The sequence below is a fragment of the Bacillota bacterium genome (assembly GCA_012837285.1).
Taxonomy (GTDB): Bacteria; Bacillota; DTU030; order DUMP01; family DUMP01; genus DUNI01.
In genome coordinates, this window is sequence record DURJ01000153.1 from 1 (window position 1) to 51942 (window position 51942).

Annotated in this window: 55 protein-coding genes and 1 other annotated feature; of the genes, 1 reads left to right on the forward strand and 54 read right to left on the reverse strand. The window is 52.5% G+C overall.

Going from position 1 to position 51942, the window contains the following annotated elements:
• From pknB to GX016_09080, 21 genes are all read right to left on the reverse strand, one after another.
• On the reverse strand, nt 1-1223 hold a 1223-nt coding region (gene pknB, locus GX016_08980), incomplete at its 3' end, for a Stk1 family PASTA domain-containing Ser/Thr kinase (GenBank protein ID HHT71682.1).
• Nucleotides 1224-2600, reverse strand: a complete 1377-nt coding sequence (locus tag GX016_08985; protein ID HHT71683.1) for a hypothetical protein — start codon at nt 2598-2600, stop codon at nt 1224-1226. It lies immediately after the preceding gene.
• Nucleotides 2590-3801: an FtsW/RodA/SpoVE family cell cycle protein gene (locus GX016_08990; protein HHT71684.1), complete on the reverse strand. Its 1212-nt coding sequence runs from the start codon at nt 3799-3801 to the stop codon at nt 2590-2592. The genes GX016_08985 and GX016_08990 overlap by 11 nt, the downstream gene beginning before the upstream one ends.
• 47 nt (nt 3802-3848) lie before the next feature.
• Complete coding sequence (locus tag GX016_08995; GenBank protein HHT71685.1) at nt 3849-4598, reverse strand: Stp1/IreP family PP2C-type Ser/Thr phosphatase; 750 nt, start codon at nt 4596-4598, stop codon at nt 3849-3851.
• A 1-nt stretch (nt 4599) separates the two neighbouring features.
• Entirely contained in the window at nt 4600-4755 is a 156-nt protein-coding gene (locus GX016_09000) for a hypothetical protein (GenBank protein HHT71686.1), read from the reverse strand.
• Nucleotides 4756-4759: 4 nt separating this feature from the next.
• A complete protein-coding gene (locus GX016_09005; protein ID HHT71687.1) occupies nt 4760-5461 on the reverse strand; it encodes a DUF3662 domain-containing protein in 702 nt (233 codons plus the stop codon).
• On the reverse strand, nt 5458-6516 hold the full coding sequence (rlmN, locus tag GX016_09010) for a 23S rRNA (adenine(2503)-C(2))-methyltransferase RlmN (protein ID HHT71688.1): 1059 nt from the start codon (nt 6514-6516) through the stop codon (nt 5458-5460). The genes GX016_09005 and rlmN overlap by 4 nt, the downstream gene beginning before the upstream one ends.
• Nucleotides 6509-7879: a 16S rRNA (cytosine(967)-C(5))-methyltransferase RsmB gene (gene rsmB, locus GX016_09015; GenBank protein ID HHT71689.1), complete on the reverse strand. Its 1371-nt coding sequence runs from the start codon at nt 7877-7879 to the stop codon at nt 6509-6511. The genes rlmN and rsmB overlap by 8 nt, the downstream gene beginning before the upstream one ends.
• Nucleotides 7880-7909: 30 nt before the next feature.
• Nucleotides 7910-8578: a hypothetical protein gene (locus GX016_09020; protein HHT71690.1), complete on the reverse strand. Its 669-nt coding sequence runs from the start codon at nt 8576-8578 to the stop codon at nt 7910-7912.
• Nucleotides 8578-9348 carry a DUF116 domain-containing protein gene (locus GX016_09025; GenBank protein ID HHT71691.1) on the reverse strand — a complete coding sequence of 257 codons (771 nt, stop codon included), beginning with the start codon at nt 9346-9348 and terminating at the stop codon, nt 8578-8580. The genes GX016_09020 and GX016_09025 overlap by 1 nt, the downstream gene beginning before the upstream one ends.
• A gap of 15 nt (nt 9349-9363) precedes the next feature.
• Nucleotides 9364-10290 carry a methionyl-tRNA formyltransferase gene (locus GX016_09030; protein ID HHT71692.1) on the reverse strand — a complete coding sequence of 309 codons (927 nt, stop codon included), beginning with the start codon at nt 10288-10290 and terminating at the stop codon, nt 9364-9366.
• Between the two features lie 5 nt (nt 10291-10295).
• Nucleotides 10296-10775, reverse strand: coding sequence for a peptide deformylase (def, locus tag GX016_09035; protein HHT71693.1), 480 nt, complete (start codon nt 10773-10775; stop codon nt 10296-10298).
• A 25-nt stretch (nt 10776-10800) separates the two neighbouring features.
• Nucleotides 10801-13029 (reverse strand): primosomal protein N', encoded by a 2229-nt coding sequence (gene priA / locus GX016_09040; GenBank protein HHT71694.1) that lies wholly within the window; start codon nt 13027-13029, stop codon nt 10801-10803.
• Between the two features lie 26 nt (nt 13030-13055).
• Nucleotides 13056-14276 carry a bifunctional phosphopantothenoylcysteine decarboxylase/phosphopantothenate--cysteine ligase CoaBC gene (gene coaBC / locus GX016_09045; protein ID HHT71695.1) on the reverse strand — a complete coding sequence of 407 codons (1221 nt, stop codon included), beginning with the start codon at nt 14274-14276 and terminating at the stop codon, nt 13056-13058.
• A gap of 11 nt (nt 14277-14287) precedes the next feature.
• Complete coding sequence (gene rpoZ / locus GX016_09050) at nt 14288-14494, reverse strand: DNA-directed RNA polymerase subunit omega (GenBank protein HHT71696.1); 207 nt, start codon at nt 14492-14494, stop codon at nt 14288-14290.
• Between the two features lie 2 nt (nt 14495-14496).
• Entirely contained in the window at nt 14497-15105 is a 609-nt protein-coding gene (gmk, locus tag GX016_09055) for a guanylate kinase (protein ID HHT71697.1), read from the reverse strand.
• Between the two features lie 11 nt (nt 15106-15116).
• Nucleotides 15117-15392 carry a DUF370 domain-containing protein gene (locus tag GX016_09060; protein ID HHT71698.1) on the reverse strand — a complete coding sequence of 92 codons (276 nt, stop codon included), beginning with the start codon at nt 15390-15392 and terminating at the stop codon, nt 15117-15119.
• Between the two features lie 36 nt (nt 15393-15428).
• The gene (locus tag GX016_09065; GenBank protein ID HHT71699.1) at nt 15429-16292 is read right to left on the reverse strand and encodes a YicC family protein; all 864 of its coding nucleotides are present in this window, start codon (nt 16290-16292) and stop codon (nt 15429-15431) included.
• 10 nt (nt 16293-16302) lie between these two features.
• Nucleotides 16303-17484, reverse strand: a complete 1182-nt coding sequence (locus tag GX016_09070; GenBank protein ID HHT71700.1) for an LL-diaminopimelate aminotransferase — start codon at nt 17482-17484, stop codon at nt 16303-16305.
• A 62-nt stretch (nt 17485-17546) separates the two neighbouring features.
• Nucleotides 17547-18407 carry a diaminopimelate epimerase gene (locus tag GX016_09075; protein ID HHT71701.1) on the reverse strand — a complete coding sequence of 287 codons (861 nt, stop codon included), beginning with the start codon at nt 18405-18407 and terminating at the stop codon, nt 17547-17549.
• 16 nt (nt 18408-18423) lie between these two features.
• Complete coding sequence (locus GX016_09080; protein ID HHT71702.1) at nt 18424-21081, reverse strand: calcium-translocating P-type ATPase, PMCA-type; 2658 nt, start codon at nt 21079-21081, stop codon at nt 18424-18426.
• Between the two features lie 162 nt (nt 21082-21243).
• Here GX016_09080 and GX016_09085 point away from each other — a divergent pair, with 162 nt between their 5' ends.
• A complete protein-coding gene (locus tag GX016_09085; protein ID HHT71703.1) occupies nt 21244-23010 on the forward strand; it encodes a fibronectin/fibrinogen-binding protein in 1767 nt (588 codons plus the stop codon).
• Between the two features lie 57 nt (nt 23011-23067).
• Here GX016_09085 and uraA read toward each other — a convergent pair whose 3' ends face one another.
• The 33 genes from uraA to GX016_09250 all read right to left on the reverse strand — a co-directional run bounded on the left by uraA (nt 23068) and on the right by GX016_09250 (nt 51807).
• Nucleotides 23068-24321: a uracil permease gene (gene uraA, locus GX016_09090; GenBank protein HHT71704.1), complete on the reverse strand. Its 1254-nt coding sequence runs from the start codon at nt 24319-24321 to the stop codon at nt 23068-23070.
• A 124-nt stretch (nt 24322-24445) separates the two neighbouring features.
• Nucleotides 24446-24988 (reverse strand): bifunctional pyr operon transcriptional regulator/uracil phosphoribosyltransferase PyrR, encoded by a 543-nt coding sequence (gene pyrR, locus GX016_09095; protein ID HHT71705.1) that lies wholly within the window; start codon nt 24986-24988, stop codon nt 24446-24448.
• Nucleotides 24989-25208: 220 nt separating this feature from the next.
• Entirely contained in the window at nt 25209-26150 is a 942-nt protein-coding gene (locus GX016_09100; protein ID HHT71706.1) for an RluA family pseudouridine synthase, read from the reverse strand.
• Nucleotides 26147-26593, reverse strand: coding sequence for a signal peptidase II (lspA, locus tag GX016_09105; GenBank protein HHT71707.1), 447 nt, complete (start codon nt 26591-26593; stop codon nt 26147-26149). The genes GX016_09100 and lspA overlap by 4 nt, the downstream gene beginning before the upstream one ends.
• Nucleotides 26594-26626: 33 nt before the next feature.
• Complete coding sequence (locus GX016_09110) at nt 26627-27295, reverse strand: conjugal transfer protein TraR (protein ID HHT71708.1); 669 nt, start codon at nt 27293-27295, stop codon at nt 26627-26629.
• 5 nt (nt 27296-27300) lie between these two features.
• Entirely contained in the window at nt 27301-27594 is a 294-nt protein-coding gene (locus tag GX016_09115; protein ID HHT71709.1) for a hypothetical protein, read from the reverse strand.
• Nucleotides 27595-27635: 41 nt separating this feature from the next.
• Nucleotides 27636-30431, reverse strand: a complete 2796-nt coding sequence (gene ileS, locus GX016_09120; GenBank protein ID HHT71710.1) for an isoleucine--tRNA ligase — start codon at nt 30429-30431, stop codon at nt 27636-27638.
• Between the two features lie 38 nt (nt 30432-30469).
• Nucleotides 30470-30688: a binding site (T-box leader), on the reverse strand.
• Nucleotides 30689-30749: 61 nt separating this feature from the next.
• The gene (locus GX016_09125) at nt 30750-31220 is read right to left on the reverse strand and encodes a hypothetical protein (GenBank protein ID HHT71711.1); all 471 of its coding nucleotides are present in this window, start codon (nt 31218-31220) and stop codon (nt 30750-30752) included.
• Nucleotides 31221-31232: 12 nt separating this feature from the next.
• Nucleotides 31233-31661: a nucleoside recognition protein gene (locus GX016_09130; protein HHT71712.1), complete on the reverse strand. Its 429-nt coding sequence runs from the start codon at nt 31659-31661 to the stop codon at nt 31233-31235.
• A complete protein-coding gene (locus GX016_09135) occupies nt 31618-32124 on the reverse strand; it encodes a DivIVA domain-containing protein (GenBank protein ID HHT71713.1) in 507 nt (168 codons plus the stop codon). Before GX016_09135 ends, GX016_09130 begins: the two co-directional genes overlap by 44 nt.
• A 31-nt stretch (nt 32125-32155) precedes the next feature.
• Complete coding sequence (proC, locus tag GX016_09140; protein HHT71714.1) at nt 32156-32956, reverse strand: pyrroline-5-carboxylate reductase; 801 nt, start codon at nt 32954-32956, stop codon at nt 32156-32158.
• Between the two features lie 24 nt (nt 32957-32980).
• Nucleotides 32981-33391, reverse strand: coding sequence for a cell division protein SepF (locus tag GX016_09145; protein HHT71715.1), 411 nt, complete (start codon nt 33389-33391; stop codon nt 32981-32983).
• Between the two features lie 54 nt (nt 33392-33445).
• Nucleotides 33446-34150: a YggS family pyridoxal phosphate-dependent enzyme gene (locus GX016_09150; protein ID HHT71716.1), complete on the reverse strand. Its 705-nt coding sequence runs from the start codon at nt 34148-34150 to the stop codon at nt 33446-33448.
• Nucleotides 34151-34263: 113 nt separating this feature from the next.
• Nucleotides 34264-35484: a hypothetical protein gene (locus GX016_09155; protein HHT71717.1), complete on the reverse strand. Its 1221-nt coding sequence runs from the start codon at nt 35482-35484 to the stop codon at nt 34264-34266.
• A gap of 70 nt (nt 35485-35554) precedes the next feature.
• A complete protein-coding gene (gene pgeF / locus GX016_09160; GenBank protein ID HHT71718.1) occupies nt 35555-36358 on the reverse strand; it encodes a peptidoglycan editing factor PgeF in 804 nt (267 codons plus the stop codon).
• A 246-nt stretch (nt 36359-36604) separates the two neighbouring features.
• Nucleotides 36605-36871 carry a YlmC/YmxH family sporulation protein gene (locus tag GX016_09165; GenBank protein HHT71719.1) on the reverse strand — a complete coding sequence of 89 codons (267 nt, stop codon included), beginning with the start codon at nt 36869-36871 and terminating at the stop codon, nt 36605-36607.
• Nucleotides 36872-36913: 42 nt separating this feature from the next.
• Complete coding sequence (locus GX016_09170) at nt 36914-37069, reverse strand: hypothetical protein (GenBank protein HHT71720.1); 156 nt, start codon at nt 37067-37069, stop codon at nt 36914-36916.
• 13 nt (nt 37070-37082) lie between these two features.
• Nucleotides 37083-37865 carry an RNA polymerase sporulation sigma factor SigG gene (gene sigG / locus GX016_09175; protein ID HHT71721.1) on the reverse strand — a complete coding sequence of 261 codons (783 nt, stop codon included), beginning with the start codon at nt 37863-37865 and terminating at the stop codon, nt 37083-37085.
• 65 nt (nt 37866-37930) lie between these two features.
• The gene (gene sigE / locus GX016_09180) at nt 37931-38653 is read right to left on the reverse strand and encodes an RNA polymerase sporulation sigma factor SigE (protein ID HHT71722.1); all 723 of its coding nucleotides are present in this window, start codon (nt 38651-38653) and stop codon (nt 37931-37933) included.
• Between the two features lie 16 nt (nt 38654-38669).
• Complete coding sequence (locus GX016_09185; protein HHT71723.1) at nt 38670-39593, reverse strand: sigma-E processing peptidase SpoIIGA; 924 nt, start codon at nt 39591-39593, stop codon at nt 38670-38672.
• 171 nt (nt 39594-39764) lie between these two features.
• Nucleotides 39765-40823, reverse strand: coding sequence for a cell division protein FtsZ (gene ftsZ, locus GX016_09190; GenBank protein HHT71724.1), 1059 nt, complete (start codon nt 40821-40823; stop codon nt 39765-39767).
• A gap of 138 nt (nt 40824-40961) precedes the next feature.
• Nucleotides 40962-42188 (reverse strand): M48 family metallopeptidase, encoded by a 1227-nt coding sequence (locus tag GX016_09195; protein ID HHT71725.1) that lies wholly within the window; start codon nt 42186-42188, stop codon nt 40962-40964.
• A gap of 46 nt (nt 42189-42234) precedes the next feature.
• On the reverse strand, nt 42235-42456 hold the full coding sequence (gene csrA / locus GX016_09200) for a carbon storage regulator CsrA (GenBank protein ID HHT71726.1): 222 nt from the start codon (nt 42454-42456) through the stop codon (nt 42235-42237).
• The gene (locus GX016_09205) at nt 42457-42921 is read right to left on the reverse strand and encodes a flagellar assembly protein FliW (GenBank protein ID HHT71727.1); all 465 of its coding nucleotides are present in this window, start codon (nt 42919-42921) and stop codon (nt 42457-42459) included.
• Between the two features lie 39 nt (nt 42922-42960).
• On the reverse strand, nt 42961-43521 hold the full coding sequence (locus GX016_09210; protein ID HHT71728.1) for a hypothetical protein: 561 nt from the start codon (nt 43519-43521) through the stop codon (nt 42961-42963).
• Between the two features lie 56 nt (nt 43522-43577).
• Nucleotides 43578-44546: a flagellar hook-associated protein FlgL gene (gene flgL, locus GX016_09215; GenBank protein ID HHT71729.1), complete on the reverse strand. Its 969-nt coding sequence runs from the start codon at nt 44544-44546 to the stop codon at nt 43578-43580.
• A 6-nt stretch (nt 44547-44552) separates the two neighbouring features.
• A complete protein-coding gene (gene flgK, locus GX016_09220; protein ID HHT71730.1) occupies nt 44553-45992 on the reverse strand; it encodes a flagellar hook-associated protein FlgK in 1440 nt (479 codons plus the stop codon).
• Between the two features lie 14 nt (nt 45993-46006).
• On the reverse strand, nt 46007-46453 hold the full coding sequence (locus tag GX016_09225) for a flagellar protein FlgN (GenBank protein ID HHT71731.1): 447 nt from the start codon (nt 46451-46453) through the stop codon (nt 46007-46009).
• Between the two features lie 2 nt (nt 46454-46455).
• Nucleotides 46456-46758: a flagellar biosynthesis anti-sigma factor FlgM gene (flgM, locus tag GX016_09230; GenBank protein HHT71732.1), complete on the reverse strand. Its 303-nt coding sequence runs from the start codon at nt 46756-46758 to the stop codon at nt 46456-46458.
• 116 nt (nt 46759-46874) lie between these two features.
• Complete coding sequence (locus tag GX016_09235; protein ID HHT71733.1) at nt 46875-47297, reverse strand: flagellar protein; 423 nt, start codon at nt 47295-47297, stop codon at nt 46875-46877.
• A 22-nt stretch (nt 47298-47319) separates the two neighbouring features.
• Nucleotides 47320-48090, reverse strand: a complete 771-nt coding sequence (locus GX016_09240; GenBank protein HHT71734.1) for a ComF family protein — start codon at nt 48088-48090, stop codon at nt 47320-47322.
• A 2-nt stretch (nt 48091-48092) separates the two neighbouring features.
• Nucleotides 48093-49775, reverse strand: coding sequence for a sensor domain-containing diguanylate cyclase (locus GX016_09245; protein HHT71735.1), 1683 nt, complete (start codon nt 49773-49775; stop codon nt 48093-48095).
• A 79-nt stretch (nt 49776-49854) separates the two neighbouring features.
• The gene (locus GX016_09250; protein ID HHT71736.1) at nt 49855-51807 is read right to left on the reverse strand and encodes an arginine--tRNA ligase; all 1953 of its coding nucleotides are present in this window, start codon (nt 51805-51807) and stop codon (nt 49855-49857) included.
• Nucleotides 51808-51942: the final 135 nt, after the last annotated feature.

Consider the following 51942-nt stretch of genomic DNA (forward strand, 5'->3'; position numbering starts at 1 on the left):
ACATCAGGTACCTGGGCCAATTCACGGCCTTTGCTAACAATCAGGCCGACTTTTTCGCCGACACCGCTTTTTCTAATTGAACTCGGTTTCGGTTCCTGATCTACTACTACGCCTGCTTCTTCTTCGCTGTATACTTCCCGCAGCACGTAATAGTCTAAACCTTTTTCTGCCAGCAGCAGACGGGCATCTTCCACCTGTAATCCCAACAACGGGGGCACCTCTACTATCGGCACTAAGAAGTAGTAGCGGAACCATAAGAAGGCTCCGGTTAGAACAGACAGCAACAGGATCGTGGCTACCACCCAGGTTGTAGACCGGCGGTTGGGCTTTGGTCGGTTACGCGTCGCTGTGGCTTTTTCCCGCCCAGGTACAGCAGTAAGAACACGGGTCGGCTCCTCCTGAGCCCCTGTCCTGCTGGCAGCTGGAGCCAAAGCCCGATTCAGCTCCCCGGCGGTTTGATAGCGATGGGCCGGATCCTTGGCCATTGCTTTCATGATGGCCTGTTCCAGATCTTCGGGTACATAGGGACAAAGTTCCGCCACCGCTGGCGGCTCAGAATCCAAATGGCTCAGCGCAATAGCAATAGGCGAGTCCCCTGTAAACGGCGGTACCCCAGTCAACAGCTCATACAGCACCACACCCAAGGCATAGATATCGGACCGAGCATCCACGGCACCGCCTTGTGCTTGCTCGGGGGAAAAGTAATGCACCGATCCCAGCACTACCCCGGTTTCGGTGAGACTGGAAGCCGCTGCCGCCCGGGCAATGCCAAAATCCGTCACTTTTACTTGACCTTCAGGGCTGACCAAAAGGTTATGGGGCTTGATATCGCGATGGATAATACCGCGGCAATGAGCGTGAGCCAGCGCTGCCGCCACCTGCTGTCCCATCTCGGCCACAGTCTGTGGTGCCAGCGGTCCGCGCCTGGACAAGTAGTCTTTCAAGTTTTCACCTTGTACATACTCCATAACGATAAAATGGCGGCCCTGGTCCTCGCCCACGTCGTAAATAGAAACAATGTTAGGGTGGGCCAGTCGTGCCGCCGCCCTGGCTTCCCGCTGAAAACGGTCTACAAACTCAGGGTTGTTGGCGTATTGATCACGCAAAATCTTGATCGCTACCCAGCGATCCAGAAAAGTGCAGCGGGCTTTATATACTACGGCCATACCGCCTTCGCCAATCTTCTCCATTAATTCGTACCGATTCGCCAGCATCTGGGACACTTAGCTCACCTCTTTTAAGGCCAATTCTAACAATCTCCGTGCCAAAGGCAACGCTGCCGCCGCACCGCTGCCGGCGTTTTCCACCACCACCGCCACCGCTACTTTCGGCTTGTCCGCCGGAGCAAAACCTACGTACCAGGCGTGGGGAGCGCCGTGGGGGTTTTCGGCGGTGCCAGTCTTGCCGGCTACTTCTACCCCGGATAAAGCAGCTCCGGTGCCGGTGCCCCGCTTGGTCACCTCGGTCATTATGTTGGTTATGGCCGCAGCCACCTCGGGCGAGACAAACTGAGCCAGTTTGTCCGGTTGAGTCCGAGCAATGATCCTTCCACCCAAGTGTCGCTCTTGGACCAGATAGGGACGCCAAATAACCCCTCCCCCAGCAATGCCAGCCGTTACTAATGCCATCTGCATAGGGGTAGCCAAAACCTGGCCTTGACCGATAGCCCGCTGAGCTGTTTCGCCCTCCCCTGCTTTGCCCGGTGGAAATGAACTCACGCCCAGCGGTAACTCGAGCGGTATATTGCGGTTGAACCGGGCTCGCTCCGCCTGTTTAGCCAAGCTACCATTGCCTAATTCAATCCCTAGCTGGGCAAAAGTAACATTGCAGGACACTGACAGCGCTGAGGCTAAGTCCAATTCACCATGGGGCTGAGAACAATGTATTGTATACCCGGGCAATGCCAGTTTGCCGGAACAATGGTAAACCTTGTTGACCAGGTCGGTTCGGCGAGTTAAAGCAGCAGCCAACGTTACTAGTTTTAAGGTTGAGCCCGGCGGGTATAAACCTTGCGTGGCTCGATTCAATAGAGGAGCAGCCGAGTCTTGGCGGACATTCTCCCACTTAGCCGCAAGATGAACCGGATCGAACGAAGGTTGGCTGGCCAGCGCTAACACAGCCCCGGAACGGGGATCCAAAACTACGGCGGCACCCCGGCGGCCGGCTAAATAGCGCATAGCTTCTTGCTGCAATTCAGTGCTGATGGTGAGTACTAGGTCTTCGCCTGCCAGCGCCAACGGAAAATTCAATCCCAGTGCGGCCCAAAATAGCGGCCGACCGCTGAGCTCGGCACTGTAACGAGCTTCCAGTCCGGCCGCACCTATGTTGGCATCAATATACCCGATCACAGGGGCCAGGGTATCTCCCAAAGGGTAGCGACGCAAGCCGCCTTTTTTCTCTGTGACTGCTAGAACTTCGCCATGACGGTCATAAATTCCTCCCCGCCTACTTTGGCTATCCCAGCCAGAAATTCGGTGTTTATTATACGGTGAAGCCATGAGCTTATCACGCTGAAAAACCGTGAGATTGGTTAAAGTTAAGATAACAAGTAAAAACCCGGTGATAAACAACCGCAGTAACTTCTGAATGTTAGTTCGCATTTAGCTCCCCCTCGCTCGACAAGCGTAGTAGGAAACCAAAACCGGTTAGCGAGCTCACCAGCGAACTACCCCCATAGTTAAACAGCGGCAAGGTAACACCGGTCAAAGGGATCAGTCGCAGTGCGCCACCTAAGATAACCAAAGATTGAAGCGCAAATAAACTGGTTACCCCCACCCCGGCCAAGGTTAAGAAATCGTCATCTGTGCTCAGGGCTGCTTTAAACCCTCGCTGCATCAGGAGCATGTAAATAAGAAGCAGGGCAATGGCACCGGCCAACCCGGTTTCCTCACACCAGGCCACAAAAGTAAGGTCCGTAGTAACAGCTGGGATCAGCCCTGGCCACCCTCGTCCCAAACCGGCTCCCAGAAGACCCCCGGCACTGGTCCCAAGCAAAGCCTGTACCAGCTGATAACCTTGTTCACCGGCATATTCCCAGGGAGAAAGCCAAATGTCGAACCGGATCCGCACATGATCAAACAGCCGATAGCTGATGGCGCTACCGACCCCTAAGGCCAGAAATCCCAGCAGTAAGTAATCCCAGCGGGGAGCAGCTACGTATAGTTCGCAGACAAATAGTCCAAACAGTAGCAATCCGGTACCTAAATCTCGTTGCACCACCATGAGTAACAAAGCCAGCGCCAGGGCTACTGTCAAAGGCCCAAAGTAAATGGGATGAGGAAGTCTCAGCCCTCCTAATTGCCAAGAACGGACCAAAAGTAGCTCCTTCCGGGTACATAGATAGCCTGCTAACGCTAACGACAACAAGATCTTGGCCGGCTCTGACGGCTGGAACTTCACGGGCCCAACTGGGAGCCATATCTTGGCTCCGTGCACTTCAGTTCCATACACCAGAGTAACCGCCAGGCATCCCAGCCCCAGCAGCAATAGTACACCCCAATAAGAGCGCCATCCCCTAATATTAGGAACGACTTGTAGTAATAGTAAGATAATCAAGCCGGCAAGAACCCAAACCACCTGCCAGAAGGCACTGGACCGATCCAAGCGGTATAAGATAGCTACTCCCAAAAAAAGCGGCACTGCTATCAGAGGGAGCAGCAGTTGGTCAGCAGCCGATCCCATGGCTGTTAGGCTACGATGAATCAAGTACAGCGCGAGTGTGATCGCAGCCGGGTACAACAAAGCCTGTGGCTCCCACACCGGGGCTGCCAACCAGGACAAGAAGAAGGCCAGCCACCCCAATAAGAACGCCCCCCAAAGCAGTGAGCTTTCCGTCGGTCGACCCTGGATCACGGCTGATCACCTGCTTGCACCAACAGCGCGGTAACGTTGTCATGGCCGCCTTGCTCCAAAGCCTGTCGAACCAACTCCTCCACTGCTTGCAACGGCGGTAAAGACTTCAGTACAGCTTCGATTTCACTATCGGCAAGCTCCCCGGTGAGCCCGTCGGTGCAGAGCAAAAATAAGTCCCCAGGCATAGTCGGTAACCAAACCCGATCAATGGACAGATCGGGGGCAGTGCCTAAGACTCTGGTCAAAAGATGCCGCTTAGGATGATGTCTGGCCTCGGCCGAGGATATGGATCCCATATTAACCAACTCCTGGACCAAAGAATGGTCATCCGTCAACTGACGGAGCTTTCCTCCCCGGAATAAATAAGCCCTGCTATCCCCTACGTGGGCTATTTCTGCTGTCCCATCAAGCAAGCACAGGGCGGTAACTGTTGTGCCCATACCGAACAAACCGCGGTTGTCTTGGGCGCGAAGAAATACTTGGTTGTTTGCACTTTGCACCGCAGCATGAAGTGCCAGGTGAACGGGCACTGTCTTCTTGCTCTGAGCCTGGTTTTCCATTTGCGCCGTAACATACTGCTGAATCACAGTGGCAGCGAGCTGACTTGCTACCTCTCCAGCCTGGTGACCGCCCATTCCGTCAGCTACCAGAGCCAAATACCAGTTTTCTTCTCCCCCCAGCCAGAACGCATCTTCATTGCCTGATCGGACCTTACCTGCATCTGTCCGTGCCCATCCTGCCAGCACTTCAGTCACCTCCCCGCCCTGAAGTCCGGTATGGCCTCTTGGCGTCTTCCTCTCTTTGGTTGGCTATATCACGTTCCATGGCCCGTACCACCGACAGTATAAACCAGTAAAAGAAACTAAGAAACACTATTTGGACTACCAGACGAATTACGTCCACATCTTCACCCCCGGTACTCCAGGGTCGTGGAACCCAATGTTATCTTGTCTCCCTCTTCGAGCCGCCTTTGTCCCAGCACGGGGCATCCATTTACCCAGGTACCGTTGAGGCTGCCCAGATCCTCAATATATTCTTCGTTGTCAGTCCACGAGATTCTAAGATGTACCCTAGACACACCCTCATCGTGAAGCACTATATGATTAGTCTCACTTCGTCCTATTAATACCTCGGTTCCCCAAAGGGTAAAGATACTCCCTCGATCAGGTCCAGTGAGCACCACCAGCTGGCGTGACGGCAACGACGACTGTTTCTTCCGCTTCGATAAGCGAAATATAACCGTAGTGTCATTATCTGCCTCTGCCGGTGCTTCCGACACGTGCTGGGTCTTAACCCGCATTGTGTTTACCGTCCCGACAACAATCTTCACTCCAGCGGCACCGGTAAGATGATAGCCCCGCTTAAGGGCCTCTGTCGCCAATCTGCCCGCTAACTCCACTTCCAAATCGGCAATTAGCGGCCGTAGCAGATCATAATCCGAGGCCGGTATCATTACTTGATATAAGTTGGGACGCAAAGCCATGCCCTTACCGCTTTCTTCCAGGGCAGCCACCAGGTGCAGCCAGATGGTCTGGGGCAAGGTTTTCTGTTGCTGCCGGTACCTGGCATGGCGAAATCTGTTGACTAGTTTTTCCCATAAACCTGTCATGCTCTCGACGTCCTTTTTCTGAGCACCCTCCGCCTGAGCTGACCACAGGCAGCCGCAATATCGCGGCCGAGCTCGCGCCGCACAGTAACAGAAACGCCTCTTTCCTGCAGCACTTGATAAAAGGCTTCTACTCGACTAGGTTCAGGTCGCCTAAACCCGCGCTCCGGAACCGGATTAAAGGCAATAAGGTTCACGTGACACGGCAATCCACCGATCAAATTTGCCAATTGGTGGGCATGGTTAAGCGAATCATTTACCTGAACCAGCAAAGCGTACTCGAAGGTAAGGCGACGACCGGTAATCTGGGTATACTCACGGCAAGCAGCCATAAGTTCTTCCAGCGGGTACACTTTGTTAATGGGCATCAGCTCGGTTCTAAGCTCGTCTGTAGGAGCGTGTAACGACACGGCTAGAGTGAGCGGCAGCTCCTCCTGGGCCAAACGGCGAATACCCGGTACCAAACCACAGGTGGAAAGCGTGATCCGACGATAACTTAGATTAAAGCCATGGGGTTCGGTAACCTGAGCCAAGAATTTCAGCACGTTCTTATAGTTGTCTAAGGGTTCACCGGTGCCCATGAGCACTAAGCTCCGAACGTCACCCCCCAGCTGTCTCGCTTCCCGGGCCAAATGCACTAGTTCCCCAGTCATTTCACCTACGGTGAGATTGCGAGCCAGCCCTCCCAAGGTAGACGCACAGAAAGCACAACCCATCCGGCAACCGGCCTGGGACGAAAGACAGGCACTGAACCAGCGGCGATACCGAAGCAAAACCCCTTCCACTGCTTGGCCGTCAACCAGCGAGAATAGCAGTTTCACCGTATCAGTGTCGGAGGAGCAATAGCGTTCACGCACACGGATACTATCCAAGGTAGTCTCTTCGGTTAGCTGCCAGCGCAACTGAGCCGGCAGATTCGTCATTTCCTCAAAAGACAGGACCACGTGTCTGTACAACCAGTTGTAAATCTGGTCCGCCCGATAGGGCGGTTCTCCGAAGGAACGTATCAGCTCATGGAGCTCACCAAAGCTAAGATTCCTCAGCTCTAACTTAGTCATGGTTTTTCCCCTCTTGGCACCGTTTGAGACCGGCCAGGAAAAACCCGTCCAGTTCATGTTTATGTGGGTATAGCTGCAGAAAGCCCTGCCTTAGTGTCGGTTCCTGGATGAATTCCCCCAGTGTAGGTCTTAAGTCAGTCAAAACGAACTCCGGTCGTGACGCTAAAAACGCGGTCACAACCTCCATGTTTTCTTCCGGCTCCAGGCTACACGTACTGTACAAGAGAGTCCCGTCAACAGCCAAGGCTTCACTGGCACCGACGAGTATCTTAAGCTGCATCTTGGGCAAACTCGTAAGCTCCTCCGGCGTCTTACGCCACCTCAGATCCGGTCTCCGCCTGAGTACTCCTGTTCCTGAGCATGGTGCATCCACCAACACTTTGGTAAACGCCCCCCTAAGATCCGGTGGCAATCGGCGAGCGTCAGCTTCTCTGGTGTTGATGCAGTCAAGATGCAGCCGCGCGGCATTCTCTCGGACTAGAGTGAGTTTATGGGGGTGAATATCCAGGGCCAGAATCTGACCTCGATCGTTCATAAACTCTGCCAGATGGGTCGTCTTGCCGCCTGGGCCGGCACAAGCATCCAGTAATCGTTCCCCGGCCTTGGGCGCCAGGGCATGCGTGGCTAACATGGAACTTTCGTCCTGCACCGTAAACAACCCGGCCTGAAAACCAGGCAGCCCTTCTACCATGCCAGATCCTTCTACATACAGCGCCTCCGGCACCTTATGGCGCGGAGACACAACCAAACCATGCCTCTTAAGCAGCACAATCAGTTCCGATCTGGTTGTCCGCGTCAAATTGGCGCGCAAGCAAAGCGGAGGCACTAGGTTATCGGCCCGACAGAGCTCTAAAGTATCTTCTAACCCTAGGCGTTCTAACCATCTTTGGACCAGCCATTCAGGATGAGAGTATTTTAGCGCTATATGGCGCACCGGCTCCTCATCTATATCGGGGAACTCTAACCGGCTCCGTTCCCTGGCCAGACGCCTGAGCACAGCATTAACGAAGCGGGCACTACCCTCATGACTGACTCTTTTCGCCTGCTGCACAGCTTCAAAACAGGCCGCGGCAGGAGGTATCCGCGTAAACAAAAGCTGGTAAGCCCCCAGCCGCATTAGTGCCCGCACCGGCGGATCCAGTTTAGCCAAGGGCATGTTGCTCCGTTCCTGCAACGCCCAATCCAAAGTGCCAAGTGTTCGGACTGTCCCATACACCAACTCGGTGGTGAGAGCCCGGTCGCGAGAGCTTAAACTGCTCTTGGCTAAAGCCGGCGCTAACAGTAAATTAGCATACGATCTTGTCTGTTCTACCCTAAGCAGCACTTCTAGGGCTACGTCGCGAGCAGTTTTGTCTTCAGCCATTCTCCACCACCTTTTTGTTCTGTCTTTTGGCTAGTAAAGGCGTCGTGTCCTCACGAAAAACTGCTGCGGTACCGCCACCCAGCCGCCAAAGAACGACGCCGGCCGTTCCCACTTGTACTCAATACCACTAATCTCCCGATCACGCACGTCCCAGGACGTAGTAACATGTTTCTGTAACATTGTACCCAACAACGGGCCGATTAAATTGGCCACTGCCAAAGCCACCATCACGTTAAGGAAGGTAAAATGACGCGTGGCCCATAACAAACCGAGGAAAGCCGCCGACGAGATGAAATTAGCTGCCGCAATAGTAGTACCGCAACGTCGGTGAACCACCAACTCTCTTTCCCCCGCCAACAAACGGCCATGTCCGGCTCGGGCTGCCGCCTCCAGAATACCAGGATCCACAGCTCCGAATATATAAAATCCGTCCTCAGCCGCATATCCAGACAGTTGCCGGGAGCCAAACTGTTCTTCAATAACATTGATGGTTGCATGTTCAAGAGCATGATTCTTTCTAAGATTAGGGTTAAAGGCTACACGTACCAGCTGCCCTGGAACCGTAAGCAAATTCCACATGGAACGGATAGTAAAACCAAACGGTATCATTAGCAGATTAAACAAGAAAAACAACACCAGCGGGAAAAGCAGCCAAGGGAAAAACGCAGTTAGCAAGATGAGAAACAATAACAGTAGCACTAATTCACCCCCAAGGTTTCGGCTTCCGGTTCGATAAAATACAATATGGCCTGTCTTAGCCGCTCCAGATCCACCTTGGTATCCACACAAGGACCATTGGGTCGTTCGTTCAACACCCCGAATGCCGGCAGCGGATACACATCCTGTAACCCACTGGATAGATCCCGCTCACATGCTACGGCCACAATGGCGTCAGGTCTTAATTCCTGCACCTTCTTGCGCGCCAGGGTTCCGCCGGTGACCACAGCCAACCCCACGCCTAGATTTCGAGCTAACAACAATAGGTCTTTGATCTGGCAGCGGCCGCAAAGATGACAGTTGCTTACATCGGCAGTAATCTTATACTCGCAGCCTGAATACTGCAGACAATGAGGAGCCAGTACCAGCAGTTGCCGGGGTGCCACCTTAATTTTTCGCGCCCGCACTAAATTGTTGTTAATCTCAATAAACGAACGCTCCAACTTCTCTTTGGTAACGTGAAAGAAACGTCCCACCTGCATAGACAACGGTAACAGCCGGGTGATAAGGATGCTAACCGGACGATCAAGAACCGGGATTGGACGGTGCCAGAGAATTATGAGGACAACTCCCACCACACCGACCAAAACCGTGACTACAAAGAGGAAAAAAGTCAGCCCGAGGCCGAAAAAGACATAGCGCGAGAGTTTATCTAATCCATAAAAAGAAACGTACCATAATCTGCCGGCCAACAGGCCCAACAGAATGGCAAAACCCAAAGCCAGACTTAAGATCAATCTCTTTTTGGCCACAGGCCTTCCCCTCCCTTAGCCCCAAACATCCCCTGGCTGTACACGGTACCCACAAGCATAGGCCGGCGCCGTCATGGAACGTTTGCCGGCAGGTTGTACTTCTTGGATAACTACTGCCCCTTCCCCACAAGCCACCAAGATACCGCTATCACCTTGTACTTTCAATACTTGTCCCGGTTTTCCTGCTAAAGAAGCCAGTCCAGATACCTGGCCCCGCCAAACCTTCAGCCGGTTCCCAGCCACAAACGTGGCTGACCCCGGTTTCGGGTTCAGTGCCCGCACCTGATTGGCTACCATGGGGGCCGGCAGTTCCCAATTCAAAATCTCGTCTTCTTTCTTGAGCGGCGGGGCCCAACTGGCTAAGGAATCGTCTTGTGGGTGGCGGGGAGCAGTTCCCTCCGCAATCGCCCTTACAGTACGCCGAACCAGATCAGCGCCCTTTTGTGCCAGCCGTACTGCTAACGTGCCAGCCGTGTCATCAGGCGCGATCTTTTCCTCTGCCTGCATAATTATGTCACCTGTGTCCAGTCCCTCACTCATGTACATGGTGGTAACCCCGGTCATGACATCACCGTTCATAATGGCGCGCTGTATGGGAGCTGCGCCGCGCAGACTTGGCAACAACGAAGCGTGCAAATTAATACAACCCAGCGGAGGCATGCCTAGCAGCGCGGAAGGCAAGATCTGACCAAAAGCCACCACTACAATAAGATCTGGCTCCAATGCCCGAATGTCGGCCAGAAACTCATCGCTGTTCACCTGTTGTGGTTGCAAGACCGGAATGCCGGCGGCTACTGCCGCCTCTTTCACCGCCGAAGGCCGCAGCTGATGGCCCCGCCCTCTGGGCCTATCCGGTTGCGTAACCACCCCGACCACAGACGGGATCAACTCCTTGAGCGTAGACACGGCAAACTGAGGCGTGCCCATGAAAACAATACGCACCTCGATCACCCTCTATCTTCTTCACTTTCACTGGGTCGAATGTTTTGAGCCCGGTCGATGAACAAGATGCCGTCCAAATGATCCAGTTCGTGTTGCAGTGCCCGAGCCAGCAGGTTCTCTCCGCTAATCTCCTGGTTTCGACCTTTAAGATCCAGGGCCCGGACTGTGACCTTGCTACTTCGAGGAACATCCCCCACCAAGCCCGGAAGACTGAGACAACCTTCAACACCGAGCTCCTCACCTTCTGCCGCTATGATCTCCGGATTAATAAGAGTCAATAGCCCCTCACCTACATCAATAACCACTGCTCGCAATAATACACCCACTTGGGGTGCAGCTAAGCCAACGCCATCAGCATCATACATGGAAACAGCCATATCATGTAACAACCGGCGCAGACGGTCATTGATCTTGGTCACAGATTGTGCTGGCTGCCGCAGCACCGGATCTCCATAAAGTCGAATATTAAGTTCACCTTCACCCATTGATGCCTCTCCTTTGCTCAGTCAGCTACAGATAAGACAGCGGATCCACATCCACTGTAAGCCGCGCTCCGGCCCGCTGACAGGCTGCAGTCAGCGTTGGCAAAGCTGCCGCCAGTTGATTCTTAAGTCGCCTTAGGTCCGAACCTTTGAGAATCAGTTGCCAGCGAAATCTATTCCCTACTTTCAGGAACGGGCACGGGGCCGGCCCTTCTATCCTTACATCTTCCCCTTTGGGCAGCATACTAAGTAGTTGCTGCAATAGCTCTATAGCTGTCTTTTCTTTCGGTGCCAAAGCACGAACTAAAACCACTTTCACGAACGGAGGATACAGATGGCGTTTTCGCCGCTCCAGCTCCACCCGATAAAAACCAGCATAATCATGTCGCTGAGCCGCTGTAATGCTAACATGATTGGGAGTGTACGTCTGCAGTATCGCTCGGCCCGGCAGTTCACCCCGTCCTGTACGCCCGGCGACTTGTTCCAGTAGTTGGAAGGTACGTTCAGCCGCATAAGGATCGGGCAGATTAAGAGTCAGGTCCGCACTCACAATGCCCACCAACGTTACACGAGCAATGTCCAGGCCTTTGGTTACCATCTGCGTCCCAACCAAGATGTCAGCTCTTCCCTGGGAAAATGAATGGATGATTTCGTCAGTAGCCCCGGTTCGAGCGCTGGTGTCAGCATCAAGCCTCAGAATCCGCGCCCTGGGCCAGAGGCGCCGGGCCTCACTGACAACACGCTGCGTTCCGCAGCCAAAATCGCGCACATAGTTACTACCACAGCTAGGGCACAAGTGGTATTGGGGTTCGGAATAACCACAATGGTGGCAGATTAGACGCCGCCCCACTTTATGGAAAGTAAGAGCTAGATCACAATGCGGACATTCGGCCACTAAACCGCAGTGCCGGCAAAGCACAAAGGTGCTGTGTCCGCGACGGTTCAGAAACAATATTGCCTGCTGCTTACAAGCCAGAACTCTTTCCATTTCCGTCTGAAGCAGTCGACTGAAAATACTTCTGTTGCCGGCCAACAGCTCGCGCCGCATGTCCACGATCTCAACTTGGGGCAATGGGCGCTTAGCGATTCTCTCCGGTAAGGTGAGCAAGCGATAGCCACCGTTTTGGGCCTGATAGTAGGTGTCCACCGCCGGGGTAGCACTGCCTAAAATAGTTACCGCTCCTTGGTTACGAGCTCGCCAAAGTGCTACCTCCCGAGCGTGGTAGCGGGGACTCTCTTCTTGCTTGTATGCTGTCTCATGCTCCTCATCTAGAATTATAGCACCAATCTTCGCCAGTGGGGCATACACAGCCGAGCGGGCACCCACTACTATCTGGGCTTTCCCTTGTCGGATGCGCTGCCACTGGTCGTATCGTTCCCGATCCCTCAGTCCGCTGTGTAAAATAGCGACTCTGTGTCCAAAGCGGTGGACAAAACGCTCCCGCATCTGCGGGGTAAGAGCAATTTCCGGTACCAGCACTATCCCTCCGCGTCCTTGTTTCAAAGCCGCCGCCAGAACTCGGAGATATATCTCTGTCTTGCCGCTGCCGGTCACACCATGGAGAAGAAAGTTTTCCTGCCGATACGTCTCTAGAGCCTCCATAATCGGCTCCAATGATCTGGATTGAGCCTCTGTAAGTACCGGCAGTTGTTCGGCTGTTGTGGCAGCAGTCTCTAAGCAGCTTAGCTGGGAAACAGGGTCCACCTCGATCCAGGTGGTAACCACACCCCGGGAAACCAGAGCCTTCAGGCTGCTGCCAGCGGCCGGAGCTCGTTGCAAGAGTTCTCGGCGCACCGCCGGTCGCTCTTTCAAAAGTGCGGTTACTATCCGTGCTTGTGCCGGTGCCCGGCGGCCTAGAGCATGGACTAGGGTGCGTGCCTCCTGCTCGGGTAACAACAGATCAACATACTCCACCCGTCGTTCTAAAGATAATCCGCTACTTGTTCCCGGTGGAAGCACCAGATACAAAGCCTCAACCTGATGGCATAGATAGCGATCAGCCACAAAGCGTGCTAGCTGCCAAGCTTCTTCATTGAACAAGTCCTGAGCTAACACCGCTGAAATAGGCCGCACCTTTTCCACCGGTTCCGGTGTCTCCGGTACCACATACCCGGCAAGAACCCGAGGGCCAAAAGGAATCCGTACCTTGGTTCCACATCCGACTTGGCCCAGGAGCGAGTCCGGAACAATGTAAGTAAAAGTCTTGTTTGTCGCTGACGTAACCAGGTCGACCAGCACTGCCGCTAGCTTAGCCATAGGGACAACAACTCCTCCTTAGGAGGTTACTTCTCGAAAGAAGCTAACAGCTCCTCCTGCACGCTTTTGGCCCGTTTCCAAATGGCTACTGCAATGTCTTCCTTGGCAGCCAACGGTAGGTGCTCCTTCTTGCCATCCGGCCAGAGAATAATCACTTCGTTAGTAGCAGCTGCAAAACCGGCATCGCTCCGGGTAATGTCATTGGCTACAATAAAATCAAGCCGTTTACGCCTTAGCTTTTCCTGCGCACGGGCGACTAGATCAGAGCTTTCGGCGGCAAAGCCAATGGTTATCTGTCCCGGTTGTTTCAGATCAGCGATGGAGCTCAAGATATCTACTGTTTGTTCCATCTCTAAGGTTAGTTTTTCGCTCGTCTTCTTCTTGATTTTGTCAGCGCTGTATTGTTTCGGCCGAAAATCTGCCACTGCCGCGGCCATGATCAAAGCGGTAGCCTCAGGAAAGTACTTCCTCGTTGCCTGGTACATATCTTCTGCCGTTACTACGTCAATCCGCTTCACCCCAAACGGTACCGGCAACGAAGTAGGTCCGCTGACCAGAGTCACTTGGGCCCCGCCCTGCTCGGCCACGGCAGCCAAAGCATAACCCATGCGTCCGGTAGATCGATTAGAGAGATAGCGCACCGGATCCAACGGTTCTCGAGTCGGGCCGGCTGTAATCAGTACCCGCCAGCCGTTAAGATCGAGCTCTGAAGCCAGCAGTCTCTTCGCCTTTTGGACAATGCGCTCCGGAGCAGCTAAGCGTCCTGGGCCCTCAGCGCCGCAGGCTAAAAAGCCTGTCTCCGGTTCTATCACATGAAAGCCCCGCCGCTTGAGTAAATCTAGGTTCTGCTGAACAACAGGGTTAAGGTACATATTGCTGTTCATGGCCGGTGCTACCAGCACCGGGGCCTGGCTGGCCAACACGGTGGCTGTGAGCATGTCATCAGCCAGGCCTAAAGCTAATTTGGCCAGCGCGTTAGCAGTAGCCGGAGCAACAACAATAAGATCTGCCGCCTGAGCATAGGCCACATGAGCCACGTCCCACTTCTCAGGAGCAGCAAACATATCCACCACTACCGGCTGCCGACTCAAAGTCTGAAAAGTGAGCGGTGCTACAAAGCGGGTGGCTGCTTCGGTCATGATAACCTTGACTGTAAACCCCAAGCGCACCAAGCTACTTGTCACCTGGGCCGCCTTATAGGCTGCTATTCCCCCGGTAACCCCTAGAACCACAGTCTTATTGCTCATGGTAGCCACCTCTACTTACTCTCGCTTTCTGGCGTTCCAGGGACTATAACCCCGCTGGCAATTTCTTGCAAAGCCACACCTACCGGTTTGCCCTGAGCATTGTCCAGGCGTGGAGCCGCCCCACCCATTAGCTGACGGGCTCGTTTGGATGTGGCTGCTACCAACAAATACTTGTTGGGAATACGCTGGCGCAACGTGGCTAGATCAGGTCCCTCCATGCTTATCCCCCCAACATTGCCTTAAGTTCTTGTAGATCATAGCGCCTAATACGGCTACGCTCAGCCAGTAAAATCGCCTCAATCTTGAGCACTGCCTGGGTTACTTCATCATTGACCACCAGATAATCGTAATTTCGTATTTGAGCTATTTCCTGTCTGGCCGCCTGAAAGCGGCGCTCTCTTTCAGCCGCGTTTTCAGTGCCTCGTCCGTCAATCCGCCGCTTTAACTCAGCCATACTGGGCGGCAGGAGAAAAAGCAAAATCCCAGCGGGATAACTGGCTTTCACCTGCAATGCCCCCTGGGTATCTATCTCCAGCAGCACATCCCTTCCCCTTGCCAATCGGTCCTCCACCCACCCCCGCGGCGTTCCGTATAAATTGCCAAAAACTTCAGCCCACTCCAAAAATCCGTCTTCTTTGACCTGGTTCTGAAATTGTTTTTGGGTAAGGAAAAAGTAGTTGACCCCATCTTGTTCTCCCGGTCGGGGTCTCCTGGTGGTAGCAGAGATGGAGTAAATAAGCTCGCGGTTGCGCTGCCGTAATAAGTCACAGACCGTCCCTTTGCCACAGCCGGACGGTCCTGACACTACCAAAAGCAAGCCTTGGGGCATAGGTCTCACTCCTAATCATGGTCACTGCTGTCCTCAGTCACAGGAGCCCGATCACCGAGGCGGTTGGCTACCGTTTCCGGTTGTACAGCCGAGAGAATCACATGGTCGCTGTCCATAACAATCACAGCCCTGGTACGGCGTCCGTAAGTAGCATCGATAAGCATGCCCCGATCCCGAGCTTCCTGCACAATGCGCTTAATCGGTGCCGAGTCCGGGCTTACAATAGCTACTATTCGGTTGGCCGAAACAATGTTACCAAAACCGATGTTGATAAGTCTGATCGCCATTTGGAAATCCTCCTTCGGAGCAAGACCATCAAAGCCTCACTCCACATTTTGGGCTTGTTCGCGCATCTTTTCCAGTTCAGCCTTGCACTGCACTACTAGGGCGCTGATGTCCACATCTTGAGACTTAGCACCGATAGTGTTCACCTCTCGGTTAGCTTCCTGCAGTAAGAATTCCAGTCTTCTTCCTACCGACTCCTCCAGCTCCAATGCAGCCTCCAGTTGCCCTAGATGGCTAAGTAGCCGCACTATTTCTTCGTTGATGTCAGCGCGTTCGGCCATAAGAAGTACCTCTTGGGCCAGCCGAACCTCATCCACCATGCCTTCTGTGCCTATTGTAGCCAATCTTTCCCGAAGCTTATTCTGGTAATGATCCGGTACTGCAGCCGCCTTGGATTGAATAGCGCAGCTAAGTTGCCTAATTACCGTTACCCGACCCAGCAGGTCTTCTTTCAGCGCCACTCCTTCCCGCCGGCGCATAGCCAATACATCCGCCAGTGCCGTGTCCAAAGCTTCTCTGCAAGCCGGCCACAACGCCTCTAAGTCCACTTCGCGGTCTTCTAAGGAAATGACTTCCGGCAGACCTAAGAGAACAGCCGGCGTAACGTCTAAGTCCAAGGAAAACTCCTGACCCAACCACCGGGCTGCCTTCAGATAGGCCTGAGCCAGTTCGCTGTCCACTCGCACTTCCTTTGGCCAGCTCTCCCCGCGCACGTTTACCCAAACTTCGACGCGCCCACGAGCTAACTCTGTGGATAGTCGACGCCGTATGCGTTCCTCCCATTGGCCCAGTTCGCGGGGCAAATGTAAGACATATTCGCCAAAACGATGGTTCAAGGTGCGTATCTCCACTGTGAAGGTCCTAGCCCCAGCTTGGGCCAAGCCATGGCCAAAACCAGTCATGCTCTGCACGTTATCGCTTCCCTGCAAAGAAAATACCCTGTTGCCGCATCCGATCTACAGCTTCTCTCAGGCGCTGCTCACTGCAAGTGAGGGCAATGCGGAAAAAGCCTTCACCATACTGGCCATAGCCATTACCGGGAGCTACATTAACACCTGCTTTTTCCAATAACAAAGCGGCAAAGCTTTTAGAAGTATACCCTTCCGGTACTGGGGCCCAAACATAAAAGGTACCCTTAGTGGGCTGCAGTTTCCAGCCTAAGCTGTTGAGGCCGTCAATTATGGCATCACGGCGGCCGGTGTAGATGCGATTCATACTGTCAATAGAATCTTGCGGACCGGTTAACGCTCTGATGCCGGCATATTGAACGGCGTTAAATACACCGGAATCAACGTTAGTCTTGATTATCGACAAAGCTGCCAACACATCTTTGTTGCCCACGGCAAAGCCTATTCGCCACCCAGTCATGTTGTACGGCTTGGACAGGGAGTTGAACTCAATCCCCACTTCCTTGGCTCCCGGTGTAGCCAAAAAGCTCGGGGCCCGATAACCGTCAAAAGTGGTTTCGCAATAGGCAAAATCATGGCACACTGCTATACCGTGTTGGCGAGCAAAGTCCACTGTTTGAGCAAAAAACTGCGGTGTTGCTACTGCTGCCGTAGGGTTGTTAGGATAATTGATAAAAAGCAACTTGGCTCGTTGCGCTGTCTCCGAATCAACCAAGCTGTAATCAGGTAAGAAATCGTTTTCCGCCTGGAGCGGTAGAGTATAAGGTACCCCACCAGCTAATAAAGTACCGGTTCGATAAACTGGATAGGCCGGGTCAGGCACCAAAGTTACGTCGCCCGGATCAACAAAGGCCCAACAAATATGGGCAATTCCCTCCTTGGAACCGATTAACGCCATCACTTCGGTTTCCGGATCGAGCTCAACCTCATAACGCTCCCGATACCAGTCGGCCACAGCCTGCTTAAATTCCGGCAAGCCCTCATAAGGCGGATAGCGATGAGTGGCCGGATCGGCTGCTGCCTCCTTAAGCGCCTGGATCACATGCCCGGGAGTAGGCTGATCGGGGTCACCGATTCCCAGGTCGATCACATCGACTCCACGCGCTCTGGCTTGCGCCTTTAGTTTATCGATTTCGGCAAATAGATACGGTGGAACAGCAGCAATACGTTTTGCTCGCTTAATCATATGTATCCTCCCTTTTAGCCTGGTGTAAATTGACGGCACCGCTTGGCGGTACCAAGTTCACATCAAACGAAACCATCAGCTTGCTCAGGCCACTGTAGCTCTCCATCAAAAACATGGGTAGCCGGGCCGGTCATGTAAACGCGATCATCTTGACCCCATTCAATTAACAACTCTCCCCCGGGAAGTTCCACCCAGGCTTTCCGATCCACCTGGCCGGTCAAGGTAAGAGCTACCACTACAGCACAGGCACCGGTACCGCAGGCTAGGGTGGGACCGGCTCCCCGTTCCCAAACTTTCACCCGTAAGCGGTCCGGTTCCAGCTGCTGGACAAATTCCACGTTGGTCTTGCGCGGAAAAGCTGGGTGCTGCTCAATTTTAGGCCCCAGCTCCTGCCAGGTGATGTTGTCTATTTTGTTTACGGTTATCACTGCATGAGGATTGCCCATGGACACAGCTGCAAACCTCAGGCGTGTTTCATCTACCGCCAGCTCGGCGTTTATCACCGGACCGACACCATACCCAGTAACCGGAACTTCAGCAGCCTTAAGGCGCGGACGCCCCATGTCAACACACACTTCCGATACCTGTCCATGGTCCAGAAGTAACCGGGGGCGAATAACGCCAGCCAAGGTCTCCACCTCAAATTCCGTCTCCTTCGTAAGATTGCGTTCGTAGGCGTACTTGGCAAAACAGCGAATCCCGTTCCCGCACATTTCAGCCTCGCTGCCGTCCGAATTCAGGATCCGCATTCTAAATGGAGCCTTAACACCGGGGAGAACTAGAATTAACCCATCGGCACCCACACCGAAATGTCGGTGGCAGATCCACCGGGCCAGCTTTCTTAACTTCTCCTCATCAGCAACAGGCAATCCCTCTGTAAGCACAAAATCGTTCCCCAGGCCGTGGAATTTGGCAAAATGCACGCTCTATACCCTACTTTCAAGTATTATTACCCATTATATCAAGCGGGCGCCGTTCTGTCCACCGAAAGGCCCATACCAGGCCCTGCCCTAACAAACCCAAACCAGCCACCAATACTACCAGTCCCCATTCTTCCACGGTCAACGGAACCGTAGCAAACACCTGGCGCAAGACCGGATGGTACAAAACAGCCAACTGCAAACCAAAAGATACCGCCGCTGCCAACAGTAAATAAGGGTTGCCTAATAAACCCACTTCAAAAACGGACCGACTCTCGCTTCTACACTCCAACACATGAAACAGTTGCTGCATTACCAGCACCGTAAAAGCCAAGGTACGGGCTAAAGCCAAATCACCGCTTGTGAGGCCGAGAATAAACACTGCTACCGTGAGCAACCCCATGATCAATCCCCGCCCGATTATTTTCCTGGCTAATCCGCGGGAGAACACGCTTTCATTTTTCTTTCGTGGCCGGCGCTCCATAATGTCTTGAGCCGGTGGCTCAAAGCCCAGAGCCAGCGCCGGTAAGCCGTCCGTAAGTAAATTAACCCATAAGATTTGAATCGGCAACAAAGGTAACGGTAACCCTAGCAAGGCGGCCACGAACATGGTTACTACTTCACCGGTGTTACTGGATAAGAGATAGCGGATAAACTTTCTAATGTTATCGTAAATGGCTCGCCCTTCTTCCACCGCAGCGACAATAGTCGTAAAATTATCGTCTTCAATAACCATGGCCGCCGTTTCACGGGCCACATCAGTGCCGGTGCACCCCATAGCTATACCGATGTCCGCTTCTTTCATGGCCGGTGCATCGTTAATACCGTCGCCAGTCATGGCCACTACTTCTCCCCGTCGTTTGAGGGCACGAACAATACGAAACTTGTGGCGCGGGCTGACCCGAGCATAGATATTGATAGTTCGAGATCGGTCTTCTAATTCCAGCTGGCTCCAACTATCCAAGTCGGCGCCGGTGGCAACCCCGCCTTGCCAAGATAAGCCCAGCTCTTTGGCCACAGCTACGGCGGTACTCCGGTGATCCCCGGTAATCATTATAGTACGTATCCCGGCTCGCTGACAACGAGCAATGGCTTCTTTCACTCCCGGTCGGGGCGGATCATTCAATCCTACCAGCCCGACCAGGGTCAATTCCTTTTCCAATTCCGGGCTTGGGCGCCCACTAAAACCAGGCAGATCCCGATAAGCAACAGCCAGTACTCGGAGCGCCCGGGAAGCCATATTCTCGTTTTCTGTGAGCCATCTTTCCTTGACTTCAGCCCGCAAGGGCTGAACGCTTTTGGGGCCATTATAGACTGAGCAGCAACGATCCAACACGATATCAGGCGCCCCTTTAACCACTAACCGGATACCGCCGTCAAAGCGGTGCAGCGTGCTCATGCGCTTACGTTCAGAATCAAACGGTACTTCCCCTAGGCGGGGGTAAGTTTGCTCCAAAAACCCGCGCACCAAGCCCGCCTCCGCTGCCTTCACCGCCAACGCCGCCTCAGTCGGGTCACCTTCGGCTGTCCAAATTCTATCCTCTGAGCCCCGGCGACGTCGCCATAGATCTAGAACTTCAATGTCTCGTCGTTTGAGGGAAGCATCGTTACACAAAGCGGCTAGAGTTAGCAGCAAACGGTGATCTTGAGCCCGGATTTCACGCACTGTCATCTTGTTTTCGGTTATGGTGCCGGTCTTATCGGCGCATATTACCGACGCACAGCCCAAAGTCTCCACTGCCGGCAAAACACGGATTATGGCTTGTCGCTTAGCCATACGTTGTACGCCTACCGCCAGAGACAGAGTAACCACTGCCGGCAGTCCTTCCGGAATAGCGGCCACGGCCAGACTGATCCCAGCCATGATAAGCTCCAAAGCGGATCCTCCACGCTTCAGTCCCAAGGCGACCACGGCGGCACACACGGCCAAACAGGCGCCCACCAGTACTTGCCCCAGATGGTGTAACCGTCGCTGCAATGGAGTTTGCTCCTCTTTGCGCCGACCTAAAAGACGCGCTATTTGGCCGGTTTCTGTTTTTACACCGGTAGCCACCACTATGGCTTCGGCTTTTCCCCGAGTAGCCAAAGATCCAGCAAATACCATGTTGCGGCGTTCAGCCAGCCCAGTCTCTACAGGCAAAACAGATACGTTCTTACTAACCGGTGTCGATTCTCCGGTAAGCGACGACTCGTCACATTGCAGACCCCAACACTTCACCAGGCGGGCATCGGCAGGAACTCTGTCCCCGGCAGTTAGAATCACTAGATCGCCGGGTACCACCTCTGCCGCCGGCCGTTCGGCTGCTAAGACTCCTCTTCGAACCCTAGCTTTGGGAGTACTTAACTGGTTCAGGGCCGCCAACGAGCGTTCCGTTCGGTACTCCTGAACAAATCCGAGCAGAGCGTTTAGTATTACAATGGCAACAATGGCTAAAGCATCGCTCCATTCCGTAAGCAAAGCTGATAAAATCGCAGCCACCAATAGGACTCGAACCATAAAATCGTGGAACTGATCTTGAAGCACTTCGAAGGCGGTCTTAGGTCCCTGAGTCGGAACAGTGTTCGGGCCAAAGTCGAACAGACGAGCCTTGGCCTGGACAGGGTCTAAACCTGTGGTGGCATTGGTTCTAAGTGCAGTCAGAAGCTCATTTAACGATAGGGCATGCCAAGGTTGCAAAGCGCTGGCCTCCTTTTCTGGTTCCGAGCTTCAGGTACTGGAATTACTAAAGAATCCCTATGCCCACAGGAGGAAAAACATGCCCCGGGAGCACGTCCTCAATTGACCCTCTCTGTGGGCGGAGGTATACTGAAAAGGAAACTGGTGTAAAGGATGATCAGCATGGCTTTCGATTCTATTGCCTTAACAGCCCTAATGGCTGAGTTGGAAACCTTGGTCGGGGCACGCGTGTCGCGGATCCAGCAGCCTAGTCAGTTGGAAACGGTCTTTACTATGCGAGGCTCAAACGGTAACAAGCGCTTGCTCATCTCAGCTCATCCGGAGAGGGCACGAAGCCACCTGACTACTGCTTCCTACACCAATCCGTCCCAGCCACCGGGATTCTGTATGTACTTGCGCCGCCATCTGGAGGGCTCGCGGCTGGAACGTATTACCCGACCCGAAAGTGAGCGCATCGTATACTTGCACTTTGCCGCGCGGGATGAGCTCGGAGACGAACGACCATTGCTTCTTATTGTGGAAGCCATGGGCCGACACAGCAATATTATCGTGGTGAACCAAAAACAGAATATAATCCTCAACGCTATTAAATCCATTTCCGCTGCTATTAGCCGCTACCGCCAGGTCCTGCCTGGGCTACCGTATAAGAGCCCACCGCCGCAGAACAAACTGCACCTATCTTCTCTCACCGAACTTGAATTCTACTTGGAGCTCCGCCAACGAGGCCGACGCCCGGCTCAGGCATTGCTGGCAACCATCGCCGGCCTTAGTCCGCTCTGGGCTGAAGAGCTAGTAGTCCGCTCCGGCCTGGAGGATACCCTCAACATAAAGTCCGCCACCCAAACAGAACTTAGACCGTTGTGGCGAGAAGTAGGCACCCTGAGGGAATCGCTTTGGCGGGCCGAGTTTAAGCCCACTGTTTACTTAGAACCAGAAGGTCGAGCCGTGTCCGTGGCCCCTCTGCCCTTGGTACGTTATGCCCGCTTGTCGGTTAAGAGTTTTCCCACCATGAGCGCTGCCTTAGACTATTACTTTCAGGCCAAAGAAAGGGAAGTGCAGTTCTCGGCCCTGCAGCAAAGCTTGCTGACCAAACTGCGTCACCAAATAGAACGGGTCGAAAAGAAGCTCGCCCTTCATTTTGAGGCTATCCAAAACGCTAAAAAGGCTGACCGGTATCGAAAGTTTGGAGAACTGCTTCTGGCCTATGCTTATCAGCTAACCAGTGCCGGCCTCACGGAAGTGCAGCTCCCAGATTGGACCGAGGCCGGAACGCAAGTTGTGGTTCCTCTTGATCCAGCATTGACTCCGGTGGAGAATGCTCAGCGCTACTTTGCCCGCTACAACAAAGCTAAGAAAACCCTGACGGCGGCCCAGCATCAGAAACAGCAGGACCAAGCGGACTTGTCTTATTTTGAGAGCGTGTTACTGGCTGTAGAAGAAGCTGATAGCCTGCCAGAGCTGGAGGAAATAAAGGCCGAACTTACAACAGAAGGCTACATTAAGAAAGAAGCAACATCCCGTCTGCACAAAGATAAGGTGAGTCCAGACAGCAAGCCTCTTTCTTTTGCTATCGATGGTTATGCTGTTTTTGTCGGTAAGAACAACCGGCAAAACGATTATCTAACGTTGCGGCTAGCTCAAAACGACGACATCTGGCTTCACACTCAAAACATTCCTGGCTCCCATGTTATTATCCGGTGTCCGGACGGCCAACTGCCGCCCCAAGACGTTTTGCTACAGGCAGCCCATCTGGCTGCCTATTACAGCCGGGCTCGCGCCTCGTCCAATGTTCCAGTGGACTATACCAGATGCCGCCAGGTGAAAAAGCCCCGGGGTGCCCGGCCCGGTTTCGTTACCTATAGCCAGCAACAGACTGTCTACGTTACACCGGACCCGAGCACGATTAAAGCCCTCAAAGGCCGGCCTTGAGGGCTTTAATCGTGTTAGAACACTAACCGCTTTCCGCAGGTTTGCTATAACAGTGGATTATGCGCTCTGGCGTTGTTCTGGCGGCAGGATCAAGTTGAGAACAATCCCCACCATGGTAGCCAAAGGCATACCGCTCACGGTAAAATTGCCTACGCTGATCTCTGCCCCGCCAATGCCGATAACCAGAATAACCGAGGCCAAGATAAGATTACGATTTTCAGCAAAATCCACCTGGCTTTCCACTAACATCCGTACCCCAGCCGCAGCGATGGTGCCAAAGAGCAAGATGGAAATTCCGCCCAACACCGACGGAGGGATTGTCTGAATAACCACACCTAGTTTCTGCACAAAGGACAGCACCACGGCAATAGCTGCCGCCCAGCCAATCACCCAAACACTGTACACTTTGGTGATCGCCATCACCCCGATGTTTTCACCGTAAGTGGTATTAGGTGGACCACCGAAGAGAGCAGCCAACGAGGTGGCTAAGCCGTCGCCTAAGATAGAGCGGTGCAGCCCCGGATCCTTTCCCAGATCCCGTCCGACAATATTATTAGTTACCAACAGATGGCCGATATGCTCGGTAATACTGACAACAGCCACCGGAGCAATCAACAATGCCGCCGGCAGAGAGAACTGAGGAGTAACAAAGGGCGGAACGGCAAACCAAGCCGCTTCTCTAACCGGTGTTAGGTCCACCAAACCTTGAGTAAAAGCACATACATAGCCGGAAACGATCCCGATCAAGATGGGAATTACGTTTAGAATTCCCTTAAAGTACATGTTAGCAATAATAGCCATGGCCAAAGTAAACAAGGCCGTCCATACGCCCGGTGAACTTAGAAAGTGCACCGTCTCCCCAGGCGGAGGTAACAAGCCGGCCATTTCCACTGCGGTCCGCGCCAGACCCAAGCCAATTACAATAACCACCGAACCGACCACTGCCGGCGGTAGTAAACGATCTATCCAAACAGTACCGATTCGATATATCAAACCGGCTACCACCACATACAACAGTCCGGCCATAACACAGCCAAACAAAGCTGCCGGCAAGCCCCAGTTCCTAATAGCCACCTGAATAGGGACAATAAACGCGAAGGAAGAGCCCAGGTAAGCCGGGATTTTAGCTTTGGTGCAAATAATGTAAGTAAAAGTCCCCAGTCCGCTGCCCAGCAAAGCCAAAGAAGGATCCATGCCCGTTAGAATAGGTACTAAGATAGTGGCGCCAAACATGGCAAACAAGTGCTGAATACTAAGAGGTATTGTCTCCCACAACGGTAGCCTTTCGTGAACATCGATGATTGGCCGCAAAAAGCATCCTTCCTTTCACTAATATCATACCCATATATATAAGACCCTCCTCGCCGGCTCCAAACCGGTAAGGAGGGCATTCCCTCTTCCCTTACCGGCCACACAGGACCGACTTAAAGGGACGCTATTCTTCTTCCATCAGCACGACCTTGTCCTCTTCGTCTGTCTCCTTCAGCCATACCGCTATTTGTTCCCGTCGCGAAGTGGGCACATTCTTGCCGACAAAATCAGGCCGGATCGGAAGCTCCCGATGCCCGCGATCAACAAGAACCGCCAGCTGAATGCTGCTGGCCCGGCCTAGATCCATCACTGCATCCATAGCCGCCCGCACGGTACGACCGGTGTAGAGCACATCATCCACCAGCACCACCCTTTTGCCTGCCAAACTAAAGTCGATCCCAGTCAGACTTACCGGCGGCGAACTGGGCGGTTCCCGATCGTCCCTGTAAGCGGTAATATCCAAGTGACTCACCGGAACGGCTACACCTTCTATGTGCTGAATTTTGTCCGCTAAACGCAGAGCCAACGGGTACCCACGCGTTTGGATGCCTAACAGAACTAAGTTAGCAGTGCCTTTGTTTCGTTCCAGGATCTCATGGGCAATCCGGGTCAGCGCCCTTCTTAAACCATCAGCATCCATTAACACCGTCTTCTCTCTAAGCACCATGGATGGCCCCACCCCCAATTATTACCAAAGCCTTTCCTGCGGCCGCAGGAAAGGCTTCCCTCCGTTCCTTACCAGCCTCACGGGACCAGTCTTAAGGCTTACCTGTTATGTACATAAGTCTACCATAAAACAAACAGTACCGTCAAGATTTACCAGCTATAGAGGCCGACTTACATGCCCAGGCAGTGGTACCAGGAACTGCCTATTGCAGACAGGTCTTTCATTTGCCTCTTAACCGGCTCAGTACCGCCATCAAGTCTTCCGGTAGCGGACTGGAGAACCCCAGCTCCTCCCCTGTTACCGGATGGAGAAAGCTTAGCTTAGCAGCATGGAGAAACTGACGTTTAAGACCCAGGTTTCCTTGGCGCCGCCCATAGAGAGGATCGCCCACTACAGGGTGACCCACAAAGGCTAGGTGTACCCGAATCTGGTGGGTACGCCCGGTATCTAAGGTGGCCTTAAGGTAACTGTAGTTTTCTAATCGTTCTAACACGGTAAAATAGGTTCGGGCCGATCGCCCGCTTGGTACTACCGCCATTTTGAGTCGCATCTTAGGGTGACGCCCGATAGGAGCATCTACTGTGCTTTGGTCCGGTTTCATCCAGCCGTGGGCTAAACAAAGATAGCTCCGTTTTACTGTGCGCTCTTTCAGTGCCAATGTCAGCCCCTGATGGGCAGCTTCTGTTTTTGCCACAACCAACAAACCCGAGGTGTCTTTATCTAAGCGGTGAACGATCCCCGGGCGCAGCTTGCCGCCAATATCAGCCAGTTTGTCACCACAATGAGCCAGTAGAGCATTCACTACGGTACCTCTGCGGTGGCCCGGCGCAGGATGAACTACCAGGCCGGCCGGCTTGTCGATGACTAACAGATACTGGTCCTCATAAATGACGGTCAGCGGCCTATCCTCCGCCACTACTGCCAGCGGCTCCGGGGGCGGCACCTTAACGATAATTTGTTCGCCTCCAGAAACACGTAAGCTGGCTTTGGGAGCTTTGCCCTGAACCTGTACTCGCCCCATCTGAATTAGATGCTGCAGCCGCGACCGACTGAGCTCCGGGCCCAACGCTGCGGCCAAAAAAACATCTAACCGCTGCCCGCTCTGATTAGGCTCCACTTTGAGATGGTACTCCCTAGGACCTAGGTTTTGGTTCGTGGTCACAGCAGTTTGCCCTCCGATTGAAGCAAGTACAGAAACAGCAGGCCTACACCGGTGACAATAGCCGTGTCAGCGACGTTGAACACCGGAAACACGCGAAAATCAAGAAAATCAACCACATAGCCAAAACGTAATCGATCAACTAGGTTACCAACGGCTCCCCCCAAAACCAAGATCATGGCCCAACGAAGTAACACCATGTGGGGTTCCAGACGACCGGCATAAAGCAAGATGGCCACCACCACCACAGCAGTCACTGCCACCAACAGACCGGTTTGATGCTTGAGCAGGCCAAAAGCCGCCCCAGGGTTCTGTACATAGGAGAAGTGAAATACCCCGGACCAAATAGGCCAACTCTGACCCGGCAAAAGGAAATACCTGATCAAGGCCTTAGTTAATTGGTCTAGAGCCACAATAATACCGGCACCGATGAAGATTTGGGTCAATTGTTCTCCCCCTTACCGTTCTCCTCTCGCTCATTAGCTAAGCCGAGATTTCTTTCCCGGTCGTGGTTTAGCCCGGCCGAAAGGCTCAGCTTTGTCCTCCATTACTACTTCTTCCACATCTTCTACGGCTCCCCGATGCTCACTGGAATCAATATAGGTATCGCTATAGCTGTCCACTCCGCCTACATCCTGCGGGCCGGAAGCCGTACCATAGCGCGCCACTGCCTGCCAGGCATCTTCTCCGTCAAAACCAGTGTAATCGGTATTGTCCAAAAAAGTGCGGCCAAACGGCTGTGCTAACACTTCTTCCTCCACCGGACGCTGAGTACCGTCCCAGTCTTGTGCTTCTTCTTTTTCCTGACAGCCAGAACATAGGGTAGCCCAGGGCAACACCTGCAACCGACCTGGGTCTATCTTGTTCTCACATTGATCGCAAATACCGTATGTTCCGCTCGCCAGTTTTCTTAGGGCCTGGTCCACTTGGGCTAACAACCGCCGGGTATTGTCCCACAATCCAATGTCTTTGCCCCGCTCAAACGTCTCCGATCCTACATCGGCTGGATGATTGTCGTAGAGAGACAGCTCTCCAATAACATCGCTTTGCCGTTCTTGAAGCCCACCTTGTTCAATTCTCCCGCTTAACTGCTTAAGTCGCTCTTTTTCCGCTTGTAGCCGGGTCTTAATCTCCTGGGTATTCTGCATCCTGATCAGTGCCTCCCTAGTTGTAGAGTAACTATGTCTACTATCTGGGCAATAAAGGCTCCCAGAACAGGAATGCTCACCATCTGGCGCAAGAGATAGAGCACCAGCGCTCCCACCAAAGTAAAGCCCACGGCCATGCCAAAGCCCCGAGCCACCCCAGCCACAAAGTTCAGATACAGCAAACGACGAGTATTTGTTTGTAGGTCCACATACTCAGCCAAGCGGGCCTTATCGAGAGAATCAGCCAGGCGATCCACTTGGGCTTGCATAAGCTCGACCGGGCTTTGATCCTGAGCCATTCCTGTCACCTCTAATGTAGAATGCCCAAACCAGGTCGGCCTTATGGCAGGTGTTGGTTCTCAGCTAACACCGCCTGACAACGTGGGCAAACTCCATCCTGAGTATCCTCGTTGTACATCCAACAGCGCTCGCATTTCTCACCGGCAGCCAATGTAACCAGACAATGGGCACCGGCGTAGTTCTCAAGTTCGACTGCTGTAGTCGGTGGCGTTTCACCCGGCTCATGTAATTTCACTTGGGAGACAATAAACAACCCTGGCAGTATGCTCTCGTAGTCCTGCAGCAATTCATGCGTTGAGCTTAACGTCTCTGGAAACCAAAGATCTACCCGGGCCATGAGCGAAGTGCCGATTAGACTGCTTTGCCGTGCCTCTTCCAGTGCCTTGGCCACATCAGAACGTACGGTTAACAGTTGGGTCCAGCGTTGCTCCAGCTTCTCATCCAGGTACTCTGGGTTTGCCTCCGGCCAAGCGGCCAACTGAACGCTCTCTTCTTGTGTGCCTGGAATATAGTCCCAAATCTCCTCCGCCGTAAACGTGAGTATCGGTGCCATTAACCGTACCAAGGTGGTCAGTATTTCATACATGGCTGTCTGGGCCGACTGCCGCCTGGGATCATCCGCTTGGCTACAGTAAAGCCGGTCTTTGAGTACATCGAGGTAGAAGGCGCTCATGTCCAGAGTGCAGAAATTGTGGAGTGCATGGTACAACAAATGGTATTCGTACTCCTCGTAGGCAGCTGTTACTTTTTCGACTAGCCGGGTTAAAGCCATCAGCGCCCACCGATCAAGTTCGGTCAGGTCTTGATATGGTACCCGGTCTTTTTCCGGCTCGAAATCAGCCAGATTCCCTAGCAGAAAGCGGGCTGTATTTCTGATCTTGCGGTAAACCTCCGACATCTGGAGCAGAATATCTCTTGATACCCGCACGTCCCCTTTAAAATCTGACGATGCCACCCATAATCTTAGCACGTCAGCACCAAACTCGCTGATGATCTCCTGCGGATAAATTACGTTGCCAACAGACTTAGACATTTTCCGGCCTTTGCCATCCACAACATAGCCGTGGGTTAGTACCGAACGATAAGGAGCGTGCCCGTTCATGGCTACCGATGTCAGCAGTGACGATTGGAACCAACCGCGATGCTGGTCACTGCCCTCCAAGTAGAGATCGCAGGGCCACTCCAGCTCCGGCCTAGTGGTTAGCACAGCATGATGGCTGGATCCAGAATCGAACCACACATCCATGGTATCAGTCTCTTTGCGAAAGGCTGTACCGCCACACTGAACACAGCGTGTTCCAGGGGGCAAAATATCCTCGGCTTCATACTGGTACCAAGCGTTGGATCCTTCCCGCCGGAATAGGTCGCGCACAGCGTTTATCGTCTCAGCGGTAATAAGCTCGTGGCCACACTGCTCACAATAAAATATCGGAATCGGTACACCCCATACTCGTTGTCGAGAAATGCACCAATCCGACCGCTCTCTTACCATGGCGGAAATTCGCCCTTCACCCCAGGCCGGATACCATGTGACTTCTTGGATAGCATCTAATGCCTGGTCGCGGAAAGCTTCCACCGAAGCAAACCACTGTTCTGTAGCCAAAAACAGTATCGGCTCTTTGCAACGCCAGCAGTGCGGATACTGGTGGGTTGTGGTGGTGAAATAAAGCAGAGCGCCACGTTCTTCCAGTTCAGTTACAATGGGTCCGGTAGCCTGCGTTACAGGAAGCCCGGCAAACTTACCAGCTTCAGACGTAAAAATCCCTTTACCGTTTACCGGGTTTAAAATCGGTAGATTATACTCCCGGCCAATTTCGAAGTCCTCGAGCCCATGCCCAGGAGCAGTATGCACACAACCGGTACCGGCTTCAAGGGTAACATGATCGCCCAAAATAACCACCGCTGGGCGGTCTATAAACGGATGCCAGCACTCAATTCCTTCTAATTCCTCGCCTCGAAACGAACCCAGGATTGCCCCGTGGTCACGCTCGATGGTAGACATAACCTCGGCGATTAAGTCCTTGGCCAACACAAGATACTCGCCTTCTGACTCCAGCAACACATACTCAAACCGGGGATTTAAACAAATAGCCAAATTAGCCGGCAGTGTCCAAGTGGTAGTTGTCCAAATGGCAAAACAGATCTTGTCTGCCGGAGCCAGACTGGTTAGTTTTCCCTTAGGGTCCGATTTCAAGGGGAACTTTACATACAGTGAATCTGACTTCGATTCCTGATACTCCACTTCGGCTTCTGCCAGCGCGGTTTCGCAAGTGCTACACCAATACACCGGCTTCAGACCCTTGTAAATGAATCCCTTGGCGGCCATGGCACCAAAAACTTCGATCTGCTTGGCCTCATATGCTGGTTTTAGGGTCAAGTAAGGATCGTCCCAATCGCCCCGAACCCCAAGGCGCTTGAACTCTTCCATCTGCACATCGACAAAATGGCGCGCATACTCTTCGCAATGGCGCCGGAGCTGTAGCGGTGTAATCTCAGCTCGATCCAAGCGCAACTTCTTGATAGCGGCGTGCTCAATGGGCATACCATGAGTATCCCAACCGGGCACATAGGGGGTATCGAAGCCGCGCATATACTTATACTTATTTACAATATCTTTGAGCACCTTGTTGAGCGCAGTACCCAAATGGATATTGTTGTTGGCATAGGGCGGTCCGTCATGAAGGATGAATTTGGGTCGCCCAGCAGCCTTCTTACGTGCTAATGCATTGATGTTCATTTTTTCCCAACGAGCCAAAATTTCAGGCTCACGCTTGGGCAGATTAGCCCGCATGGGGAATTTTGTTTTGGGCAGGTTCAGAGTTTTCGAGTAATCCATGCCTGCAGCACCTCCCTGCTGAAATAAAAAATCCCGTCCATTAGGACGGGGACTTTCCCGTGGTACCACCCAATTGAATGCAAGCCTATTGCATCCTCTCATAGCCGTAACCGTGGCTGCCGGGGTGTCCCTACTCCGATTACTGTTTCAGAACCCAGCTCCCAGGTGATTTTCAGCTTTGGCTACCGTACCGGCTTCCACCTAACCCGGTTCGCTGACCGTCAGCCCAAACCTACTCGCCCGTTCATCACTGTTTCATGATTACGGCCATTATACCTATTCTGGTTACAAAAGTCAAATGAAAACAACGGTCTCGCTTTAGAGGTCATTATTTGCTTTTGCCGACCAGGTGCGACCACGGAAGTAGTAGTTTAGTCCCAGCATCACAAGAACTGTCGGTACTAGCCGTACTGCCAAAAGAGCCGGTACCGACAAGCCCATGGCGGCAAAAATAGCCGTGTCCTCAATAATCGCATGAGACAGGCTTAAGACAATCCAAAGAAGGGTCAACTCGTGCTCGCTCCACTGTCCTTCTTTGACCGAGGCCAAGATAACGCCGGCACTGTAAGTAAAACCGATGATAAGTCCAGCAACCAAGGGGAGGGCTGCCTGAGGGGGGAAACCTAGCTGTCGGCAGGCTCCGGCCAGTTGTTCCGAGACTTTTTCCAGCCAGCCAAATTCCGCTGCTATCTCCAGCGTAATTAGCAACGGAAACAGTATGTATGCTATCCGGATCAAAGAAGCCAGGCCAGTGGGCAGGCCTAACTTAAGAGTCTCAAGTAGCAGCAAAAAACATTCCCCCTACAAGATGAGGCTTAACAACAAACCAACGACTACCGCTGTCCCTATGCGGGCTGAAATCACAGCAGTCACCTTTCCCCTGGCCTGGGCTACTATGGCTCCTTCCTGCGGTAAAGAGTGGCACAGCATTAACATAGCGGCTAGGATAAGCTTCTGTTTGCTGCTCAAGGACAAAGCCGCCATAGCACCCACACCAGCATAAAGTCCGGAAATATTCCCGGCTACAAGCGGCACCGCTGCTTCTCCCGGTAACGCAAACCAAGCCATAAAGGGAGAAAAGAATGCTGAGAGGTAGTCCAAGCCACCGGACAAATCTAACCACGTTACCACGAGAATAGCCGGTATCATAACTTTAGCCAACAACCATAGAACTTTCAAGGCGTTTTTAGAACCTCGAACCATGGCTGGCAGCAACCTCTCCGTTAGCATTCGGCTCTGCCTCCTTACCGTCTACGCTCCTTGTCTCTAACAGGGCCATGGCTCCCAGAAGAAGTGCTTTTGTCTGAGCTTTGTACTCTTCCACTTTACCTTGCAGCTCTCTTAATCGAGTGGTTAGCTCAGCTAACTGTCGTCGGCCCTCTTCTTCCAGAGCTTGGGCGTTGGCTTCAGCCTGGGCTCGAATAAGATCCGCTTCTTTTTGGGCATTAGCCCGTGTCTCGTCAGCGGCCTTTTGAGCTAATACCAGGGTATTGCGTAACGTCTCTTCCAAGTTCTGGTAACGGTTTGTTTCTTCCTTAAGTCGAGAGATTTCATCTTTAAGGCTAGCATTTTGCCGGTACAACATTTCATAGTCTTCCAAGATTTGGTCCAAAAACTCGTCTACTTCCTCCTCACAGTAGCCGCGTAGACGGCGGCGAAACTCTTTTTTCTGAATGTCCAGCGGAGTAAGCATGGTACCCTCCTTGGTGTTTTCTTTTTGGCAGCTATTTCTCCTGTCCAAGCTCAGCGGAACGCTTGGCAGCCGTCACCACAGATTCTAACACTAACCCTCGGAAACCGCCTTCTTCCAGGGTAGCTATGCCGGCAATGGTGGTACCGGCCGGGGATGCAACCCTGTCTTTTAGGGTACCCGGGTGTTCACCGGTCTCAAGTACCATCTTAGCAGCACCGAAAACAGTCTGGGCCGCCAATGTCTGTGCCACTGGCCGTGGCAGGCCAGCCATGACACCGCCGTCGGCCAAGGCCTCAATAAACATATATACATAAGCCGGCGCAGAGCCGCTAAGTCCGGTTACTGCATCCAACAGACTCTCATCCAGCACCACGGCCCGACCCACAGCCGAGAGCAGTTCTTTAACCCGGTCCACATCGGCCGGCCCGGCATTGGGTCCCTTTGCTATTCCTGCGGCCCCAGCTTGAACCAAGCAGGGAGTATTGGGCATAACCCTCACTAACCGTGCCGTCCCAGTGTACTTCTGAAGATAGGACAGCGGCAATCCGGCCATAATCGAAACTACCAAGTGCTTCTTCTCCCACCGACCCGCCAGATCGGCCAAAACAGCCGCTGCCGCCTGGGGTTTCACAGCCAGAAAGACTACCTTACATCTCGCTAGCACATCGGCATTGCCGGCTGCAGGTTGCACCCCTAATGTCTCTTGAAGATACGACACCCGACTGGAATCGATATCTGATACCCACACTTGCTCCGATAAAACTAAGCCATTACCCAAAATACCGCTGAGCAAGGCTTCGGCCATGGCTCCAGCGCCAATAAAACCAAGCATTCATCTGCCTCCTAACAATAGACTCTAACCTAACCACGACCACGGTTCATCGCTGTCGGCTTCGAATGATTGTAAAGCCATTACTCCAACATTGTTGGGAGCAAAAAGGAAAATCTCACTGCCTACACGCTCCACAGTACCATTTAAGGCATAGACCGCTCCGCTGACAAAATCCACAATGCGCTGAGCCACTTGAGCCTCTGTTCCTTCCAGATTGACAATGACGGTACGGCGTGCCTTCAGGTGATCGGTTACGTCACGGGCCTCATCGAAGCTCTTCGGCCGCGTAACCACTACCTTGCCTCCTGCCCCTGGCGCGCTGGGAAGACTCACCACCTTGGGTCGGCCAAAACTTGTTCTGGCCGGTGCCTGGAAGCCACTACTCAAATCTTCATCTTCAACTACTTCTTCCACCACCGTCTCCTCAAAGCCCATTAGGTTCAGAATCCTACCCACCAGAGAACCTGCCATTTGCACAACCTCCTTACCTTACTCTGTGGCTGGATCGGTTCGGCTGCCAAAAATTGCCGTACCCACCCGGATCATGGTCGCTCCTTCTTCTATCGCTACCTCGAAATCACCGCTCATACCCATGGACAATTCTTCCATCCTGATCCCAGGCAACTTCAGTTTTTCGGTTTCTCGAGCCAGTTCGCGTAATTGGCGAAATACCGGCCGTACCTTCTCCGGATTGTCGACATAAGGAGCTATAGTCATCAGGCCGCGCACATTAAGACGCGACAGGGCAGACATCTTCTTCAGCAACGGCAGTAGCTGCGCCGGTGAAACACCGTACTTGGCTCTTTCACCCGCCACATTCACCTGTACCAGACAATCTACGGTCCGCTTAGATTCTTCGGCTCGTCTCTGCAAAGTATAACCCAGTCGCAGACTGTCCACTGAGTGAATGAAGTCAAATATCTGTACAGCCAGCTTGGCTTTGTTACGTTGCAGATGGCCAATAAGATGCCAAGTCGGTCCGGGCGAAATTATCCCCACCTTGCTCAGGGCTTCTTGGATCCTGCTTTCGCCCATGTGCTCTATTCCAGCGGCCAGAGCCGCTTGGATTTTCTCCGGCGGTACCGTCTTGGTAACAGCTACCAGACAAACATCTTCGGGCCGGCGTCCACTTCTGGCCGCCGCCGCCGCAATTTTTTCTTGTACCACTGCTACATTGTTTTCGATCGACGGCATATGATTATTTCCTCCTACTAAAACATACCTTTTCCCATGGTATTCGACACTATCCAAAAATTCCCTGCTTTTAACGCGAAAAAACTCCCGCAGCGACGAAAAACGCCGCGCCTTTAGAACCGCAGCCCAACAGCAATCTCTGCGCCGGGCTTGAGCCCAGAAACAACGGCCTGTCCCTTGTCTACAGCCAGAACTCTCACCGGTGTAAAGGACCACTTGCCCTGGTGCCAACGATAGACTCCCTCTTGGCCGTCTTGATAAGTTAAGCTCTTCTCCGGCACTACCGTCCCCCGCACCTGCTGGTAGATCACCTCCGCCTCCGCTTCCCGAACAGAAGACAATTCCGGCGGTGCGTTAATCAGCTTCAGTACAGCTACACTTTCGCTTTCCTGGTGCGCTAGCGCCACCACCTTGGCTGATAACTGAACCTGCGTCGCTCTAAGACAAAGATCAACCCGGTCATCTAAGGCCAGTAGATCTACCCTCTCCTGGAAACTAACACGGGCAAAAGTCGGCTCTTCCTGGATTATTTTGCCCACCGCGCGGCCACTGTCAACATAATCCCCAGCCGAAGCCGGCGCCGGTTTCAAGGGACTGCTTGGAGTCAGGGCCGTTAAAGCCACCTTGTATTCCAAGGGGTCGAACGCGTCTTCATAACCGTCCAGGCTAACTTCAAACCTCCCGGCCAAGGGCGTCACCACGGGAGTTGTTGCTAGGGCCATTAACTCTTTGGCCTCGGTCTCGGTTTGGCGCCACTGGCCACCACCGGCAGCTTCTTGATTTAATTGTTCTTTTTCGGTCAGCAAACGTCCTCGCTGCCTTAACAACACTTGCAGCTTATCGTTTTGAGCTTGCACCGGAGCTGTCTGCTGTTGGGGCCCACCGCTCTTTAGCTCCGCCAGTAGTAGCTGTATTTTTTCGTTCACCTGGATTAAAGTCTGGTCTAACCGGTGCTGTCTAGCCTGTAGTTCACTTTCCCAGGCAGTCTTTTCGCCCCTGGCTTTTTCCTGGAGCTGTCGGGCCCGGTCCAAAAGTTTAGGATTCAGCACCTCCCCGACGTTTGTTCCCGCTGGTACCTTCTCTCCTTTTACTACCTTGGGATGCCAAACCCCAGCCTGCGGTGTCACCAAAATAAGCTCACGCCGCAGAAACACTGCTTCACCGGAAGACCCTATAGTAACAACGCCTTCCTCAGCCACAGTCCGCCGAACTGTTTTCGCCAGCAGCAATCCTCCCACCACATGAACAGCGTTCAGCGCAATTACCAAACCCAAGACCGCCATGAAAGCCATTACCGACCAAGGTAAACGTTTTCTTGTTCTCGGGGCGCTCATAAGCCAGGCCACCTCTTTCTGTGAGATCGCCTTTATGTTCTACCCTCTACCATAAATTTCCTTTCGGAATTTAAAGCGAAATAACCGCCATTAGACTGCTGGCTCGACCGTGTTCGGCACGGTAAGAGAAAAAATCTCGGTTCCCATGGCAAGTACATAGCCTGGCCACGCTGATATGTTCCGTTTTTACCCCCGCCGCCTGCAGCAGTCGTTGATTCAGCGCCCACAGATCGAGAAAATAATGTCCCGGCCGGGAAGGATAAATCACTTCCGGCCAAAAGACAATGCGTTGGCTCAGGGGCGTCAGCACTCTCTCGTCAATCTCATAGCAACACGGTCCAATGGAAGGGCCTATGGCTACCAGTATATCTTCCGGGCGGGAAGAAAAATGTTGTTGCAGCAACTGCAAAGTCAATACCGCAATCCCGTTCACCGAGCCGCGCCAACCTGCATGGGCGACACCGATGGCCTTTTGTACCGGGTCCAGGAATAACAGCGGCACGCAATCAGCCGTATAAACTGACAAAGCCACATTGGGGCTGGCTGTAACTAGGGCATCCGTGGCCGGAAAACCGTCCTCCCATGAGAACGCTCCGCGGGGTGCAGTCGTTACCACCTCTACATTGGTACCGTGACTCTGCCGGCCGGCCACGAGATTATCCAGGGTAATTCCCACGGCGGTAAGAAATAGCTGTCTCATCTCGCGTACATGAGCCGGGTCGCTGTTTTTGAACCCCAGATCAAAATTGGCCGTAGTCCGGCCTTGAAGCTGGCCGTGTCTGGTACTGAATCCGTGTTTTGCTATCTTAGCAGCCGTAATCAGGTCTGACGTTAAGTAGACAAGGTGGGGGTAATAATGCCAGCTAAAACTCATTGAGGGCACCCTTTCTGCTTGTACTCTAAGGTTATTATACACGTCAGACTGTGTGAAAAGTCACAGTATGAAAGGTAGTCAAGATTGTCATCCTGAGCGAACTTAAGACTCTTCACTGCGTTCAGAGGGACATAAAACATGGGTTGGCAGGTTTTCATAAAATCTGACGTTCCCGAAGACAGAATAATAATAAGCCCTTGTGCTTGCCTGCTGCAAGAACCAAGGGCTTATTAAGTTCTTCTTTGCCTAGCGCGATAAGGGAGGAAGTGAGGGGCGTTCCACTAAAATCACGTCTTGCCCGATGCGCTTGATCTTATCCCACGGTATCACTATATCTTCGTTACGGCCAAAAATGCTAAACATCCCCCTTGGCCCAGGAACAACGATGGCTCTTAGCCTGCCGCTCTCCAGGTCGATATCTACATCTACCACAGCGCCCAATTTACGGCCATCACTGATATTAATCACTTCACGGGTACGAAGTTCCGAAGTGCGAACTAAAATAGCCCTCACCTCCCCACAGTTAGTATATGCGGGGTAGGCTTGTTCTAGTGCTTAAACTTTGGGTTCTAAGCGAAGGCCAGCCGCAGCCTCATAGGGAAAAAGGTTCGTACTGTTAAAAGCCTTCACCGCGCTCCGGCTGTGCCGGGCGAATAAATAGCCCGACACGATAACAGCGCCCACCAGCAATACTACCAAGAACCGGCGCATATCATCGACCTCCTTACGGAGAACTGAGATGACGTTTAAGGCGCTCCAGAGCCGCCTTCTCCAACCGTGAAACTTGAGCTTGAGAAATCCCTATTTCCTCGGCTACTTCCATTTGGGTCTTACCGTGAAAGAACCGGAGGTTCAAAATATGGCGCTCGCGCTCATTGAGCTTGTGCAGAGCTTCCCGCACCGCCAATTCCTCCACCCAATTGCTGTCCAGTTCTTTTTCGTCTTTGACCTGGTCCATGACGAAAATAGGATCTCCGCCATCATGATACACCGGTTCAAACAAGGACAGCGGTTCTTGGATGGCATCCATGGCAAATACCACATCTTCCCGGGGAAGCTTGAGCTCGCAGGCAATTTCCCCGATAGACGGCTCCCTACTGTAGCGGGTAACTAGGGTATCACGGGCCTGCAGGGCCTTGTAGGCTGTATCTCGGAGTGAGCGGCTGACACGAATGGCATTATTGTCACGCAGATAGCGGCGAATCTCACCCACGATCATGGGCACAGCATAAGTGGAAAATTTTACATTCTGCCCCAAGTCGAAGTTGTCAATAGCTTTCATTAAGCCGATACAACCTACTTGAAACAAGTCATCGACATTTTCGCCTCTGTTGTTAAAGCGTTGGATCACACTTAGAACTAACCGCAAATTACCCCCAATTAGCTTCTCCCGAGCCGAAACGTCACCAGCCATTAAGGCACGAAAAAGTTCGCGCATTTTAGCATTGGACAGCACCGGGAGTTTGGCCGTGTTGACGCCACAAATCTCAACTTTGTTAACTAGCATAAAACCCCTCCCGGAAGGCAACCTAATTTCAGTATTGCCACCAAAGAGAGGTTTTATGCTTTATCTCATTCTAGGCGTTTAATTTCACGACGCAGACGCTTTAGTATACGTTTCTCCAAGCGCGATATGTATGATTGCGAAATCCCAAGTAGATCTGCCACTTCTTTCTGTGTTTTTTCCGGCTGGCCGCGTAAACCAAAACGCAATTCCATGATCAGTTTTTCCCTAGGCGCCAGGCGCTGGAGCGCTTGGTGCAGAAGTCTTCTTTCTACGTCTTCTTCCACCCGGCGAGAAATGATATCCCCTTCCGTACCCAAGACATCTGATAACAGCAGTTCGTTTCCATCCCAGTCAATGTTTAGCGGCTCGTCAAAAGACACTTCTGCTCGTAGCTTATTGTTGCGCCGCAGGAACATTAGAATCTCGTTTTCCACACAGCGGGAAGCATAAGTGGCCAACTTGATTTTTTTGGCCGGATTAAAAGTATTAACAGCTTTTATAAGTCCTATGCTACCAATAGAAACCAAATCCTCAATGCCAACCCCGGTATTTTCGAATTTACGGGCAATATAAACAACTAATCTTAGATTATGTTCGATTAAGAGACTGCGTACCGCCTTGTCACCTCTTTGCAGGCGATCCAACAAATACACTTCTTCGGCCCTAGTCAAGGGTGGCGGCAAAGCCTCGCTGGACCCCACATACCAAATTGCGCGGCGCTTCCAGCCAATGAATTCTAGGATTCGTATTATCGCCAGGCGTACAGCGATGCGGTAGCCAGGTTTCATACCCATCTCTCCTTTGTTACGCCTCATCCAGGTAGGGTAACAATACCTCCGGACTTACCAGAGCCCGCCAGCCCCCTTCTGGGGACAGGTACCCAGGGGAGAGCCCTACTATCGCTTGCGGCACAGACACAATCTGCCCACGATATTTTATCTGCACTCGATCCGGTCTGAAAGCCAACAGTAAAGCGTTTTCCTGACCCAACGAGTCAAAGGGGATGACCCGAAATCGAACAGCGCTAGGCTCATTGGCCAACGTTCGCCCCAGACTTTCAAGATCCAGTTCTCCCCTAATCCCTCCTTCCACCAGCGCTATTATAGCTTCCGGGATAATTGCCGCCAGTGCCTGCGCTTCCACCACCATTACCGGCGCTCCTGTTAGCGGATCCACCAGCATGTTGCCACTATCTAAAATGCCCGGGACTTCTACTTGCTGTCGACGCCAGTCCACGATTAGCGTAGCCTTGAGCTCATCTTGCCACCGACGCTGCTTAAAGTATGTCCAGGCCAGCCGAGTCAGGGGGATCGCCAAAGCTAGGCCAGCGGCCAAAGTCCACCAAGGTATCCCCGGCCAAGGTCCGGTAGTAGGAAGAACTAAGCCCTGACTAAGGTAATGCACGGCCAAGGCTGCTCCGCCTAAGGTGAAGGAAATCAGATAAAAGTATCCGACCACCCGCACGAAACGTACCGCAGGCATCGGGAAATAGGTAGCTGCCAAGATCGCCAGCGACGCCCCCACTTTCGCTGGCCAGCCTGCCAGCCGAGTAGTTGGATTGAGCACCAAATAGACAGCATAGGCCGTTCCCAGCAACGCCCCGCCAGCCAACCGACTGAAGCGGGCCGGAACCTGTGCCAACCAAGAGGTGAGTAATAAGATAATGAAATTCATAACTGCATTAACCACCGTGAGAACATCCAGGTAGACGTAACGCAGCTGCCTCACCTCCTGGCAAATATACCTACTTCTACCTTATCATGTCTATGCCTTTTCTGAGCTAAATAGCACAGCAACATTATATCGGCCTGACCGGTCAAAAAATGTCAGATTGCGGCTGGCCGTAACCAAATAATCCCCTGCACAAACGTACAGGGGATTAATCCGGGGTCGAAGGTTTTATCGGCGTCGTAAGAACGGCGGAATGTCCAGTTCGTCGTTGGCAAAAGGTCGAAACTCCAGTTTCTGAAGCACCTTATCGCTTTGTTTCTCCCGCTTCTTGGGTTGGGGTTCAAAGCCAGTGGCAATAACAGTCACCTTAACTTCTTCACCCATAGTCTCATCTATTACCGCCCCAAAAATTATGTTGGCCTCCGGATCGGCTGCTTCGGCAATAATGGCTGCAGCTTCGTTAACTTCAAATAGCCCCAGATCGGAGCCCCCGGTGATATTAAGTAGAACCCCTTTGGCTCCGTCGATAGAAGTCTCTAACAACGGGCTAGCGATAGCCATTCGCGCCGCTTCCACCGCCCGGCTCTCACCGTTAGCCTGACCGATCCCCATAAGAGCAGAGCCCGTGTCAGCCATAATGGTCTTTACATCGGCAAAATCCAGGTTTATCAACCCTGGAACGGCTATCAAATCGGAAATCCCTTGAACACCCTGGCGCAGTACATCGTCGGCAATACGAAAGGCTTCTAAAATCGAAGTCCGCTTCTCTACCACCTGAAGCAATCTATCATTAGGTATGATGATTAACGTATCCACCTTATCTCTTAACTCGCCAATTCCGGTCTCCGCTTGGGCCATGCGTCGTCGTCCTTCAAAAGCAAATGGTTTGGTCACTACGCCCACTGTTAGCGCTCCTGCTTCCTTGGCTACTTCAGCCACCGTAGGACTGGCTCCGGTTCCAGTTCCGCCCCCCATACCGGCAGTAACAAACACCATGTCTGCGCCCTTCAAAGATTCTTGGAGCATTTCTCGGCTTTCATCAGCAGCCTTCTTGCCAATGGCCGGATCGGCTCCTGCCCCCAGCCCCCGTGTTATTTTTTCGCCGATTTGAATCTTACGGTTGGCCTGGGACAAAAGGAGCTGTTGGGCATCAGTATTAACTGCAATAAATTCTACGCCTTTGAGGCCCGAAGCAATCATGCGGTTAACGGCATTATTACCGCCACCCCCGATGCCAATAACTTTTATGTCGGCAAAGCGATCGGTGTCGATTTCGAATTCTAGCATTCTGTCGTGCCCTCCTCGCTCTTGTAAAGACCAGTTCATAAGTCTAAGATTCAACAGTGAGGTAGAATTTCCCTTTTTTTCGCAAACATTTTTCTATACCGCTTTGGTCCTAGAGCCACTAGTTGTTAGTACCTAGAATTATTTCACCAAACTGCGCTTGAGCAGTTCGATTCGCCGCAGGGTGCTGGGATGGGTATAAGCAAACCATTCGATAAACCAAGGTGGCAAGACATCAGAGCGGTTTTGTCGGGCTAGGTTCAGCTGTAAGGCCACAGCTCCATTGGGATTCTGGGTTAGTTTCACCGATTGCCTATCGGCAGCTCTTTCCATTTGGCGCGACACGGCTGTTTCCACCGGGCTAGTAACAAAGGCTGTTAGCATCATAACAAGTAGTGCTATCGCCCAGGCCTGGAGTGGGTACTGGCCTGATTCCCGCCCACACACAGAGGACTTTAGTACCAGAGCTAGTAGATAAAATTGGACAAAAGTTGCCAAAATCCCTAACAATATTCCAGTGCGAATGTGTCCCAGTTTCCAGTGGGCCATTTCATGAGCCACCACGGCCTCGACTTCAGCTGAGCTGTAGTTGTCTAGCAATGTATCGTAAAGAACGATTCTCTTTGTTTTGCCTATACCGGCAAAGTAGGCATTAGCCTTATTGGTACGACGGCTAGCATCCATTACCAGAACTTCCTCAACCGGAATCCCGGCCCGGTCAGCTAGCTGTCTTATCATGCCTATCACTTCCGGATCCTGAACAGGCTCAAATCGGTTAAAGAGCGGAGCCACTAATATGGGCCAAAGCAGAGTCTGTATCACTATCCAGCCGGCCATCAGTACACCGGCCGGTACCCACCAACCGCCGGGCCACCTCTGTAGCGCCGTAAAAAACAGCATAGCCCCAACTGCCGACAACCCCAGATCTAAAGTGGCACTCTTGACATAGTCCGTCCACCATCCAGCTAAAGATTGGGTGGAAAGTCCCCACCGGTGTTCCAACACATAACCGCGATAAAAACTCAAGGGCAGACTTATCAGTTGCAATAGGGACCAGAGAGCAACCAAATACAACAAAACAGCCAAGAGCCTATGTCCACGGGCTGCCTGCAGCACACGGCGCGCGAATACAGCCGCCCAAGGGCCTAAGGCCACTGCTGTTAAGACCAAAACCCGGATTACAAAACTGAGTGCAAATAATAATTGCCGCTCCCGCCAGTATTTGCGACCCAAAAGTATTTCTTCCCGGGAGAAGTATTCCAGGGCTGTAGACGTGACCTTAGCCGGTTGCAGGGTAAAAAATACATACAGGAACAAAAAAACGACTGTGAGGACAAACAGCATGATCCAAACAGGTTTGGCCCGCACCGCAGCGCCTCCTTATCACTGCTTTCTTTTTTCTGGTCTCGAGAGTTCAAAATGGCTGCGGCAGAGATGATAAGTCTATACTCTCTTGCTTCACAGCAGCCAAGTTTTCCTGCAAAACAGCTTCGTAGATTTCTCGCCGGTGAACAGCCACCGACTTAGGGGCAGTAATGCCCAGTGATACTTGTCCGTCCTTCCAAGCCAGTACTGTTACTTCTATATTATCACCGATCACGATGCTCTGACCAGGGCGCCGACTTAGTATAAGCACTTATCGGCCCCCCTTTTCTTGCTTCCCGCTACTGGCAGGTCTAAAGAGCTGCTCTCGAACAAGGTAGCCAACATCTTCTAATACCAATTGGCACCCTAACTGGGTTCGGTTGTTAACCACCACCGGTGCTAGAAAGTTTGCGCTTATATCTTCTACCTTGCCGGTCGACGGTATGCGGACAATAACGTGCACCGATACTTCCTCCGGTTTGCTTACCTGCAGCAACTGGCGCTCGTCTGAAGGTAGATGCACTGTGTAATCAGGGCGGAAAAGAAAAGGGTTGGTAACCAAAAAAGCAACATCGGGTGCGCCTGCAGACTGCAACCAGGCAAAATAGCTATTTTCCGGTACCGGAACAAAAAAGAACTCGGTAAGCTCACCAAAACCCGGGAGCCCACGCGGAAATTGCACTATGTTTTCCGCTGCCACCTCAACAGTGCCGAAACGAGTTGTTCTGTATTCCATTTTCTGTGCCCCTATCTCGGTGATCTTTTTTATTGTAGCTTAGGCCAAAACATCGAGCCTGGGCCATGCTATTTCCATGGCCGCTTGCTGACGCAAATAAACCTGAACAAAACCCGCCTCATATGGTCGCGGGTCCGGTTTGTCCCCTAAGTGCACTGCAGCCGAGCCGCGGCGATAATCTATTCGTATTTCCCCTGGACGTACTTCTACCACCACCGCACGTGCAGGCCGAGAAAAAAGCGCAAACGGCGGCACCGGAATGTCTTCGGCCGCCAGCCCCTCCACTGTATTTCCCGGTTCCCAAAAAGCAGCCAAACGATCCCCTTCGGCTACTGCACGCTCGGTGCCGAAAGCAGCGTCACGCCAACTTTGATCCCGGAGACGCCGGTTTAGTTCCATGGGCTGGGCCAAACCTAATTCCGCCCAACCGGCGTCCGAGTCCAACTTTATCTTGGCCAGCTCGGTGTCAATCGCCAGTGTGGACGCCGTTTTATCGATAGAAAAAGAAGCCAGCTCTGTGCGCACCGGCGCCCGAGCCAGTTTCGTTTCCACCCCGATCAATGCCGGTTGAGTACGTATATTAAGCTTTATCCGCAGCATAAGCTTGATCCCTTCTTCTGTTCCGTCACCCTAAAGAAACCCGGTGTGCTAGTCTGTTAGCGCAGGAAGTCCACTAAAGTGGGCTGCATGATCCGTGCTCCTGTAGCTAAAGCGGCCCGATAAACATTTTCCTGCGCCTTAAGATAGATAATGGCTTCCGCCACATCCAAATCCTCGGTCTTGGATAACAAACCGCTAAAATTAATGTCAGCTGAGCTCAGCCGGGCCTGGGTCATCTCCAATCGGTTCACTTTGGCACCCACTTCCGCTCGCACAGCCACCAGATGATCCAAAGCTCGATTGAGTCTGCCGATGGTAGAGCTAGATATGTCGGCTGTCTTGCCAGCGCGTAAGTTTGCTGAGAGTTCAATCAAGCTGTCAAATACATTGGACAATGTCCAAGTCCCGTCAGTATCTTCCTTCATGGCAAAAGCTTCGCTGCCAGTAACATTATAGGCAAAATCAATCCCCGCTCCGATCTCGGTAGCTCGATCTTGCTCATTGCCGTTATACTGTACATAGCGTACATAGGTCCCGCTTTCTTCGTCGATCACTTCTTCTATTAATTCAAACGGCTGATAGTCTTCTTCACCGGTAACAGCCCTAGTCTTAGAGCCGCCGAATAGGTATTGCCCTGCTTGGGCTGAGTTAGCAATCTGGATCATTTGTTCCAGCAGCTGATCAACTTCATCGGCAATAGCGTGAAGTGCCGCTTCGGGATTGGTACCGTTGGCTCCGGTTATGGCCAAATCGCTGGCCCGCTGGATAATATCGCCGGCATGAAGCAATGCATCCTCAGTGCTACCCAGCCAGCATAACGCATGATCCGCGTTGGCAGTAAAAGTAGCAATATCAGCCAAATCCGAGCGCAAGCGCAAAGAATGCACTATAGCCACCGGATCATCCGACGGGCGACTGATCCGTTTTTCTGTAGCCAGCTGGTGCTGATACCTAGCTAGCTGACGCAGATTATAATTTAGGTCGCGCTTGAAAGTGTTAGTTATCATCCCTTGGGTAACCCGCATAGCACCTTACCTCCCCACCAAGCCAGTGCGGCTTATCAGAACTTCCAGCATCTCGTCCACGGCGGTAATCAAACGAGCGGAGGCATTGTACGCCTGCTGAAAGCGAATCATATTGACCATTTCTTCATCCAGAGACACACCGGATACCGCCAGCCGGCGGTTATCGATTCCCGCTGTCAAGACTGTCTGGTTTTCCACCATTCTCTCCGCCTCTTGCCCCTGCACACCCAGCTCGGCCACCAAAGCATTATAATAATCGCCAAAGGTAGCTGATCCATTCGCCGCCAGTTTATACCGCAGCTGGGCAATTAACAGCGCGTTGGAACCGTCGCCGGGCGGTGGCGGGGTTGGATTATTAGGATCTGGCTTAATTGCAGCAGCAATCTTGCTCAAACCGTCAGTATCTAAAAGAACATCGTTTACCTTCATGCTACCCGCTCCGAACCCGGCGAAAAACTCTAGGCCGGTTTCGCCGGTTAGGCCCAACCCGTCAACATGGAGCCCGTTTACTCCGTTGATAATAGCTTTGGCTAAGGTGTCCAGCCGTGACTGGTAACTTTGAATCAGGCCTGGATCAGTAGGCGGTTCAGACTTGTCTTCGCGCACCGCCTCCAGCAAACCCTCCAGGGTCCCGTACGGCTGGCGGCCCAGGCGATATTCTGCTCCGTCCGGCCACCTAACTTGTCCGGAGCCCACCTCCACCGCCAGTTCATTTACTTTCTGCCCCGACAGTAAGGTGTGATCGCGCACCACAATGCTCACGGCCCCAAAGCGATCTTCTTCCACCTGAATCGGCACTACCTCGGCCAGCTGATCCAGGAGCAAATCACGACGGTCGCGCAAGTCGTTGGCAGCCATGTTACCGGCTTCAGCTTTAACAATCTGGGTATTCAGGTCCCGAATTTGTCGGGCCAATGAGTTTATTTCATTTACCTTTACCTCAATGGAGCTATTAATATCAGCCTTAAGATCGTTGATTTGATCGGCCAAATGACGAAAAGCATCGGCCAAAGCCATGCCCTCTTGCCGCAGAGCCGACCGTGCACCCTCGGTATCAGGATAGCGGGCCACATTCTGCCAAGCATCAAAAAAACGATCCATTAGCTTACTCAGACCCTGGTCGCTAGGCTCGTTAAGAATAGCTTCCAGCTTCTCCAGCGTATCCTGGCGCACCTGCCACCGCCCCAGGGCTTTAACTTCATTGCGATACTGGTAATCTAAGAATTCCTCTCGAATCCGCCGCACTTCTTGGGCCTGCACTCCGGTACCTCGCTGTCCGGCACCCATGCCGGGATAGGAGTAGGGCGATGTGGTGGCAAGAACCACCTCTTGACGGGAATAGCCCTTCGTATTGGCGTTGGCTACGTTGTGTCCCGTGGTCTCCAGGGCTCGCTGCCCGGCAGCAATTCCTCGTCGGCCAATTTCAATACCAAAAAAAGTTCCCATTTACTGCATCCCCCTTACACCCGACGATCCATCAACTTTGGCCCCGTTCCGGCTTTTGTCAGGACGCGCTGAACCACGTCAAGGGCGCCTTTGATAATTACCTGGCAACGGTCGTTTCGCTCCTTCAGTTCAGACAAAACAGCAGTCAGTTCTTTTCCGGCAAGTTGGCACCGAGCCGCCACTTCCTTATCAGCGCGAGCCGTAATGGCCTCCAAAGTTACCTCATCTACTGGTAAATCCCAGGTAGCAGCCAACTCCTTTTGACTGGCAAAACGGCACTTTTCCAGCTCTGCTACCTTCAAAATAAGAGCTTGTTCGGTGGTGATTATGTCATCTAAAGCTTCCACATCGGCTTGGGAAAGCACTTGTTCCTTGCGTTTGGCCAAATCGTTCAAGGTGCGGTAGATCTCCACTTGCTCTTCTAACAATTGTGCCTGGTACAGGGCTCGGCTAGAGGTCATGCCTACACCTCCCGGCAGTATTCCCGCACCTGGGCCAGTAAGGATTCAGCTACTTTGTCCGGCTCAATCCGGTAGCGGCCTTGTCTTATAGCCTTTGTCAGCTCGGCCACTTTATCCCGCCGCACAACCGGACTGGCAGCCACAATTTCTTGGGCCCGCTTCAAATCCCGGGCTCGAGCCGACAATTCCACTTGATCCTTGGCGCTGGGCCTAGCTTTGTCACTAGCTTTTGAGTTGTCTAAAGCAACCTTTTGTTTGGTATAAGCCCTGATTACACCGCCCACCCCTGAAGATGAAATATTCATGCTCCTGGCCCCCTAAACTTTCAAGCATAAGCCAAACTCATGACCCTTACATTCTTATCGGCAAACTCCCCTTAAAAGATTAACTCCAGGTAGTAAGAAAAAGCGCCGACTGAGTATCAGCGGCGTATACGGCCTCTTTTTTGTAGCAAATCAGCAATGTGCATCCGTTCATCGCTGCGCTTAGAGATAGCATCGGAACGCGCTGGGAGCGCTTTTTTGCGCGTCAGTCCTTCCTTGAACTGGGCAGCACAATCGTTGCAGATGCGGCCTTGATCAATGGGACGGGCACAAATATCACACCGCAGCAGTCCCGCTGTCTCTAGAGTTACCAGTCTGCCCCGCCGGATAAAATCTAGAATAATTTCCTTGGCGATGCCCGTGCCTTCAGCAACTGCCTCTAAGTTAGCTCCGGGATGATCGCGCAAATACTTGTCTACCTGTTCGAACAGGGCCTCTTCTTCCTTAAAACAACTCGGGCACAAACGTTGACCTGTATAAACATATATCTTACCGCATCCTGGGCAATTCCTCACCTGCATGTTCCCCGACCTCCTACACCCTTCAATATTTATTGGCTCGGCCCTGGGGATGGCTAGATGCCATGGCAACAGTGGCCACATATACTCGCTCCGCTCCGGCTTCAACCAGGGCTTGACTGGCCGCTTCAGCAGTAGCCCCAGTAGTATATATATCGTCAACCAGGAAAATTTCTTTACCGGCAAGATCCCCGTCAGCAGCAAACGCCCCAGCCACATTCAACCAGCGGTCTTTTTCATCCAGGTCGGCCTGAGGTAAGGTGGTCCGCAAGCGTCGCAACGCCTTCTTTCTCAGCGGCCAACCACAAAGCCGAGCCACTTCGGTAGCCAATAGTTCAGCCTGGTTAAAGCCTCGAGTGCGCAGCCTTTTGCGATCCAAAGGCACCGGAACCACTATCGGTCGCAACGGTACTCCATCGGCTTGTTGCAAACAGTCTGCCAGCAGCGAACCCAAAAAAGGAGCCAGATAAGCACCGTGGTCATACTTAAACCGATGTAAACACCGTCGAAGTAGGCCCCGATACACAGCTGCCGACCAACAACGAACAAAAGAGCGTTTCCGTAAGCGGCACTCTACACAAAAACCGGGGTATGCCAGGGGCCGACCGCAACACTCACAGGTAGGTTTACTGATCAAAACTATCTGCGCCCGGCAAGTTGAACAAATATACTCATTATCCTTAGCCAAAGTTGCCCCACAGGCAGCACAACCTGTTACCCCCGGAAAGAGCAAATCAAGAACTGCCCCGACTATCTCTTGTCCCCAGTGGTGCCTGTTCTCAGTTTCACCGAACATGCTCACGATCCTCCGCCGCGACCACTGCTTGACTGTCCCTCTGTCCGCGTCAGCTGTGCGAAGCTCAGGACCCTGTTACCACCTAAATGTTTGGCCTGGTACATGGCCTGATCAGCTGCTGTCAGCAGCTCTTCAACTGTTTCCCCGTGTTGTGGATAGCCGGCAATACCGATACTGGTAGTTACAGGTAGCACTTCGGCTTCCGTAAGATTGCGCACGGCTGCACAAATACGCTCTCCCACTGAATACGCCTCGATTGGTCCTGTTTCGGGCAAAATGACTATAATTTCATCGCCGCCGTACCGGCCAACAACATCCACACTGCGCACTTGCGCCTGAATCGAAGCGGTAATTTTTGTCAGCAACGCATCCCCGGCCATGTGACCATAGACATCGTTAACTCGCTTGAAATTATCCAGGTCCACCATTAGGATAGACAATCTTAAATCATACCGTCGGCAGCGAGACACTTCTCCGGTTAGATTTTCCAGCACAGTTCGCCGATTTAGAATCCCTGTCAGCCCGTCTAAGCGAGCCAAGGCAGCCACGTCAGAATATAGGCGCGCGTTTTCTAATGCTGTAGCCACCTGTCCGGCCACAATAGACAACAATTGAACTTCATGATCAACAAAAGGAGATCGCTGCCTTTTAAGTGACAGCACCCCTACTAGACGTTCTCCAGCTGTTAGGGGCAGCGCTAACCGATATTCCCCGGGTATACAATCGGAATTCGGGGATTCATTCTCAGGAAGAACCACTTCCGCCACCCGTTCTTGCGCTGCCATCCCCACTAAACCTTGACCTATCTCCACTTCACTGTAACGCACAGTGTCCGGAACCGGTCCTTGGTGGGCAGCTGGCATCAGTGTCGGCCCATCCACCAGATAGACTAATCCTTCGTCGTATGGAGCCAAGCACTGAGCTTGTTCCAGAATAAGCTCTAACGTAGTGTTTAAATCGATACTAGTGCCAATTTTTCGGGTAGCTCGATATAGCTTTGTTATTTCCGTGTGCGCTCGGCGCACCTTGATATAGAGATGCCAGACATAATTTAGAATTAGCAGTGGTACAGCTGCCAGGGCGACTACTTCCGTCCCCAGGTGGACATACACCTCAGCTAAGAAAGCTCCAATTGGTAAGGCCACCCCCGTTGCCAGCAAATCCCAGCCAGCCAGAACCTTATACTCCTGCCATAACATTACTCCCTGTTCCATTAGCAGAGCGATGCTCACTAGGGCATGGTTGATTAAGTAGTACACTGCCAGAAAGACAATCTGGGGCAAAGCAAAGGCCAAAGAACTACCACCAACACTGCCCCCCAGGGCATGATAAGGATACGATGCCGCCAAAATTGCCAAGACTGCTTGGGCGGAGTTAAAAAGTGTGGCACCGGTAAGTCGTCTCCGCAGCACATCCCCCAAAAAATAACTGGCCGCTCCAACTATTAAGGCTGCCGGTACACCCAAGGTGACCAAAGCAGCCAGTACCACACTCGAACTCAAGCTCAGGGATCCACAATCGAGCTGAATGCGAGTAGCCTCCATTCCTCCGGCCAAACCCGAATAGAGGGCAACCAAAAGCAGGGACTCAGATCCCCGAACGCCGCCCACCAGCATTAGGAATCCTATCCCCAACACCATTACTAGCCAGCGATATCCTGTCTCTAAGCGGCCCTGCATTACCACGTTCTCACCATCCGAATTTGTTGCCAGCTATCTAGCGGCCGATTCCACTGTATCCCCGTTCCGATCCCCTGGAAAACCTCTACATACGAGGCAATGCCGGAATGCCGAGAGTAGTCAATGCATTATTCATAGTCTGTTTGAAGCTTTTCACCAGCGCCACACGAAATCGCATCCGAGCCGGGGCTGCCGTAAGCACAGGAGAAGTCTCATAGAAATTCATGAAGGCGGTGGCTAAGTTATAAGTATACTCCGCAAACGATGAACTTTGTAGGGTTTCTGCCGCCCTCTGGGTGGCAGCCGGCAATTCGGCAATTAAGCGAATGAGCTTTTTTTCTTCTTCCATTAGATCCTGGGGTACAGGGACTGTACGTAGGTCCACATCGTCCAGCACTTCGCGATCAACTCTCCCTAAGATATTGGCCGCCCGGGCATAGGAATATTGAAGATATGGTCCGGTGTTACCTTGCATGCTCAGCGCCTCGTCAAAATCAAACACTAGCACACTTAAAATATTGAACCGCACCATGTAGTAACGAACAGCCCCGATAGCAATGTCAAGCCCCAGTTTGCGGTGTTCCTCCGGAGACATTTCCGGATGACGCTTGGCCACTTCGGCAGTAGCGTGTTCAACAATCCGTTCTATCATATCATCGGCCTTGACCCCGATGCCTTTGCGACCGGACATAGCATAAACACTTTTTTCTTCCTCTTCAGCAACTGAAACTCCCAACTCCCGAGCAGTCTTGGGCGATAAGGCCACTACCTCATAGCCAAAGTGAATCGAGTTCTCACCTTCTTGCTCAAAGCCCAATTTAATCAAGGAAAACCGCAGCACATCCTGTAAATATTTTTGCCTTAAATCAATAACATTGATCACCTGATTGGCCCGTCCAAAGCGTTCCATCTTGGTGCCTTCGCTGCTGGTAGTCCATAAGACTGTTCCGTTCGGCTGTAAGCAATAACGATCGTAAAAAAAGTCCTTTCCTAAGACACCGAATTTCCACAGTTGGTAAGCAATGTCTTTGGCAGTGTAAGTGGCTGTGCCGTTAGAACGTACCAAAACTTTGTCTGGGTTTTCCAAGTCTTCAAACCCAGGCACATCGCCTAAACGCACCACCCAACAACCGGCATTCTCCCCTTCTTCCTCGTACACCAAATGACCCTTAGACTTCAAAAGGTCAAAAGCCTGGTTCCAAAAGCCCAAGCGGATAATGTCGCTTTCCCAATTAAGAAGACTATAATAGATACCCAGGCGCCACATGGTGTTTAGGTGGCACTCTACCACCTTTTCGGCCACATCTTTAGCCAGTTTAGCCGTGGGATTGTCGCCTTCTTCAATGAGTCTCAACACATCGTAGCGTTTTTCTTGCAACTTAGGATCCTGCTCATACCTCTGGTTAACCTCGGTATACAGATCCCAGCAAAAGTAGTCAAAACGGTCATTCATCATCTCAGGTGCCAATTCCTGGAACGCCACCACTACGTCGGCCACAGCCATACCAGTATCGTCGATGTAGTTTTGAACCTCTACCTCGTACCCGGCTCTCCTTTTCAGACGGGCCAGTGTATCACCTAAACAAGCATTCCGAAGATGTCCTATGTGGGCTGCTTTGTTAGGGTTAATGTTGGTGTGCTCGATTACCACCTTCTGCCCCTTACCCACTTTTACTTCGCCATACTTTTCTTTGTCTACCGTAAGCTGATCAAAAACCGAACGGGTAAGTGCTTGCATGTCCAGCCAGGCATTGACATAGCCCGGAGCAGTTACTGCAAATTCCTTCACATAAACTGGCTTGCGTTCGGTCAAATAGGTGCATATTTCCCGGGCAATTTCCAGCGGTGCCCGTCGTAGTTCCTTGGCCAACCGCAATGGCAAGGGAGTGGACAGGTCACCAAACTCCGGTTGCGGCGGAGTTTGCCAAGTAATATCATCCTCTGGTACAACCGAATCATACAGTTCGTTCAGGCTTTGGCAAGTTAGAGTCTGCAACACCTGTTCCAGTTCGTAAAAATGGTAGGAATTACCCTCCATTCCTTACTCCTCCTCAGTGGGATGCATCTTCCAGTTATTATACCATAATTATTTAGTTGTATCCAGGTACAGGAAAGAACTGCCAGTAAAAAGGCCCTGTCTCCCTTAGGAAACTAAGCCTCCCGGCTGGTGGCC

What these genes read in the sequence shown, in the direction of transcription:
- ileS (HHT71710.1), bottom strand. Translation starts at nt 30,431, where the DNA reads ATGGATTACTCGAAAACTCTGAACCTGCCCAAAACAAAATTCCCCATG.
- GX016_09150 (HHT71716.1), bottom strand. Translation starts at nt 34,150, where the DNA reads ATGCCGTCGATCGAAAACAATGTAGCAGTGGTACAAGAAAAAATTGCG.
- GX016_09210 (HHT71728.1), bottom strand. Translation starts at nt 43,521, where the DNA reads ATGCTGCGGATAAAGCTTAATATACGTACTCAACCGGCATTGATCGGG.
- rsmB (HHT71689.1), bottom strand. Translation starts at nt 7,879, where the DNA reads ATGGCTGAAGACAAAACTGCTCGCGACGTAGCCCTAGAAGTGCTGCTT.
- rpoZ (HHT71696.1), bottom strand. Translation starts at nt 14,494, where the DNA reads ATGGAGGGACCTGATCTAGCCACGTTGCGCCAGCGTATTCCCAACAAG.
- coaBC (HHT71695.1), bottom strand. Translation starts at nt 14,276, where the DNA reads ATGAGCAATAAGACTGTGGTTCTAGGGGTTACCGGGGGAATAGCAGCC.
- GX016_08985 (HHT71683.1), bottom strand. Translation starts at nt 2,600, where the DNA reads ATGCGAACTAACATTCAGAAGTTACTGCGGTTGTTTATCACCGGGTTT.
- sigE (HHT71722.1), bottom strand. Translation starts at nt 38,653, where the DNA reads ATGAAACCTGGCTACCGCATCGCTGTACGCCTGGCGATAATACGAATC.
- GX016_09005 (HHT71687.1), bottom strand. Translation starts at nt 5,461, where the DNA reads ATGACAGGTTTATGGGAAAAACTAGTCAACAGATTTCGCCATGCCAGG.
- GX016_09085 (HHT71703.1), top strand. Translation starts at nt 21,244, where the DNA reads ATGGCTTTCGATTCTATTGCCTTAACAGCCCTAATGGCTGAGTTGGAA.
- GX016_09115 (HHT71709.1), bottom strand. Translation starts at nt 27,594, where the DNA reads ATGGCTCAGGATCAAAGCCCGGTCGAGCTTATGCAAGCCCAAGTGGAT.
- GX016_09240 (HHT71734.1), bottom strand. Translation starts at nt 48,090, where the DNA reads ATGTTCGGTGAAACTGAGAACAGGCACCACTGGGGACAAGAGATAGTC.
- GX016_09155 (HHT71717.1), bottom strand. Translation starts at nt 35,484, where the DNA reads ATGAGCGCCCCGAGAACAAGAAAACGTTTACCTTGGTCGGTAATGGCT.
- ftsZ (HHT71724.1), bottom strand. Translation starts at nt 40,823, where the DNA reads ATGCTAGAATTCGAAATCGACACCGATCGCTTTGCCGACATAAAAGTT.
- GX016_09205 (HHT71727.1), bottom strand. Translation starts at nt 42,921, where the DNA reads ATGGAATACAGAACAACTCGTTTCGGCACTGTTGAGGTGGCAGCGGAA.
- GX016_09065 (HHT71699.1), bottom strand. Translation starts at nt 16,292, where the DNA reads ATGACTGGTTTTGGCCATGGCTTGGCCCAAGCTGGGGCTAGGACCTTC.
- GX016_09170 (HHT71720.1), bottom strand. Translation starts at nt 37,069, where the DNA reads ATGCGCCGGTTCTTGGTAGTATTGCTGGTGGGCGCTGTTATCGTGTCG.
- flgK (HHT71730.1), bottom strand. Translation starts at nt 45,992, where the DNA reads ATGGGAACTTTTTTTGGTATTGAAATTGGCCGACGAGGAATTGCTGCC.
- GX016_09110 (HHT71708.1), bottom strand. Translation starts at nt 27,295, where the DNA reads ATGCAGAATACCCAGGAGATTAAGACCCGGCTACAAGCGGAAAAAGAG.
- sigG (HHT71721.1), bottom strand. Translation starts at nt 37,865, where the DNA reads ATGCTAGTTAACAAAGTTGAGATTTGTGGCGTCAACACGGCCAAACTC.
- GX016_09250 (HHT71736.1), bottom strand. Translation starts at nt 51,807, where the DNA reads ATGGAGGGTAATTCCTACCATTTTTACGAACTGGAACAGGTGTTGCAG.
- gmk (HHT71697.1), bottom strand. Translation starts at nt 15,105, where the DNA reads ATGCCCCAAGGCTTGCTTTTGGTAGTGTCAGGACCGTCCGGCTGTGGC.
- priA (HHT71694.1), bottom strand. Translation starts at nt 13,029, where the DNA reads ATGGCTAAGCTAGCGGCAGTGCTGGTCGACCTGGTTACGTCAGCGACA.
- rlmN (HHT71688.1), bottom strand. Translation starts at nt 6,516, where the DNA reads ATGACTAAGTTAGAGCTGAGGAATCTTAGCTTTGGTGAGCTCCATGAG.
- GX016_09070 (HHT71700.1), bottom strand. Translation starts at nt 17,484, where the DNA reads ATGATTAAGCGAGCAAAACGTATTGCTGCTGTTCCACCGTATCTATTT.
- proC (HHT71714.1), bottom strand. Translation starts at nt 32,956, where the DNA reads ATGCTTGGTTTTATTGGCGCTGGAGCCATGGCCGAAGCCTTGCTCAGC.
- GX016_09135 (HHT71713.1), bottom strand. Translation starts at nt 32,124, where the DNA reads ATGCTTACTCCGCTGGACATTCAGAAAAAAGAGTTTCGCCGCCGTCTA.
- pyrR (HHT71705.1), bottom strand. Translation starts at nt 24,988, where the DNA reads ATGGTGCTTAGAGAGAAGACGGTGTTAATGGATGCTGATGGTTTAAGA.
- pgeF (HHT71718.1), bottom strand. Translation starts at nt 36,358, where the DNA reads ATGAGTTTTAGCTGGCATTATTACCCCCACCTTGTCTACTTAACGTCA.
- GX016_09060 (HHT71698.1), bottom strand. Translation starts at nt 15,392, where the DNA reads ATGGCGATCAGACTTATCAACATCGGTTTTGGTAACATTGTTTCGGCC.
- flgL (HHT71729.1), bottom strand. Translation starts at nt 44,546, where the DNA reads ATGCGGGTTACCCAAGGGATGATAACTAACACTTTCAAGCGCGACCTA.
- GX016_09235 (HHT71733.1), bottom strand. Translation starts at nt 47,297, where the DNA reads ATGCAGGTGAGGAATTGCCCAGGATGCGGTAAGATATATGTTTATACA.
- def (HHT71693.1), bottom strand. Translation starts at nt 10,775, where the DNA reads ATGGGTGAAGGTGAACTTAATATTCGACTTTATGGAGATCCGGTGCTG.
- flgM (HHT71732.1), bottom strand. Translation starts at nt 46,758, where the DNA reads ATGAATATTTCATCTTCAGGGGTGGGCGGTGTAATCAGGGCTTATACC.
- GX016_09130 (HHT71712.1), bottom strand. Translation starts at nt 31,661, where the DNA reads ATGCTAACGGAGAGGTTGCTGCCAGCCATGGTTCGAGGTTCTAAAAAC.
- GX016_09145 (HHT71715.1), bottom strand. Translation starts at nt 33,391, where the DNA reads ATGGGCTTTGAGGAGACGGTGGTGGAAGAAGTAGTTGAAGATGAAGAT.
- GX016_09225 (HHT71731.1), bottom strand. Translation starts at nt 46,453, where the DNA reads ATGACCTCTAGCCGAGCCCTGTACCAGGCACAATTGTTAGAAGAGCAA.